Source organism: Clostridium tertium, assembly GCF_017873245.1.
GTDB classification, from domain to species: domain Bacteria; phylum Bacillota; class Clostridia; order Clostridiales; family Clostridiaceae; genus Clostridium; species Clostridium tertium.
Window position 1 is genome coordinate 57,672 of sequence record NZ_JAGGJY010000007.1, and the last position, 57,671, is coordinate 115,342.

62 protein-coding genes, 1 tRNA gene, 1 riboswitch and 1 other annotated feature (2 of these 65 cut by a window edge) are annotated in these 57,671 nt (G+C 27.3%); of the genes, 12 read left to right on the forward strand and 51 right to left on the reverse strand.

What is annotated here, in order from left to right; translation table 11 throughout:
• From rplT to ytxC, 3 genes are all read right to left on the reverse strand, one after another.
• A protein-coding gene (gene rplT, locus J2Z25_RS09290) for a 50S ribosomal protein L20 (RefSeq protein WP_008679234.1) crosses the window boundary here: on the reverse strand, positions 1-159 show its beginning. The gene continues 201 nt to the left of window position 1, outside the view; only the first 159 of its 360 coding nucleotides appear in the window; its start codon is at positions 157-159; its stop codon lies off the left edge, out of view.
• 20 nt (positions 160-179) lie between these two features.
• Entirely contained in the window at positions 180-377 is a 198-nt protein-coding gene (rpmI, locus tag J2Z25_RS09295) for a 50S ribosomal protein L35 (protein ID WP_008679235.1), read from the reverse strand.
• Positions 378-809: 432 nt separating this feature from the next.
• Complete coding sequence (gene ytxC, locus J2Z25_RS09300) at positions 810-1,700, reverse strand: putative sporulation protein YtxC (protein WP_111927845.1); 891 nt, start codon at positions 1,698-1,700, stop codon at positions 810-812.
• A 137-nt stretch (positions 1,701-1,837) separates the two neighbouring features.
• Between ytxC and J2Z25_RS09305 the strand changes: the two genes are divergently transcribed.
• A complete protein-coding gene (locus J2Z25_RS09305; RefSeq protein WP_008679237.1) occupies positions 1,838-2,539 on the forward strand; it encodes a DUF6873 family GME fold protein in 702 nt (233 codons plus the stop codon).
• 242 nt (positions 2,540-2,781) lie between these two features.
• Here the strand turns inward: J2Z25_RS09305 and J2Z25_RS09310 are convergent, their stop codons facing one another.
• Both J2Z25_RS09310 and J2Z25_RS09315 read right to left on the reverse strand, forming a co-directional pair.
• Positions 2,782-3,300, reverse strand: coding sequence for a deoxynucleotide monophosphate kinase family protein (locus J2Z25_RS09310; RefSeq protein WP_209740061.1), 519 nt, complete (start codon positions 3,298-3,300; stop codon positions 2,782-2,784).
• A 216-nt stretch (positions 3,301-3,516) separates the two neighbouring features.
• A complete protein-coding gene (locus J2Z25_RS09315) occupies positions 3,517-4,191 on the reverse strand; it encodes an HD domain-containing protein (protein WP_008679239.1) in 675 nt (224 codons plus the stop codon).
• A gap of 98 nt (positions 4,192-4,289) precedes the next feature.
• Between J2Z25_RS09315 and J2Z25_RS09320 the strand changes: the two genes are divergently transcribed.
• Positions 4,290-4,364: transfer RNA gene (locus tag J2Z25_RS09320), tRNA-Cys, on the forward strand.
• 36 nt (positions 4,365-4,400) lie between these two features.
• Here J2Z25_RS09320 and hslO read toward each other — a convergent pair.
• The 3 genes from hslO to J2Z25_RS09335 all read right to left on the reverse strand — a co-directional run bounded on the left by hslO (position 4,401) and on the right by J2Z25_RS09335 (position 6,496).
• The gene (hslO, locus tag J2Z25_RS09325; protein WP_209740063.1) at positions 4,401-5,282 is read right to left on the reverse strand and encodes an Hsp33 family molecular chaperone HslO; all 882 of its coding nucleotides are present in this window, start codon (positions 5,280-5,282) and stop codon (positions 4,401-4,403) included.
• A gap of 13 nt (positions 5,283-5,295) precedes the next feature.
• Positions 5,296-6,030: a class I SAM-dependent DNA methyltransferase gene (locus tag J2Z25_RS09330; RefSeq protein ID WP_209740065.1), complete on the reverse strand. Its 735-nt coding sequence runs from the start codon at positions 6,028-6,030 to the stop codon at positions 5,296-5,298.
• 214 nt (positions 6,031-6,244) lie between these two features.
• A complete protein-coding gene (locus J2Z25_RS09335; RefSeq protein ID WP_008679245.1) occupies positions 6,245-6,496 on the reverse strand; it encodes an alpha/beta-type small acid-soluble spore protein in 252 nt (83 codons plus the stop codon).
• A gap of 375 nt (positions 6,497-6,871) precedes the next feature.
• Between J2Z25_RS09335 and J2Z25_RS09340 the strand changes: the two genes are divergently transcribed.
• From J2Z25_RS09340 to J2Z25_RS09355, 4 genes are all read left to right on the forward strand, one after another.
• Entirely contained in the window at positions 6,872-7,864 is a 993-nt protein-coding gene (locus J2Z25_RS09340; protein WP_209740075.1) for an aspartate-semialdehyde dehydrogenase, read from the forward strand.
• Positions 7,864-8,742: a 4-hydroxy-tetrahydrodipicolinate synthase gene (gene dapA, locus J2Z25_RS09345; RefSeq protein ID WP_209740077.1), complete on the forward strand. Its 879-nt coding sequence runs from the start codon at positions 7,864-7,866 to the stop codon at positions 8,740-8,742. Before J2Z25_RS09340 ends, dapA begins: the two co-directional genes overlap by 1 nt.
• Positions 8,743-8,752: 10 nt before the next feature.
• Entirely contained in the window at positions 8,753-9,508 is a 756-nt protein-coding gene (gene dapB / locus J2Z25_RS09350; RefSeq protein ID WP_209740079.1) for a 4-hydroxy-tetrahydrodipicolinate reductase, read from the forward strand.
• A gap of 157 nt (positions 9,509-9,665) precedes the next feature.
• A complete protein-coding gene (locus J2Z25_RS09355) occupies positions 9,666-9,830 on the forward strand; it encodes a hypothetical protein (RefSeq protein WP_008679252.1) in 165 nt (54 codons plus the stop codon).
• Positions 9,831-9,866: 36 nt separating this feature from the next.
• Here J2Z25_RS09355 and J2Z25_RS09360 read toward each other — a convergent pair whose 3' ends face one another.
• From J2Z25_RS09360 to J2Z25_RS09390, 7 genes are all read right to left on the reverse strand, one after another.
• Positions 9,867-11,513, reverse strand: a complete 1,647-nt coding sequence (locus J2Z25_RS09360) for a peptide ABC transporter substrate-binding protein (protein ID WP_008679254.1) — start codon at positions 11,511-11,513, stop codon at positions 9,867-9,869.
• Between the two features lie 56 nt (positions 11,514-11,569).
• Entirely contained in the window at positions 11,570-12,553 is a 984-nt protein-coding gene (locus tag J2Z25_RS09365) for an ABC transporter ATP-binding protein (protein WP_035285297.1), read from the reverse strand.
• The gene (locus J2Z25_RS09370) at positions 12,553-13,560 is read right to left on the reverse strand and encodes an ABC transporter ATP-binding protein (RefSeq protein WP_099346228.1); all 1,008 of its coding nucleotides are present in this window, start codon (positions 13,558-13,560) and stop codon (positions 12,553-12,555) included. The genes J2Z25_RS09365 and J2Z25_RS09370 overlap by 1 nt, the downstream gene beginning before the upstream one ends.
• A 12-nt stretch (positions 13,561-13,572) precedes the next feature.
• Positions 13,573-14,532 (reverse strand): ABC transporter permease, encoded by a 960-nt coding sequence (locus J2Z25_RS09375; RefSeq protein ID WP_008679256.1) that lies wholly within the window; start codon positions 14,530-14,532, stop codon positions 13,573-13,575.
• 14 nt (positions 14,533-14,546) lie between these two features.
• Positions 14,547-15,464 carry an ABC transporter permease gene (locus tag J2Z25_RS09380; RefSeq protein WP_008679257.1) on the reverse strand — a complete coding sequence of 306 codons (918 nt, stop codon included), beginning with the start codon at positions 15,462-15,464 and terminating at the stop codon, positions 14,547-14,549.
• A gap of 472 nt (positions 15,465-15,936) precedes the next feature.
• A complete protein-coding gene (locus J2Z25_RS09385; protein WP_209740081.1) occupies positions 15,937-17,073 on the reverse strand; it encodes a pyridoxal phosphate-dependent aminotransferase in 1,137 nt (378 codons plus the stop codon).
• 128 nt (positions 17,074-17,201) lie between these two features.
• On the reverse strand, positions 17,202-17,738 hold the full coding sequence (locus J2Z25_RS09390) for a cob(I)yrinic acid a,c-diamide adenosyltransferase (RefSeq protein ID WP_008679259.1): 537 nt from the start codon (positions 17,736-17,738) through the stop codon (positions 17,202-17,204).
• A gap of 153 nt (positions 17,739-17,891) precedes the next feature.
• On the opposite strand from J2Z25_RS09390, the gene dapD reads away from it, so the two are divergent.
• Positions 17,892-18,605 (forward strand): 2,3,4,5-tetrahydropyridine-2,6-dicarboxylate N-acetyltransferase, encoded by a 714-nt coding sequence (gene dapD / locus J2Z25_RS09395; protein WP_209740083.1) that lies wholly within the window; start codon positions 17,892-17,894, stop codon positions 18,603-18,605.
• A 50-nt stretch (positions 18,606-18,655) separates the two neighbouring features.
• Here dapD and J2Z25_RS09400 read toward each other — a convergent pair whose 3' ends face one another.
• Positions 18,656-19,321: a single-stranded DNA-binding protein gene (locus J2Z25_RS09400; RefSeq protein WP_209740086.1), complete on the reverse strand. Its 666-nt coding sequence runs from the start codon at positions 19,319-19,321 to the stop codon at positions 18,656-18,658.
• A gap of 111 nt (positions 19,322-19,432) precedes the next feature.
• On the reverse strand, positions 19,433-20,191 hold the full coding sequence (locus tag J2Z25_RS09405) for a polysaccharide deacetylase family protein (protein ID WP_008679263.1): 759 nt from the start codon (positions 20,189-20,191) through the stop codon (positions 19,433-19,435).
• A 122-nt stretch (positions 20,192-20,313) separates the two neighbouring features.
• Between J2Z25_RS09405 and J2Z25_RS09410 the strand changes: the two genes are divergently transcribed.
• Positions 20,314-20,847 (forward strand): DUF4364 family protein, encoded by a 534-nt coding sequence (locus J2Z25_RS09410; RefSeq protein ID WP_008679265.1) that lies wholly within the window; start codon positions 20,314-20,316, stop codon positions 20,845-20,847.
• Here J2Z25_RS09410 and J2Z25_RS09415 read toward each other — a convergent pair.
• Positions 20,844-21,740, reverse strand: a complete 897-nt coding sequence (locus tag J2Z25_RS09415; RefSeq protein WP_209740088.1) for a YncE family protein — start codon at positions 21,738-21,740, stop codon at positions 20,844-20,846. The genes J2Z25_RS09410 and J2Z25_RS09415 overlap by 4 nt on opposite strands.
• A gap of 206 nt (positions 21,741-21,946) precedes the next feature.
• Here J2Z25_RS09415 and J2Z25_RS09420 point away from each other — a divergent pair, with 206 nt between their 5' ends.
• The gene (locus J2Z25_RS09420) at positions 21,947-22,195 is read left to right on the forward strand and encodes a TIGR03905 family TSCPD domain-containing protein (RefSeq protein ID WP_008679269.1); all 249 of its coding nucleotides are present in this window, start codon (positions 21,947-21,949) and stop codon (positions 22,193-22,195) included.
• A gap of 16 nt (positions 22,196-22,211) precedes the next feature.
• Here J2Z25_RS09420 and J2Z25_RS09425 read toward each other — a convergent pair whose 3' ends face one another.
• Positions 22,212-22,826, reverse strand: coding sequence for a peptidoglycan recognition protein family protein (locus tag J2Z25_RS09425; RefSeq protein WP_209740089.1), 615 nt, complete (start codon positions 22,824-22,826; stop codon positions 22,212-22,214).
• 123 nt (positions 22,827-22,949) lie between these two features.
• Positions 22,950-23,324, reverse strand: a complete 375-nt coding sequence (locus tag J2Z25_RS09430; RefSeq protein WP_141396849.1) for a hypothetical protein — start codon at positions 23,322-23,324, stop codon at positions 22,950-22,952.
• A 493-nt stretch (positions 23,325-23,817) separates the two neighbouring features.
• On the opposite strand from J2Z25_RS09430, the gene J2Z25_RS09435 reads away from it, so the two are divergent.
• Positions 23,818-24,441, forward strand: coding sequence for a biliverdin-producing heme oxygenase (locus J2Z25_RS09435; RefSeq protein ID WP_209740092.1), 624 nt, complete (start codon positions 23,818-23,820; stop codon positions 24,439-24,441).
• Between the two features lie 25 nt (positions 24,442-24,466).
• Here the strand turns inward: J2Z25_RS09435 and J2Z25_RS09440 are convergent, their stop codons facing one another.
• From J2Z25_RS09440 to J2Z25_RS09540, 21 genes are all read right to left on the reverse strand, one after another.
• Positions 24,467-24,898, reverse strand: a complete 432-nt coding sequence (locus tag J2Z25_RS09440) for an RrF2 family transcriptional regulator (RefSeq protein WP_008679274.1) — start codon at positions 24,896-24,898, stop codon at positions 24,467-24,469.
• Positions 24,899-25,161: 263 nt separating this feature from the next.
• On the reverse strand, positions 25,162-26,088 hold the full coding sequence (gene cysK, locus J2Z25_RS09445) for a cysteine synthase A (protein ID WP_209740094.1): 927 nt from the start codon (positions 26,086-26,088) through the stop codon (positions 25,162-25,164).
• A gap of 154 nt (positions 26,089-26,242) precedes the next feature.
• Complete coding sequence (locus J2Z25_RS09450) at positions 26,243-27,193, reverse strand: TDT family transporter (RefSeq protein ID WP_209740096.1); 951 nt, start codon at positions 27,191-27,193, stop codon at positions 26,243-26,245.
• A 246-nt stretch (positions 27,194-27,439) separates the two neighbouring features.
• On the reverse strand, positions 27,440-28,390 hold the full coding sequence (locus J2Z25_RS09455) for a TDT family transporter (protein ID WP_209740098.1): 951 nt from the start codon (positions 28,388-28,390) through the stop codon (positions 27,440-27,442).
• Positions 28,391-28,413: 23 nt separating this feature from the next.
• Positions 28,414-29,637 (reverse strand): NAD(P)/FAD-dependent oxidoreductase, encoded by a 1,224-nt coding sequence (locus J2Z25_RS09460; RefSeq protein WP_209740101.1) that lies wholly within the window; start codon positions 29,635-29,637, stop codon positions 28,414-28,416.
• Positions 29,637-30,050: a 4Fe-4S dicluster domain-containing protein gene (locus tag J2Z25_RS09465; RefSeq protein ID WP_097032878.1), complete on the reverse strand. Its 414-nt coding sequence runs from the start codon at positions 30,048-30,050 to the stop codon at positions 29,637-29,639. The genes J2Z25_RS09460 and J2Z25_RS09465 overlap by 1 nt, the downstream gene beginning before the upstream one ends.
• 9 nt (positions 30,051-30,059) lie before the next feature.
• Complete coding sequence (locus J2Z25_RS09470) at positions 30,060-32,144, reverse strand: molybdopterin oxidoreductase family protein (RefSeq protein WP_209740103.1); 2,085 nt, start codon at positions 32,142-32,144, stop codon at positions 30,060-30,062.
• 307 nt (positions 32,145-32,451) lie between these two features.
• On the reverse strand, positions 32,452-32,907 hold the full coding sequence (locus tag J2Z25_RS09475; RefSeq protein ID WP_097032876.1) for an MOSC domain-containing protein: 456 nt from the start codon (positions 32,905-32,907) through the stop codon (positions 32,452-32,454).
• 4 nt (positions 32,908-32,911) lie between these two features.
• Positions 32,912-33,883, reverse strand: a complete 972-nt coding sequence (moaA, locus tag J2Z25_RS09480; RefSeq protein ID WP_209740105.1) for a GTP 3',8-cyclase MoaA — start codon at positions 33,881-33,883, stop codon at positions 32,912-32,914.
• A 1-nt stretch (position 33,884) separates the two neighbouring features.
• Positions 33,885-34,379, reverse strand: coding sequence for a cyclic pyranopterin monophosphate synthase MoaC (moaC, locus tag J2Z25_RS09485; protein ID WP_209740107.1), 495 nt, complete (start codon positions 34,377-34,379; stop codon positions 33,885-33,887).
• A gap of 9 nt (positions 34,380-34,388) precedes the next feature.
• Positions 34,389-35,405, reverse strand: a complete 1,017-nt coding sequence (locus tag J2Z25_RS09490; RefSeq protein WP_142690206.1) for a molybdopterin-binding protein — start codon at positions 35,403-35,405, stop codon at positions 34,389-34,391.
• 70 nt (positions 35,406-35,475) lie between these two features.
• Entirely contained in the window at positions 35,476-35,967 is a 492-nt protein-coding gene (locus J2Z25_RS09495) for a MogA/MoaB family molybdenum cofactor biosynthesis protein (RefSeq protein WP_008679293.1), read from the reverse strand.
• On the reverse strand, positions 35,967-36,542 hold the full coding sequence (locus J2Z25_RS09500) for a molybdenum cofactor guanylyltransferase (RefSeq protein WP_209740109.1): 576 nt from the start codon (positions 36,540-36,542) through the stop codon (positions 35,967-35,969). The genes J2Z25_RS09495 and J2Z25_RS09500 overlap by 1 nt, the downstream gene beginning before the upstream one ends.
• An 8-nt stretch (positions 36,543-36,550) precedes the next feature.
• Positions 36,551-37,756, reverse strand: coding sequence for a molybdopterin molybdotransferase MoeA (locus J2Z25_RS18905; RefSeq protein ID WP_209740110.1), 1,206 nt, complete (start codon positions 37,754-37,756; stop codon positions 36,551-36,553).
• Between the two features lie 258 nt (positions 37,757-38,014).
• Positions 38,015-38,153, reverse strand: a riboswitch (molybdenum cofactor riboswitch).
• Complete coding sequence (mobB, locus tag J2Z25_RS09510; RefSeq protein ID WP_008679299.1) at positions 38,145-38,654, reverse strand: molybdopterin-guanine dinucleotide biosynthesis protein B; 510 nt, start codon at positions 38,652-38,654, stop codon at positions 38,145-38,147. (Overlaps the previous riboswitch by 9 nt.)
• A 207-nt stretch (positions 38,655-38,861) precedes the next feature.
• The gene (locus J2Z25_RS09515; RefSeq protein ID WP_209740112.1) at positions 38,862-40,088 is read right to left on the reverse strand and encodes an NAD(P)/FAD-dependent oxidoreductase; all 1,227 of its coding nucleotides are present in this window, start codon (positions 40,086-40,088) and stop codon (positions 38,862-38,864) included.
• Positions 40,088-40,495, reverse strand: a complete 408-nt coding sequence (locus tag J2Z25_RS09520; RefSeq protein WP_008679303.1) for a 4Fe-4S dicluster domain-containing protein — start codon at positions 40,493-40,495, stop codon at positions 40,088-40,090. The genes J2Z25_RS09515 and J2Z25_RS09520 overlap by 1 nt, the downstream gene beginning before the upstream one ends.
• An 11-nt stretch (positions 40,496-40,506) precedes the next feature.
• Positions 40,507-42,591, reverse strand: coding sequence for a molybdopterin oxidoreductase family protein (locus J2Z25_RS09525; RefSeq protein WP_209740113.1), 2,085 nt, complete (start codon positions 42,589-42,591; stop codon positions 40,507-40,509).
• A gap of 251 nt (positions 42,592-42,842) precedes the next feature.
• Positions 42,843-43,442 carry an ATP-binding cassette domain-containing protein gene (locus J2Z25_RS09530; RefSeq protein WP_209740114.1) on the reverse strand — a complete coding sequence of 200 codons (600 nt, stop codon included), beginning with the start codon at positions 43,440-43,442 and terminating at the stop codon, positions 42,843-42,845.
• Complete coding sequence (locus J2Z25_RS09535; protein WP_209740115.1) at positions 43,435-44,202, reverse strand: ABC transporter permease; 768 nt, start codon at positions 44,200-44,202, stop codon at positions 43,435-43,437. The genes J2Z25_RS09530 and J2Z25_RS09535 overlap by 8 nt, the downstream gene beginning before the upstream one ends.
• Positions 44,177-45,172 carry an ABC transporter substrate-binding protein gene (locus tag J2Z25_RS09540; RefSeq protein WP_209740116.1) on the reverse strand — a complete coding sequence of 332 codons (996 nt, stop codon included), beginning with the start codon at positions 45,170-45,172 and terminating at the stop codon, positions 44,177-44,179. Before J2Z25_RS09540 ends, J2Z25_RS09535 begins: the two co-directional genes overlap by 26 nt.
• Before the next feature lie 191 nt (positions 45,173-45,363).
• Between J2Z25_RS09540 and J2Z25_RS09545 the strand changes: the two genes are divergently transcribed.
• Positions 45,364-46,356 carry a DUF4003 family protein gene (locus J2Z25_RS09545; protein ID WP_209740117.1) on the forward strand — a complete coding sequence of 331 codons (993 nt, stop codon included), beginning with the start codon at positions 45,364-45,366 and terminating at the stop codon, positions 46,354-46,356.
• A gap of 20 nt (positions 46,357-46,376) precedes the next feature.
• On the opposite strand, the gene J2Z25_RS09550 is transcribed toward J2Z25_RS09545, so the two are convergent.
• The 7 genes from J2Z25_RS09550 to J2Z25_RS09580 all read right to left on the reverse strand — a co-directional run bounded on the left by J2Z25_RS09550 (position 46,377) and on the right by J2Z25_RS09580 (position 53,002).
• Positions 46,377-47,318, reverse strand: coding sequence for a ribonuclease Z (locus tag J2Z25_RS09550; protein ID WP_209740196.1), 942 nt, complete (start codon positions 47,316-47,318; stop codon positions 46,377-46,379).
• Positions 47,319-47,576: 258 nt separating this feature from the next.
• Positions 47,577-48,284 (reverse strand): purine-nucleoside phosphorylase, encoded by a 708-nt coding sequence (gene deoD, locus J2Z25_RS09555; protein ID WP_008679315.1) that lies wholly within the window; start codon positions 48,282-48,284, stop codon positions 47,577-47,579.
• A 271-nt stretch (positions 48,285-48,555) separates the two neighbouring features.
• On the reverse strand, positions 48,556-49,665 hold the full coding sequence (locus tag J2Z25_RS09560) for an N-acetylmuramoyl-L-alanine amidase (RefSeq protein ID WP_209740118.1): 1,110 nt from the start codon (positions 49,663-49,665) through the stop codon (positions 48,556-48,558).
• A gap of 76 nt (positions 49,666-49,741) precedes the next feature.
• Entirely contained in the window at positions 49,742-51,040 is a 1,299-nt protein-coding gene (locus J2Z25_RS09565; RefSeq protein ID WP_209740119.1) for a bifunctional folylpolyglutamate synthase/dihydrofolate synthase, read from the reverse strand.
• A gap of 2 nt (positions 51,041-51,042) precedes the next feature.
• A complete protein-coding gene (locus tag J2Z25_RS09570; protein WP_209740120.1) occupies positions 51,043-51,837 on the reverse strand; it encodes an ATP-grasp domain-containing protein in 795 nt (264 codons plus the stop codon).
• Positions 51,834-52,727 carry a RimK family alpha-L-glutamate ligase gene (locus J2Z25_RS09575; protein WP_111927852.1) on the reverse strand — a complete coding sequence of 298 codons (894 nt, stop codon included), beginning with the start codon at positions 52,725-52,727 and terminating at the stop codon, positions 51,834-51,836. Before J2Z25_RS09575 ends, J2Z25_RS09570 begins: the two co-directional genes overlap by 4 nt.
• A gap of 29 nt (positions 52,728-52,756) precedes the next feature.
• Positions 52,757-53,002, reverse strand: a complete 246-nt coding sequence (locus J2Z25_RS09580; protein WP_008679323.1) for a hypothetical protein — start codon at positions 53,000-53,002, stop codon at positions 52,757-52,759.
• Positions 53,003-53,265: 263 nt separating this feature from the next.
• On the opposite strand from J2Z25_RS09580, the gene J2Z25_RS09585 reads away from it, so the two are divergent.
• Positions 53,266-53,697, forward strand: coding sequence for a hypothetical protein (locus tag J2Z25_RS09585; RefSeq protein ID WP_209740121.1), 432 nt, complete (start codon positions 53,266-53,268; stop codon positions 53,695-53,697).
• A gap of 184 nt (positions 53,698-53,881) precedes the next feature.
• Here J2Z25_RS09585 and J2Z25_RS09590 read toward each other — a convergent pair whose 3' ends face one another.
• The 3 genes from J2Z25_RS09590 to J2Z25_RS09595 all read right to left on the reverse strand — a co-directional run.
• A complete protein-coding gene (locus tag J2Z25_RS09590) occupies positions 53,882-56,524 on the reverse strand; it encodes a valine--tRNA ligase (protein ID WP_209740122.1) in 2,643 nt (880 codons plus the stop codon).
• 354 nt (positions 56,525-56,878) lie between these two features.
• Positions 56,879-57,102: a binding site (T-box leader), on the reverse strand.
• Between the two features lie 112 nt (positions 57,103-57,214).
• Positions 57,215-57,340 carry a CPC_1213 family protein gene (locus J2Z25_RS18795; protein ID WP_008679326.1) on the reverse strand — a complete coding sequence of 42 codons (126 nt, stop codon included), beginning with the start codon at positions 57,338-57,340 and terminating at the stop codon, positions 57,215-57,217.
• A gap of 96 nt (positions 57,341-57,436) precedes the next feature.
• On the reverse strand, positions 57,437-57,671 hold the 3' portion of the coding sequence (locus J2Z25_RS09595) for a carbohydrate kinase family protein (RefSeq protein ID WP_008679327.1). 710 nt of this gene lie beyond the right edge of the window; the window shows 235 of its 945 coding nt (coding positions 711-945); its start codon lies beyond the right edge, outside the window; it ends in the stop codon at positions 57,437-57,439.

The following is a 57,671-nucleotide window of genomic DNA, read 5'->3' on the forward strand; positions in this document are numbered from 1 at the left end:
CTTTAATCTTCTTCCAACATAAGCATTTCTTAAAGCTCTTATTACTGATTCATTAGCAGTTTTAAATAATCTGCTCTTTCCACCATAATAACCTTTTGCAAGCTTTAATACTTTTTTATGATTTTTACGTGAGTTTACCGCTCTTTTAACTCTTGCCATGCTTCAAACCTCCTACAATCTTATAAATATGGTAATAATTTCTTCATTGCTTTTTCTTGAGTAGTTGAAACATAAGCAGTCTTTCTTAAGTTTCTCTTTCTCTTAGAGCTTTTCTTTGTTAAGATATGGCTCTTGAAAGCTTTTGCTCTTTTTAGCTTTCCTGTACCTGTTTTTTTAAATCTTTTTGCTGCACCTCTGTGCGTTTTCATTTTTGGCATAATAAAATCCTCCTCTCAGATTATGCTTTATTAAGGGGCATAAATTCTAATAATTATAAAATATCATAAACCAATTTCAAAAATATATGTTAAATAATAATTTCTCATTCTTGATTAACCCCTTAATTATAAGTAGTAATTTTAAATTAACTCTTCTATATCGAATTATTTAGAATCACTTTTAAATTGCATTTTATGCATATCTAATAATGCTAAACATTAAACTTCTTTTTTATCTTGTAACTTACTATATTTGAACAAAATAAAAAAGACAGCAATATGCCGTCCTCATAATACTCACGTTTAATTTAAATAATAAATTAAAATAAGAATATACTACCTTACTAAGCTCTGCCGTAAGGTGAGAAACGGCTTTGTTTCTTCTTAACAATTGTAATTATATTATTTGATAAAAAACTTGTCAACATAATTTTAAAATTTAACTTGTTTTTCTATACATAAAGAACATCCTTTGCAATAACTTACCTTATCTTCAAAAACATTTTCTATTGTATCTATAAATTCTTTATTTAAGCAATTTTTCTTTCCATGTATTATTACTCTCTTGGGAGCATTAGTTATTAACCCGCTTATTATTATATCTTCCATTTTCGCATCTGTATCTATTCTACACTCCATTAATTCTTTCATAAACTCATTAAATATATCTTCTTTATTTTTATCTTTTATTGAGTAATTTCCAATTTCATCAATAAGTATATTTACTTCATCTATTTTGCTTTCTTGAATATCTACAAAATACTTTAATAGTTTAACAAACTCTCTGTATTCTTTTTCTACCATATAACTTTCAATAACCTTATCTATTATGTTTTCTATATCTTCTCTTAGCTCCTTCATTCTAAATCTAATAAACCCATTTATATTTATTTCTGAATTTTCTTCTAAACACCCCTTAATTTTTTCTATTACATTATTCATTTTATTCATGCAATACACTAAATTATCAAACTTTAGAGATTCTTTTCCTAATAATATTTGCATGATTTCTTCTTCAACTTCTATTACTTCTTCTTGTTTAAGAAAGAAATAATTTTCAGTTAAAAAATCAAACATTTCTTTTTCTTTATATTGTTCTATAACAATTTTATATAACACATTACTTATATATAAATTTATGATATCTTTTATTCTTTCATTATAACTATCATCATCACATAATATCTTTACTATATGATTATCAAGTTCCACACTTTCTACTATCCCAATTTTTATGTCTTTTTTCCTTAGAATAGTCCTTAACTCCTGAATTTCACCTACAAAATCTAGATCGTCATTATAAACAAGCTTTAGTACAAGCATGGATTTCACTCCCTTTCTAGTAATAGTATGTATAAATTTTAAAACTATATTCAAAAAATATTTCTTAACAATCGACAAAGATACATAACTAATCTATAATTAATCCATATTTATTATTAATTTTTAGGAGCCTATTTATGATTTGTTTTGTTGATTATAGAATTACTGAATTAGAAAAAAAAGTACTTAAATCTCTTAATTTATCAATATTAGAAATACCAAAGTGTAATAATTTGTACAAAGCTATTGATGGTCATGTGGACATACAATTAAATATAATAGATAAAAAGTCGAAAAAAGTAATAATTCATAAAGATATATCAAAAATTTTCAAAGAAAAACTTGATATTTTTAATATAAACTATATAGAAAGTTCAAAATTCTTAAACTATTCTTATCCTGAAAATATATTTTTAAATGCATTGATTCTAGAAAATCATTTTATACATAACTTAAAATATACTGACGAAAATTTACTTTCAACTCAAAGCCACAAAAATTTAATTAATGTTAAACAAGGATATACCAAATGTTCTTGCTTACCAGTAAATGATAAAGCCTTTATAACTAACGATACCGGAATATATAACACATTAAAAAATCATGGTTTTGATATCCTGCTATTACCTCCAGGCGATATAATACTAGAAGGTTTAGATTATGGCTTTATTGGTGGTGTAGGTGGCCTTATTAATAAAGATTTAATGGCTTTCTATGGTAATTTAGATTTATATCTTTATGGCGATAAAGTAAAATCTTTTTTAAAAAAGTATGGAATAACCCCTATTTATCTAATGAATGAAAAACTTCATGATAGAGGGAGCTTACTTGTTTTATAGCCTTTTACTTACTTGTTTTATAGCCTTTTATATAATACGTTTTATATATATAAATGTTTCTAATATTGATTTAACAATTTAATTTATAATTCTTTGTTTATTATAAAATTTTTTAACATGTGAATAAATAAGATAAGAAAGTTATAAAAAGTAGATATGCTTTTTACCTTTTATAGCTATATAATTTTTAATATTATATAGCTATAAAGTAATCTAAGAAATTATATAGTTGAATTAAAAATTTAATGCAGTATATCTTTTATGATTAAATCTATTGAATCAATTTCTTTATCTGTATAAGAATAAAGCTTATAATCATATGCATAATTATTAAGAGCTGTTTCAGTATTATGGTTACTTTGTTCTTTAGTTAAAATACTATTATAATCTAATCTAGTAATATGTATCGATATAGTTTTTCCTATTGATTTCAAACATTCTATTTCTTTTGGAAACCTTGCATCAGGTATAATTGCTACATCAAAATCATCTTTTACTAAACTGAGTATTTTTACTAGTTCATTTATTAAAAACATTTCATCAATTTCTCTCATTCGATCTCCTAATTTTTGAAGTAAATCCCTTCCTTTTGCATCCTTTAAGCCGTTCCATTTGTATACTTGTGTTGCAACCATTTTCAAATAATCGGCATAATGAATTATAAATACTCTTTTTCCTTCTTTCTCAAGTATATTTTTCAATTTATTTGCAAGAGTATCTTTTCCATGTCCTGCCCCTCCAGATATTGATATGTACTTCATTATAAATATCCTCCTTAAAGTAATTTATTTATGTATATATTTATATAACATTATTTTTTAATAAACATACTATCATTATATATAACCTACAATAAGGTTGGACTTATTATTCCAACCTTATAGAAGTGATTAATTTAGCGATATTAGTATTATAAGTAAAAACTATTTATAGAAGATTATCTTATTTAAATTATACCTTACTTAAAATTCATTTTTTTAATTTAATATAATTTTTTCTATTTCTATAATATCTTCTCTTAACTTATAATACTTTTTATTATTTTCTTTTTCTAATATATCTAATATAGTAATAACTTCATTTATATTATTCCTATTTTCATGCATTTGTTGATTTCCTCTACCTAATTTATCACAAATGAAAAGTAATATTATATCATCAAAATTTTTACTACTCAATAATTTATTAATATTTGAAAAAGGTAAATTTTTTAATATATAAATATGATGCATATGAAATCTTACAATTTCACTTACATTTTCTACAAATCTAATATCTTCATATCTTTCTAGAAGCTCATATACCATTTTTGCTCCTTCTATATCATGCTCATAAGATCTGTATCTTCCTTTAATAAATTTAGTTGTAGGTATCTTACCAATATCATGCAATAATGCAGACCACATAAATTTTTTACTGTCATTAGAAAAATCTTTTATCCTAGCTGCCACATCTATTACCATTTTAGTATGATTCCAGACATTTCCTTCTGGATGGAACTTCTTTTCTTGAGGTATATCTTTAAGCTTTGAAACTATACTAAAGTCACTATTTTTAAATTCTTCATTTTTCATTAGTTTATCTATTTCTATAGATGGTTTCTCATTTTCAAGCAATATTTTATTTATTTTATTAAATATTTCTACTTGCATACTTTCACCTCCTAGTTTATTATTTGTATTAATTAATCTTTTTATTTTAATTTAGTATCAAAATAAATGTTATAACATAAAATATAATTATAAAGTTTGGCGCTATAGCCAAGTGGTAAGGCAGAGGTCTGCAAAACCTTTATTCCCCAGTTCAAATCTGGGTGGCGCCTCCAAACAAAAAAGCTTAGATTAATCTAAGCTTTAATTTTTTATTTTCTTGCTTTATCTAATATTTCACCAATTTCTTTATTTGAAAAATTATATGCAGTATTACAGAAATTACATTTAATTTCTTCTTCTTTACCATCATCATATATTTCTTGAAGTTCTTTTTCTCCTATAGATATTAAAGCTGCTTCAACTCTTTCTCTTGAGCAATTACAAGTATATTCTGGTGTAGCATCTTCTAAAATTTTCAGATCCATTCCTTCAAATATATACTCTAATACCTTATCTATACTTCCATGTTCTTGTAACATTTGAGTTATTGAAGGAACTTCTTCCAATCTATATGTTATTAAATCTGATAATAAATCATCAGCATTTGGCATCATTTGAATTATAAATCCGCCTGCAACCTTTATTGAATAATCTCTATCTACTAAAACTCCTAAAGCTACTGCAGATGGTGTTTGTTCTGATACTGTAAAGTAATATGCTAAATCTTCACCAATTTCTCCTGTATATATAGGAACTTGACCTACATAAGGATCTCTCATTCCTAAATCTTTAATAACTGTAAATTCACCATTTACACCTACGTATCCACCTACATCTAATTTCCCTTTTGCGTTTAAAGTAAGATTTCCGTATGGATTTCCGATAAATCCTTTAACCTTTCCGCCTTCATATGCTGTTACAGTAATTCCTTTCGCTTCCCCGCCACCATTTATTCTTAAAGTCATTACTTCCTTTTCTGATTTTAATGTAGTACCCATTAAAGCTCCTGCAGTAAGCATTCTACCAAGTGCTGCTGCTGCAACTGGTGTACATTCATGTATTTTACTTCCTGTATTAACTAAATCAGTAGTTTCTCCAGCAATAATTCTTACCATTCCATCTTTTGCTGTTGCTCTTATAATTTTATCCATTTATATTCCTCCATCACTTTTTAACTACGTACATTATTCTTTCTGTTTGATTTTCTACTTTTCTATTTGAATATCCATCAAATTTACCTATTACTTTTAAATCCAATTCTTTAAGTTTATTTTCTATAAAGCTCTCTTTGTATGCTCTTTCTAAATGCTCTTCTTCAAATCTTTCATACAATTCACCTTTTTTAACAAAGAATGTTAAATACATACTTAAAAGATCATCTTCAAAATTATTTTCCCAAGTATAAAATACATCCTCTTCACTATATGTATATATATTATTACCTAATATCTCTGAAAGCTTATAATATGAGTTTATATCAAATATGAAAATACCATCATCATTTAAATGCTCTTTAACTCTTGTTAAGTAATCAACAAATTTAGATTCTTCTATTATATAATTAGATGAATCTAAAACTGATGTTATTAAATCAAATTTCCTATTTAGACTAAGCTCACTCATATCTTGACAAATTAACTTACATTTAATTTTTTCTTTCTTTAATTTATCAAAAGCTTCTCTAAGCATATCATCTGATAAATCTACAGCAAAAGATTCTTTGAAATTTTTAGCTAACTTCACTGTAACATTCCCAGTCCCGCATGCTATATCTAAATAATTATTAAAGTTTATATTTTCACCATTGCAAATTTCAATAATTCTTGAGCACATTTCTTCATAATTTATATCTTCATTTATTAGCTCATCATATATTTTAGCAAACTCTCCATATGTCAAAAAATTTCCCTCCCCCTTTTTAATAGAGTTTTCTAAAACTATATTAAATGTAAAATTTCCTTTAGTCAATCTATAGAAAAAAATAAAATTTTTAAATGATTTCAATGTACGTTTTTATATACAATTTGAATGTAGTTTTATTTTATATTTTCAAGTAAAATTAGCCTTTAAGATTATATTCATAATAATTTTATATAATTAATCAAAAATAGTTTTATTTTCTTCCTAGAATTTCTTCATTTGTTGGTATCTTTAACATTCTCTTTCTTTTTGTCATTATACCACCTATACGCCCTGTTTCTTCTGCTGTTAATCCTCCCCATCCATATTGATCTACTTTATCCTTTAAACCTAGTTCATCAGCTATTTCATACTTTATTTTTTCTCTTAAAATTTCAGCTTCAGATAATTCCTTATTTGATTTAATTTTTGATTTTATTATTTTTTTTAATGGTGTTTTACTCATTTTAATACCCCCTATAAATATGATATTTATATTTTTTCCAAAAGTTTTTCTAATATACTATCAAAATTAATTATTCACTATATACTTCAAAATTTTATATATTATAATAAAGTATTGAATTTATTCAAATATTTAACTATAGTATTAGTAAGTATATTTTATATAAGTTACTATATTGATTAGTATTAAGCTAACCTATAAATGACAATTTGCATCTTAATAACTTATGTAAAAATTAAATAATATATATGATTTCAAATTTTCTATTTTACTTAAAAAGCAAGTATATTAACCATTTAATATACTACTAATTTGAATTAAGTAGATTACTATTGAAACATATATATTTACATTAATGAAAAGGGGGACAAACTTATGTACAATGTTGCTATAGTTGGGGCTACTGGTAACGTAGGTAGAAAGTTTTTAGAAATTTTAGAGGAAAGGAATTTCCCGATAAAAACTCTATATCTTTTTGCTTCAAAAAGATCAGCAGGCTCTAAACTAAAATTTAAAGAAAATGAGATATTAGTTGAAGAAACCTTAGAGAAAAACATCAAAAATAAGAAAATAGATTTTGCCTTATTTTCAGCAGGTGGAGATATAAGCTTAAAATTTTCACCAATTTTTGCATCTTATGGCGCTATTGTAATTGATAATTCCAGTACATTTAGAATGGATAAAAATGTTCCTTTAGTAGTTCCTGAAGTTAATCCTGAAGATATAACTTGGCACAATGGTATTATAGCAAATCCCAATTGCTCTACTATACAAGCTATGATACCATTAAAGGTTCTATTAGAGAATTATGGTATTAAGAGAATTGTATATTCTACATACCAAGCAGTTTCAGGTGCTGGTATGCAAGGTATAGCTGATTTAGAAGACGGAATTAAAGGACTTGCACCTAAAAAATTTCCTTATCCAATAGCAGGAAATTGCCTACCTCATATAGATGTTTTCCTAGACAATGGATATACAAAGGAAGAGATAAAAATGATTGAGGAAACAAAAAAAATACTTCATAATAGTAATTTAAAAATTACAGCAACTGCAGTAAGAGTACCAGTTCTTAATAGTCATAGTGAAAGTATAAATGTTGAACTTGAAAAGCCTTATGAGTTAAATGATATAATTAATTTATTTATAAATGCTAAAGGCCTTACTGTTTATGATAATATAAACGAGCTCGAATATCCTACTGCTTTAATGGCATCTGGAAAAGATGATGTTTTTGTTGGTCGCATAAGAAGAGATTTTAGTACAGATAATGGATTAAATCTATGGGTAGTTGCTGACAATATTAGAAAAGGAGCTGCTTTAAATGCAGTTCAAATAGCTGAACTATTAATAAGGAGTGATATGTAATGTCAATTTTTAAAGGCTCTGCTGTTGCAATAGTTACACCTTTTAATGATTCCGGTGTAAACTATGGAAAACTTAAAGAATTAATAGAATGGCATATAGATGAAGGAACAGATGCTATTGTAATTTGTGGTACAACCGGTGAAGCTAGTACAATGACTAATGAAGAGCGAAAAAACGCTATAAAATTTACCGTTGATGTAGTAAACAAAAGAATACCTGTAATTGCTGGAACAGGCACTAATGACACTAAAGCATCTATTGAAATGAGTGAATATGCCCAAAGTGTAGGCGTAGACGCTCTTTTAGTTATAACACCTTATTATAATAAAACAAACAACAAAGGTCTTTTCAAGCATTTTGAATCAATAAATAATGCAGTAGATACTCCTATAATATTATATAATGTTCCTAGTAGAACTGGAGTAAATATAACACCTATTCAACTTTTAGAATTATCTAAGCTTAAAAATATAGTTGCTATAAAAGAAGCTAGCGGAAATATAAGCCAAGTAGCTAAAATAAAGGCTTTATGTAAAGATAATATAGATATTTACTCTGGAAATGATGACCAAGTAGTTCCTATTATGGCCCTTGGAGGTTTGGGAGTTATTTCTGTCTTAGCTAATATAATGCCTAAAGCGGTTCATGATATGGCTACAACATTTTTATCTGGCAATACTAAAAAAGCTCTACAAATTCAATTAGACACTTTAGATATAGCTAATAAATTGTTTATAGAAACTAATCCAATCCCTATAAAAACAGCACTAAACTTAATGGGAAAAGATGTTGGTGCATTTAGATTGCCATTATGTGATATGGATGATAAAAATCTTGAAATACTGAAATATTCTTTAAAAGAATATAATTTAATTTAAGGAGTTTACTATGATAAAAGTTTTATTAAATGGTTGTTGTGGAAAAATGGGCAAAGTAATTATAGAAGCAGCGAAAAACTTTCCTAATATAGAGATAGTAGCAGGAATTGATAAATATCCAAATGATCAATCTAATTTTAAGATATATACTAATTCTGATGATGTTGATATAAATTATGATGTTTTATTGGACTTTTCTAGACCTGAGGCACTTACTGATATTTTAAAATTATCAGCAAAGAATAATAAACCTGCTATATTATGTTCTACTGGATATACTGATGAAGAATTGCTACTTATTTCAGAAAAAAGTAAAGTTATACCTTTATTTAGGTCAGCTAACATGTCATTGGGTGTAAACTTATTAAATTCATTGCTAAAGAAAATAGTTCCTACCCTTTATGAAAATTATGATATTGAAATAATCGAAAAACATCATAATCAAAAAGTAGACTCACCAAGCGGAACTGCTCTTTTACTTGCAGATACAATAAAGGATTCTATTCCAAATGAATCAAATTATATCTATGGAAGAAGTGGAAAAAGAAAAAGAGAAAAAAATGAAATTGGAATTCATGCAATTAGAGGCGGATCAATAGTTGGAGATCATGATATTATATTTGCAGGTTCTGGAGAAATAATCGAATTATCTCATAAGGCAATATCAAGAGAAGTTTTTGCAGTTGGTGCATTGAAAGCATGTGAATTTATGAGTGATGTTATAGAACCTAAATTATATAATATGGACGATGTATTAGGAATTTAAATATATAAAGAAATTAGAATTTTAAATATTATTTAATATAAAAAGAGATGAGAACTTTAAATACTTCTCATCTCTTTTTCTTTAAGAATCTTTTTCCAGTTTAAAAATCTATTATAGTGTAAAACTATAATATCACTAATTATAAGGAGGTAATATTATGGCTAAAGATAGTCAACCCGATAATAAAAAAGCTAGAATGGAAAAATGCAATTATCAAACTCCTTTAACTGAAGAAGGACATAATCATAATCCTAATGCAAAACATAAATCTATAAAAAGAGAAGGTTTTTCAAGTCAGCATTTTAATAGAGCCGGTAATTAAAAAAGAAGAGTCATATGACTCTTCTTTTTATTAAAATTATTCTTCACCTTCGATATATGCTTTATCAAAGAATACATGTCCTAAAGCTGAAACTCTAACACCCTTAACTTCTGGCTTAGCGCCTTTTACTTTAGTATAGTAGTATAATGGGATGATAGGCATATCTTCCATAATCATGTCTTCTGCTTGTCTCATTAATTCCCATCTCTTAGTTTGATCAGCTTCTTTCTTAGCTGCTGCAACTATCTTATCATATTCTGGATTTGAATATCCAGCATCGTTATTTCCTCCGCCAGTTACCCATAAATCTAAGAATGTCATTGGATCAACATAATCTCCTGACCAACCATGTCTAGCAATTTGATATTGCCCTTGTTGTCTTGAGTTTAAGAATACTTTCCATTCTTGGTTAGCTAATTCAACTTTTACACCAATCTTAGCCCAGTCTTGTTGAACTGCTTGAGCTATTAAACTGTGGTCTCCTTCGGTGTTATACATAAATTCTAATGTTGGAAGACCTTCTCCATTTGGATATCCTGCTTCAGCTAATAATTTTTTAGCTTCTTCTATATTTGCTACATTTGCATCATAGTATTCTTTATTTGCAAATTCTTCACCCTTGTCATTTAAAATTCCTTTAGGAACAAAGCTATATGCTGGAATTTGTCCTGACTTGGTAACATTTTCAACTATACCTTTTCTATCAATAGCAAGACTTAATGCTTTTCTAACTTTTGGATTGCTTAATGCTTTTTTAACATCTGCTGATAATGTATCTTGTTTACCAACATTTAATACTAACATATATGTTGCAAGGTTTGGATAAATTGTAACTAAACCTTCTTTTTTTCCACCTTCAATTTCTGCTGGTGGAACTGTATCAACCATATCGAAATCTCCAGATTTTAATGAAGCATATGCAGTATTTTGATCAGTAACTAACTTAAATACTACTCCTGGAAGCTTAACTTCATCCTTATTCCAGTAATTTTCATTTTTTTCAAATATTAATTGATCTTTCATATCCCATTGAGTTAATTTGAAAGGTCCATTTGAAACATAAGTTTCTGGTTCAGTTGCCCATCCTTCTGGATTAGCAGAAACTATATCTTCTCTTAATGGGAAATATGTTGTAAATGCAGTAAGTTCAGCAAAGTAAGCTGTAGGTGCTTCTAAAGTAACTTTTAATGTATGATCATCTACAACTTCAATACCTAATTCTTCTCTAGTAGCTTTTCCTTCATAGAAGTTTTCAGCATTTTTAATATAGAATAATTGGTATGCATATTCAGATGCTGTTTCCTTAGTTAAAGCTCTGATCCATGAATATTCAAAGTCTTTTGCTGTAACTGGCTCACCATCAGTCCATTTAGCATCTTTTCTCAAAGTAAATGTATATACTAATTGATCATCAGATATATCCATTTTTTCTGCTACACCTGGTACAGCTTTTTCATTTTCATCAAGCCTCATTAATCCTTCAAAAGCATTTTCAATAATTGATCCTGCTCCTGAAGAAGTATTTAATGTAGGATCGATTGTTTCTGGATCTTCTCCTAAGTTATAAATTAATTTTCTTCCACTATCAGCTGAATCACTATTTCCACAACCTGCGAAAACAGACATTCCAAGCGTAAGTGTTAGTGCAACTGCGCAAATTTTTCTAAGCTTATTGCTCTTCATTGTTAGTCCCCCTTAATATATGAAATTTATACTAATTGCTTGTATGCAATAGATATCTAATCATTGAATAAATGACACGCTACAAAGTGACCTGGTTCAACTTCCTTAAGTTCCGGATCAACTTCTCCGCAAATTGCTTTGGCATATTTGCATCTACCTTTAAATCTACATCCTGGTGGTGGATCTATTGGTGATGGAATATCTCCTTCTAAAACAATTCTTTTATTTGATTTAGCTTCCTTAGGATCTGGAATTGGAACTGCAGAAAGTAATGCTTGTGTATATGGATGTTTAGGTTTTAAATAAACATCATCAGCAGGTCCCTTTTCAACCATTTTTCCTAAATACATAACTCCTATGTGAGTTGAAATATGCTTAACCATAGATAAGTCATGAGCTATAAATAAATAAGTCAACCCAAATTCTTCTTGAAGCTCTTCTAACATATTGATAACTTGAGCTTGAATTGAAACATCAAGTGCTGATATAGGCTCATCACACACTATAAAATCTGGTTGTACTGCAAGTGCTCTTGCAATACCTATTCTTTGTCTTTGCCCACCTGAAAATTCATGAGCATATCTGTTTATATGGCTTCCATTTAAGCCAACCCTATCTAAAAGGTATCTTATTCTCTTAGTTCTTTCTTCACCTTTATATAATCCATGGATATCTATAGCTTCACCTATAATATCCCCTACAGTCATTCTTGGATTTAATGAAGCATATGGGTCTTGGAATATCATTTGCATATTCTTTCTTAAAGAAACCATTTTCTTTTCACTAAAATTAGTTATATCTTCACCATTAAAAATTATTTGTCCAGAAGTTGGCTCGTATAGCTTTAATATAGTTCTTCCAGTTGTAGTTTTACCACAACCTGATTCACCAACTAATCCTAATGTTTCTCCTCTTTTTATACTAAAAGAAACATTATCAACAGCCTTTACAAAGCTTTTCTTAGCAAACATTCCTTTATTTACAGGGAAGTATTTACAAAGGTTTTTAACCTCTAAAATAACATCATTTTTCTTTTCCATTATTCTTCCCTCCTTACTGGTGATTCAACCTTTGGTGCATTTTCATGACATAACCAGCAAGCTGCTCTATGTCCTTCTGATATTTCAAATAACGGTGGTTGCTTTTCTATACAAACTTTCATTGTATATTTACATCTTGCCGCAAATGGACATCCTACTGGTGGTTTTAAAAGATCTGGTGGTTGCCCTTCAATTGGAGTTAACTTTTCTTTAATCTCACTTTTTGGATTAGGAACACTATTTAATAATCCCCATGTATATGGATGCTTTCCATTATAGAATATATCTTCATCCGATCCTTCTTCTACTACTAATCCACCATACATAACATTTATTCTTGTACAAAGGTCAGCTACTACTCCTAAATCGTGTGTAATTAATATAATTGAACTATTAACCTTTTCTTTTAAACCCTTCATTAAATCTAAAATTTGTGCTTGAATTGTTACATCTAAAGCAGTTGTTGGTTCATCTGCTATTATAAGTTTAGGTTCACAAATAAGACTCATAGCTATCATAACTCTTTGTCTCATACCACCTGAAAATTCATGTGGATATTGTTTAAGTCTCTTTTCAGGACTTGGAATTCCTACCATATCAAGCATTTTTATTGCTAAATCGTTTGCTTCTTTTTTTGAAACTTTTTTATGTTTTATTAAATGCTCAGTTAATTGTTGTCCCACTGTAAATAAAGGATTTAATGAAGTCATAGGATCTTGGAAGATCATTGCCATTTCATTTCCTCTTATTTTTTGCATTTCTTTCTCAGTAGGATTTGTTATATCCTGACCATCAAACATAATGTTATCTGATTCTATAACTGCATTATCAGCTAACAATCTCATTAAAGACATCATAGTTACTGATTTTCCGCAACCAGATTCTCCAACAATTCCCAGTGCTTCCCCTTTATCTAAGTATAAGGATACTCCTCTTACTGCTTGTACATCACCTATATGTGTTCTAAAGGAGGTCTTTAAATTTTTAACTTCTAATAATCTACTCATCTGTAATTCCTCCTATCTCTTATTCTTTGGATCTAAAGCTTCTGTTAATCCGTCACCAAATAAGTTAAATGCTAAAATAATTATACAAATAGCTCCTGCTGGGAATAATAATTGATATGCAGCAGTGCTTAATAATCCACTAGCATCATTTGCTAAAGTACCTAAAGATGCAAGTGGTGCATTTATACCTAAACCTATAAAGCTTAAGAATGCTTCTGTAAAGATTGCTTGTGGTACGAATAAAGTTAATGTTACTAATATAGATCCTAAACAGTTAGGAATTAAGTGTCTAAATAAAATTCTTGTTTTTGAAGCTCCAAGAGCTTTTGCTGCAAGAACGAATTCTTGTTGTTTTAATGAAAGGATATCTCCTCTTACTATTCTTGCCATACCAACCCAATAAGAAATTGCCATTGCTAATATAATAGTAGTTAATCCTGTTGATCCTTCCTTTTTAAATGTAGCCATTAAAATTATTACATATATTTGTGTAGGAATAGAATATAATACATCTACTATTCTCATCATTATATTATCTACTTTACCGCCGAAGAAACCTGCTATTCCTCCATATAATACACCTATAACTAAGTTTATAGCTGCCGCAGAAATAGCAATTATAAGAGAGTATCTAGATCCATACATAACTCTTACAAATAAATCTCTACCAAGGTTATCTGTACCAAACCAGTGCTGTGCACTTGGTCTTAAATCTGTTCCACTTAAATTTGTATCATAATAAGTATATCCCATTACTTTTTCCATTATTACTGGCCCTAAGAATGCAAATAATACCACTACTACTATCATAATTAATGAAAATAATGCTACTTTATTATTTTTTAATCTTCTCCAGGCATCTGCCCAATATCCAACGCTTGGTCTTACTATTTGTTCAAAATTCTTTTCCTCTTCACTTAAAGGAGTAAATAATTCTTTGTCTATGTCTAAATTCATTTTTAAATCTTCCATGTCTTTACCCCCTCTTATGCCTCTAACTTAATTCTTGGATCTATTAATACATATACTATATCTACTAATAAGTTACATATAACTATTAGCGTACAATAGAATGCTGTAACCCCTAATAATGATGTATAATCTCTATTAGTTATAGATAATGTAAACTCATTTCCAAGACCTGGTATTGCAAATATCTTTTCAACTACAAATGATCCTGTTAATACACTTGCTACTAATGGTCCTAAATATGTAACAACAGGTATTAATGAATTTCTTAATGCATGTTTAAATATAATTGTTTTTCCACTTAACCCTTTAGCCTTTGCAGTCCTTATATAATCTGACTTTAATACTTCTATTAATTTACTTCTTGTTAATCTTGTTATAAATGCCATTGAACTTCCTGAAAGAGCTAAAACTGGCATGATATAATTGCTTGGCTTACCTAATCCCGTAGCCGGTAATAATTTCAACTTAACTGTAAATATATAAATTAAAAATGTTCCCATTACAAAGCTTGGTATTGTTATTCCTAAGGTAGCTAGTACCATACAAACTCTATCCGGCCACTTGTCCGCTTTTAAAGCAGCTATTATTCCAAGTAAAACTCCAGCTACAACTGAGAATATTATTGATGCCGTACCAACTTTTGCTGAGTTTGGAAAACTCTTTTTTATTGTTGTTAAAACTTCTCTTCCTTTATACTTCATTGATTTACCAAAGTCACCTTTTAAAAGATTCTTCATATAAATCGTATATTGTTCTCCAACAGGTTTGTCCAACCCATATTTTTCGTTTAGTTGGGCTTTCATATCCGGTGTTATTTTTTCTCCATCAAATGGACCACCCGGCATCATTCTTACTAGAAAGAATACTATAGTTACAACTGCCCAAACAGTAACTATACTAGTTAAAAGCCTCTTTCCTATATACTTTACCATTTGTTTTCAACCCCCATTCATGATTCTACGCACATTCCATTTTGTAGATATTAATAATTATATTATATTATTGAAATTTGTCAATTAACATTTTAATTTTACATCGAGTATTTTAATAATATATCAAAAAAGTTAAAGTTTTTTTCAAAATCCGCAAAAGAATATTTCTGTTATTGGTAAACGCTTACATTTGCATTTTTTCTTGTTTTATGCAAGTATAATTATTAATCCTTCATTTTTCTAATTATTATTAATCTATAATTTTTTTAACATAATATATTTCTTCAATCTTTTCATTTTGCGGACATTTATTAAAATATGTTCGTTTACCATGAACAAGATTTTATGCATTTTATTGAAATATTATATAATAAAATAAGAATATTTATTCAAAATCAAAAGCTGATTAATATAACATTTATAATTATATTAATCAGCTTTTACTAATTTTTATTTTATTAGAATTCTTTCTTTAATATAAAGTATTAATATACTTCTCCAAAGAGTTTAATGCAATTTCTAATTCTTCAATAGAATAGCAATATGATATTCTAACGTATCCTTCTCCACCACTCCCAAAAGCACTTCCAGGAACGCATGCAACTTTTTCTTCTTTTAATAGATTTTCACAAAATTCTTCTGAACTAATATTAAATTGCTTTATAGATGGAAATATATAAAAAGCTCCACTAGGCGAGAAACATTCCAATCCCATAGCAGTCAATCTATTCTCCACATAGATTTTTCTATTTATAAATTCCTCTTTCATTTTTTCTACATTATACAAACCATACTTTAATCCTTCTAAAACACCATACTGCCCAATTGAATTAGTACAAGATACATTATATTGATGAACTTTTGCTATTTCTTTTAAATATTTCTCAGCTGCGGCAATAAATCCTATCCTAATACCAGTTATAGAGAACATTTTTGAAAATCCTCCTATATAAATGATATTTTCTTTTATTTCATTACACATTGCCACACTATAATAATTATCATAGCAAAAAGCTTCATATATCTCATCAGTAACAACAATTAGGTTATATCTTCTTATTAAATCTATTAACTTATTATATTCATTTTTCTTAAGAACTGCTCCTGTAGGATTACATGGATATGATAATACCATATATTTTATATCTTCTTTTTTTAATAACTCATTTAACTCGTTAAAATTTATAGAAAAATCATTATTTAAATTATAACTAATAACTTCTCCGCCTAAAATATTCACTATATTTTCATAAGCTGGATAACTTGGATTAGGAATAAGTACTTTATCATTTTTATTTATTAATGAAGAAATAGATGAGTATAAGGCTTCGCTTCCACCAACTGTAATACATATTTCTTCCATTGAATAATTAATGCTCCTTCTATTTAAATAAGTAGAAATTTCTTTTCTTAATTCTAAAAGTCCAAAATTATCGGTATAAACCGTTTTATCTTCTTCAATAGCTTTTATCATACCATACTTTATTTCCTTTGGTGTTTTAAAATCTGGCTCACCTAAAGTTAATGAAATCGCCCCATCTACTTTTTTTACTTTATTGAAGAATCTTCTTATGCCTGATATTTTAACATTATTTAAATTCTCGTTCATTCTAATACCTCATTTTATAATTAATTATTGATAGTTCATAATTGTTATATTTTGCGTAGCAAAATATCCTAAGCTTTTCACTCTTTCGCTCCTAACTTTTCAATAATAAATTACTTCGCAATTTATAACTAATATTCAATTCCTTTTCTTGCTTCAACACCTTCTTCAAAATAATGTTTAATACACTTCATTTCTGTAACTAAATTACTCTTTTTTAAAATTTCTTCTGGTATATCTCTTCCTGTAAGTATCAGCTCCATAGTTTCAGGTTTATTATCAATAATATATATGACCTCTTCTACTGTTAAAAACTTATTATATAAAACTCCCATTATTTCATCTATTATTAAAATATCACATTTATTTTCTTTTATTGTATTCAAAATAAATTTATAACCTTCTCTAATCTCAAGCTTCAACTCTTCCTTTTCAGCTTCATTTAAATTCCATACAAAGTCTCTTTGTTTTTCAAATCTAAATAATTTAAAGTTATCACCAAGTTCGTCAATTGTTTTTAGCTCCCCAGTTGGACCTCCTTTTAAGAATTGAATCATATATACCTTTAACCCATTTCCATAAGCTCTCATACCTTGTCCTATGGCTGCAGTAGTTTTCCCTTTACCATTTCCTGTATAAACCTGAACTAGTCCTTTATTTAATTTCATACTATCAACTCCTTTTCATAAATTGTACATTATGTACAACTCTATTGTAAACTAAATATATTTTAACATATTTTTACTTCTTTCCTATTGATATACATTGAATATATTGATATAATTTCTTCATTCTAACCTTATAGTATAGGAGGGTATAATATGAACTATAATGAGTTAACAGATCCTTATGAAATTGCAAAATTCATAAAGGATACACAAAAAACAACGCCAGTGAAGGCATATATTAATGGAGATTTAAGTAATGCTGATTTAAAAGATCTAGAATGGTATGGTACCAATAACTTTTATATACTTTTTGGTGAAGCTAATATAGTTAATGAGTTTATAAAAGAAAATAATCACCTTATAAATCATTATAGATTTGAAAATGATAGACGAAACTCAGCTATTCCTATGCTAAACCTTTTAGATATAGATGCAAGAATAGAACCTGGTGCAATAATAAGAGATAGGGTGAAAATTGACAAAAATGCTGTTATTATGATGGGTGCTGTAATTAACATAGGCGCTGAAATAGGCGAATGCACTATGGTAGATATGAATGCAGTAGTTGGCGCTAGAGGAAAGCTAGGTAAAAGAGTACATTTAGGAGCTGGTGCCGTAGTTGCTGGAGTTTTAGAACCTCCAAGTAAATCCCCTTGTCAAATTGGAGATGATGTTTTAATAGGTGCTAATTCTGTTATATTAGAAGGAGTAAAAATAGGTAATGGTTCTGTTATTGCAGCTGGATCCGTAGTAGTTAAAGATGTTCCTTCTGGTGTTGTTGTTGCTGGTAGCCCCGCTAAAATAATTAAAATAGTTGATGATCAAACAAAAGATAAAACAAAACTTTTAGATGATCTTAGAAAATAGCTGCTACATAATAAAAGGTGAAAAGCAAAGCTTTTCACCTTTATTTTATATTACATAACTTCTTGTTCATTACCTTCATGATCTGATTCTAAATGATCATTTTGAACCTTTTCCATTTTTGATACTGATACTTCATAAGCAATTTTTTTAATTACATCAGTATCACTAACTTTCTTTTGGTATTCTCTACTTTGTAACCTTCCCCAAACTCTAATGTTGTCTCCAACTTCTAGAGTTTGACAGAATCTTGAATTTCTTCCCCAAGCAATTGTAGGAATATAGTCTGATTTATTATATGCTCTATTTACAGCTAATAATACATCAGCGATTTCTCTTCCAAACGGAGTTGTTCTATAAACAGGTTCCTTACATATATATCCATCTAAGAAAATTTCATTTGGATTCTTACTTCTTTCAATACAAGGTTCTATATTTCTAGCAAATACAGTTAAAATAAGTTTATTTGATCCATCAACAAACTTATTATATGATCTTAATTGTCCATCTACTATTATTTCCTTATCAATTGATAAATCCATATTAGCTATTAATCTTTCTGATACTGTTATGTTTAAAACATCAACTGAATCACTAAGTCTCATAACCTCCATTGAAAATGTATAAAACCCTTCCCCATACATTTCATGGCTAAATTCTAGTTCTGATATTACTTTTCCCTCTAAATAAATCTTGTTATTTAACATCAAGTTGTCCATCTCTAACCCCTCTCTCCCTTAGTAATAATTTTAGTTAGTTATACTTTTTAACCCCACTGGATATATTTCCATTATAATACATTATATCATCATTTTTCAATATTTTTTAATTTATTTTTTTATTTGCTCACCTTTATCATCAATATAGTAATTATCTTCATATATCATTTGACCAACTTGAGCAAAGCTATATCCATCTTCACTTAGTTTTTTTATTATTCTATCTAGATTTCCTGGTGTGTACTTTGCATTATTATGAAAAAGTAAAATAGATCCTGAAGTTACTCTCTTCATAACTCTATTATACTCTTCATCCGCACTAGCTTGCTTCCAGTCAACTGAGTCTACATCCCATTGAATACATTTATATCCTTGACTACTTACAAAGTCCAAAGATTTTTTACTATAATCGCCACTTGGAAATCTAAATAAATTAGGCTTAACTCCTACAGTTTCCTCTATTATTTTATCTGTTTTATCTAGTTCTTCTTTCATCCTCGTTTCATTTATCTTTGTAAACATAGGATGAATATAACTATGGTTTCCTATTTCATGCCCCCCTTCCTTTATCTTCACAAGCTTTTCTCTATTTTCTTCACTATAATTTACCCAACCTCCCATTATAAAAAAGGTTGCCTTTACATTGTATTTATCTAGTACCTCTAATATGTTATAAATTTCATCTTTTTCAGCCCAATTTATGTCAAAAGTTAATGATATAACCTTTTCATCCTTATTAACTCTATAAATGGGCTTATCATTAGAAGCTTCTAAAGAAACCTCCCTAAAATCCTCTTTAAATAAAATAGACAAAACCATTGTACATAATAATAATAATAAACTTATTACTACTCTATATCTCCTTTTCACAAAAAACTCCTTAAATTGCTATCACTTATTTATATTCTGAAAAATAATATTAATGACTATAATAACAACTTAGTAAAATTTATGATATAATTAATTTATACTTTCTAAAATGGAGGTTTAATATGTACGAAAACTCAGCAGAATTAGCAGAAAACAAATTACTAGTTTTATATGTAATGGAATCTTTAAAGTCTCCCATTACTAATACTCAACTTACTGAAATTATATTAGAAAATAACTTTATAAATTATTTCACTCTTCAACAATATATTAGTGAACTTGTTTCATCAGAATTTTTAAGATATGACATGGTAAATGATAAAAATTTAATTTATATAACTGAAAAAGGATCAAATGTTCTTTCTTTCTTTTCTGATAGAATTTCAACTATGAAAAAGAAGATAATCGATGACTATCTTCTTTCCATGATTGACTCTATAAAAAAGGAGTTAACTATTCATAGTGATTATACATTAGGTAAAGATAATGCTTTTATAGTAGATTTACAAGCATTAGAAAATGAAAATCTTTTAATTTCTTTAAAGGTATCTGTTCCTTCTAAAAAACAAGCATTATCATTATGCAATAGATGGAAAAGCAACCCTTCTGATATTTATACTAAAATCATGAACTCTTTATTTAGTGATGACGACTAATACAAAGTCATAGCATTAGGTTCCTTACCTACTGTTATGACTTTTATTTTATTTTCATTTAAGTTTATACATATAACTCTTCCATTTAAATAATCAGATACAAAAGCTATTTTACCAAATTTAATTATTGATTTAGGCATACCACCTAAGCTCATTTTTCTACATTTATTATAGTTGCTTTTATCTATTATAGTAAGAGTTCCGTCCCCAAAATTACAAATATAAATAATTTCTTCATCTTCTAAAATATCTACAGGTGATTTCCCTACCTTTATTCTATTTAAAGATTCAAATGTCTTTATATTAAATACCTCAATATATCCTTCTTTATCATCACCCATACAGCTTTCACATACATATAATAACTTCTTATCATTAGAAACTTTAAGCTTTGTTGGATATTCTAATGTGCTTAACTCCTTTATAACCTTATTTGTAGTCACATCTATAATAGATACATTATTACTTTGAAAATTTGAAACAAATAATAAATTAAGACTTTTACATATTTCTATATTATGAGGCCAACTATTAACAGCTATATCTAGTGCTATCTTTTTTTCTTTTATATCATAAATGACAACTGAATTAGATTCTGAACATGCAATATATAAATAATTTTTGTCAATAGCCAAGTCATTTGGATGAGCTCCTACGTAAATACTATTTTCCTCTTTAAATGTATTCATATTTATTAAAGATATTGAATTACTATAACTATTGGCAGTATAAGCTATATTATCATTTAAGCAAATGCTACTAGGCCCTAAAGGCTTGTCTATCTTTCTTAAAAACATTTCTTCAGTTACTAATTCTTCTTTACTAAAATCCTCGTCTATAGATACTTTACTTATAGAATCACTACCTGTATTGCATACAATTAAAGAGTTCATATAGCACCTTCCTTTCTAGAAATTAAATATAGATTAATATATTTTACAATAATTCCCATAAATACTATGTACATTTACAATATATGATTTATTTAGTTAAGCGTGACAACTTTTTATCTTTTATTTCAAATTTCCACATTTTCTCTTCATTTCTACTTGATATAGATATATAATACTACTTGTACAATATTTAGGAGGGATATACAATGTTTGTTTATAAGACTAATGGGGTTTGTTCTACAGAAATACATTTAGATGTAGAAAATAATATTATTAAAAATGTTGAATTTGTTAGAGGATGTGCTGGTAACCTTATGGGTATATCAGTTTTAGTAAAAGGCATGAAAATTGATGAAGCCATTGATAAATTAAAAGGAATTGATTGTAAAGGCAAAGGTACATCTTGTCCTGATCAATTATCTAAAGCATTAGAAGAATATAAAAAATCTGCATAATAAGAAGGAGTGTAAATCACTCCTTCTTATTATAATTTTCAATCAAAGTTATTACTTTGTCTCTAATATCTTCAATCGGAAAATTTTCACCTGGACAAAGAGTTTTATAAACATCTCTATGTCCTATTATTTTATAAATATCATATTTTAATGATGTATATAATGATAGTTTATATAAGCTTTCTAATTGTTCTTCTGTTGGATACTCATCTTCAAAATTTCCTTCTAAACAAATTCCAATTGAACTGTTATTTTCTCCTTTTGTATGTGCACCTTCGGCATTTTCTGGTCTTCCAGAATATATACTGCCATCTTTTCTTATATAATAATGATATCCAATTCCTTTCCATCCTTTAGATTTATGATATTCATTTATTTCTTCAGGACTCCATTCACCTCTTGCAGAATGATGATATATTATCTTATTGGGATTATTAGTTAATTCTAGTCTTTCTTTCCATTTATAATCTCTACATATAATATTTAAATCTTTTTCTAATAATTTTATATCATCATAACTAATATTTATATTATAAAAAGTTCTATAGCTTATCTTAAAATAGCTTCTTAAATTTTCTTTAAATAATACTAATATAACTAAAGCACTAATCGGAATAATTATTAATAACAAAATCTTATTTAATTTCAAATTTATTACCTTTTTATAATCATATATTATTTTTCATTATTATATTATTATAAAAAAAAGGTAAATATTCTAAAACTAGAATATTCACCTTAACTTTATACATTTCTACAAAATAAAACTTATTAGTAAAGATATTGATCCTACAATTACTAAAGATATAGTTGTAATATCAATATTTATATTAACTTTACATGAATCAATTATTCTTCTTCTATCGATTTCGTTTGTTTCTAAGCTTATATTAGCTAGCCACTGTGGATTAATTTGACCAAAATCTTGAAGAGATAAGCTCATAGGATTTCCTCCTACCGCAGAAAATATACCCATCATTAATATTATTATGCCTTCAACAAAAATCACATCTCTAAAATTATACCCTTGAAAACTAGAAATAATTTCTCCTAAACTAAAAGTAACCATCAAGCTAATAATACAAATAGTTATAAATTTTGATAAAGTTTTTGAATTCTTTTTAATCATAAGGATCATCATCCACCCTTCTTTGAAATCAATTACATTATAGCATTTTAGCCATTTTTTACAATATACTATTAAACTCCTAGGCTTTATTTAAATTATTAATATTATAAAATTTCACAATTATCTTTAAAGAAATTAACATTTATTACATATATAATTTTTTATAATTTAATATATTTATAAATGTATTATCATATAAATATATTTATATAATTTAAAATTTTTTTCTATAACAATTAAATAAATTTTTAATTAGAAATACTACTTTTTAAAATTTTTCACAATATATATGAACACGGTTCATATATTGACTATTATGAACTATGTTCAAGATATAAAATGCTAATTTCATAATTTCGTTTTTCAAGAAAAAATCTAAAGGATTATAAGGATATAAAGAGTTTGATATTTTAACCAATAAAAATTATTATTAATATAAAGAATCAATTAATAATAATTTTTATTTAATTGTTATTTTAAAGGAGTGACTATAATGAATAATTTAATGATGGAAATTAGAGACAGAAGTAATGTATTACACAAAGCAACCGAAAATACCGGTTTCACAAAAAGACTTCTTGATAAAAATGCTACTATTGAAAGTTATGCCGAATATATCTACAACTTATATTACGTATATCAAGCTATTGAAAATAATCTAGAGAATTTAAAGAATATAGAAACTATTGCTCCATTTGCAACACCAGAATTATATAGATCTGACTTTATTAAAGAAGATTTAAAAAATATTATATCAACTACATCATTTAAACCTCTATCCTCTACTATAGCATATGTAGATAAAATTAATCACGCTTGTGCAAAAAATCCTAAATTAATAATTGCTCATGCATATACAAGATTTTTAGCAGATTTATTTGGTGGTAGAATATTTTATAGTTTACTAAAAGATTATTATAATATAAATAATGATAGTTTAAATTATTACTCTTATAAGGATCTTAGAGATATGAAAGCTTATGTTATGAATTATCACAATATGCTAAATACCCTTGCTCTTACTGTCGAGGAAAAAGAAGATTTTATCATTGAAATTTGTAATTCATATATTTATAATATGGCAATTTCAAATGAGCTAGATTCTAAATGCTTTTAAAAAGAAGTGGCTTTGCCACTTCTTTTTAAATATAGTATATAATTGTATCTTTTGATTTCTTATACTCATTTACTAAATCTTCTAATGTTATAGCAGAAAAATATTTACTTATTAAACAATTTATATCTTTCCATAAATTTTTATTTATAAAATTTTCTAATTCATTTTCTTCTTCTTCATTTATATCTATAAATATATTTTCACCTTCTAAAACTTTTAAAATTTCACTAATTGTTAATTCACTTGGATTTTTTCCCAATATATATCCACCTTGAGCTCCTTTTCGACCAACTATAATCCCACCTTTTCTTAATAAAGAAAATATTTGTTCTAAATATCTTTCTGAAATATTTTGTCTTTCAGATATTGTCTTTATACTTACATTTTCAGAATCTATATTTATAGCTAAATCAATTAATGCTCGTAAACCATATCTTCCTTTAGTTGAAATTTTCACATAATCACCTTTTTCTTTTTATTTTATATATTTCAATTAATATATATCCAAACAAAAATATAATATCAAATAAATAGTTATTAAATTTATTCAATTCAAATAGTACAATTGAAAGCATAGATTATAATTTCCTATTACTAAATAATATCTTTATCTAAATTCTATCCATTATTGCAGCTTTTAGTTAAGAACTTAATCTTTACTATAACTCATATATTTAATAATAAAAGCCACTACTATAAATAGCAATGACTTTATTATAATTATTTATATAAATCAGTTGATAAATATCTTTCTCCTGTATCAGGTAATAAAACAACAATATTTTTATTCTTATTTTCTTCTCTCTTTGCAAGCTCTGTAGCTGCTACTATAGCTGCTCCTGCTGAAATTCCAACTAACAGTCCTTCTGTCCTAGCAATATCTTTAGATGCTTTAAAGGCAGCTTCATTTTCTACTGCAATTACTTCATCTATTATTGAAATATTCAAGTTTTGTGGTATAAATCCTGCCCCTATTCCTTGTATTTTATGCGGTCCTGGCTTTCCCCCTGCAATAACTTGAGAATTTGTCGGCTCAACAGCTACTATCTTTACATTAGGATTTTTAGCTTTTAAAACTTCTCCTACTCCAGTAATCGTTCCACCTGTACCAACTCCGCCTACAAATATATCAACATTTCCCTCTGTATCTCTTAATATTTCTTCAGCAGTAGTTTTTCTATGAATTTCAGGATTAGATGGATTTTCAAACTGCTGTAGAATAACTGAATTTTCTATTGTGCCCTTAAGTTCATTTGCCTTCGCTATAGCTCCCTTCATTCCTTCTGATCCAGGAGTAAGAACTAATTCAGCCCCTAATGCCTTTAAAAGATTTCTTCTTTCTAAACTCATAGTTTCTGGCATAGTTAATATTAATCTATATCCCTTTGCAGCAGAAACAAATGCTAAAGCTATTCCTGTGTTTCCACTTGTTGGTTCTATAATTACTGAATTTTTATTTAAAATCCCTTTTTTTTCTGCATCAATTATCATTCCATATCCAATTCTATCTTTTACACTACCACCTGGATTGAAATATTCTAATTTACCTATAATAGTTGCTAAAGTGTTATTTTCCTTATTATAATTAGATAATTCTAGTAATGGCGTGTTCCCTATTAATTCAACTAAACTTTTTGCTATTTTCATTTTAACCTCTCCTTATATATCCCACTATTCCGATATGTTTATTTTATACTTATATAATACTCTATTTTCATTAATTTGTGAATATCTTTTTTAAATTATAAAAAAAGAAATTGTATCATTATTATTATACAATTTCTTTTAAATTAAACATATTTTAATTTTCTTTAATACTTTTCATAAACATAGTAAAAAAATTAAATAGAACAAATGTTATTATTCCTGTAGTAATATATATCTGTATTCCTGATATTTGCTTTATAATATTTCCTATAATTTCATATCCATCATTAATTAAGAAGCCTGACATTTTAATTGAAGCTAAAGTACCTATTGCCATTGGGAATGTTAATCCTGCAAAAGCTGGAGTGAATTTATAAGAGAAAAATTTTGGTAGCTTGTACACTACAAATAAAAGTGTACTAAACACTAAAATATATAATAGATATAATAAAATTTTATTAGGCTCTTCGACAACATTTATATAGCTAACTACACAAAGGCTTGATGGTGCTAATAATATTGCTTGTGTATGAAAAAATGCCTCTTTTAAAGGTATAGTTTTTAATCTTATAATAATGAATGGTAATATTACTAATAATACCATTATCCCATAATATAGTACTATCTTACTTATTAAAGGTTCTTTCATTACAGAACCTACTACTGTTGAAACCATTAACCCATTATAAGTTACAAACCAACTTGGAACAAATGTATCTTTATTTACTCCTTTAATAACATTTCTATATGTAAATATTATTATATGTACTGTATGTAATAGAACGCCTATAAACCATAGCATTTTTCCAAAAGAATTATTATAGTCAAAGTAATATCCACCTAATATCATAGTTATCATAGTTATTCCTGCATAAAGACTAGCTGGAACTGTATTTGAATATTCTTTTTTACAAGTAGGATAAAATGCTAAAATTTTAACTAAATATGCTATTAAAATACCAGTTGCTATCCACATCGTTAAATGCCTTACCCAAGTATATCCTAACGATGAGTAAATGTTTGATAATGTTGCTGCTCCTACCATTGTAGGTATTATTGGAATAGGTAAATTTTCTATTTTTCTAAAAATTAAATTATTTTTCATAATTCCTCCTAAGCTAGTTTTAATTATTCTATTAAATTCACATTATAATTTCAATACTTATTGTTAATTTTTTCACTTACATACGTATAAAAGATCTTTTATCATAATTCAACACTAGCATTATATCACTAATAAATATAATTTCCGTGATATTTATCACAAAGTATCATTTTTGTTAAAACAAAAAAATACTACACTTCTTTTAACTATAATAATATCTAGCTTAATGAAGTGTAATATTCTTATTTAATTAGTTTTTAAACTTTTAAATAGTATGTGTATAAATTTATACAAAACATATGCTATTATCGTTGTAGTAATATATATTTGTATTCCACTTACTTCTTTTATAGTATACCCTAAAAAATCATTATTCAATTTTATAAAAAATGATGATGCTTTAATTGATGCAACTATACCTATTGCCATAGGGAATGTTAAACCTGCAAACCCAGGCGTAAAATTATAAGAAAAAAACTTAGGTAACATATATAAAATAAATAATAATGTTAAAAATATTATTGAGTAAAGAATATATACAAATATCTTATTAGGATTATCTATAAAATTTAAATAACCTACTAAACAAAGGCTAGATGGTGCTAATAAAATAGCTTGAGTATGAAATAATGCATCATTTATAGGCTCTTTTCTTAATCTAGAAATCATAAATGGTATTATTAATAAAAAAACTACAATTCCATAATACACTATAATCTTACAAATAAAAGGTTCATTCATAGAAATTCCCACCACTGTTGAAACCATTATACCATTATATGTTACAAACCAGCTTGGAACAAATGTTTCTTTATCTACTCCTGAAAATACATTTTTATATGTGAAAATTATTATATGTATTGCATGTAATATTATACCAATATACCAAAGCCCTTTTCCTATTATTTCATTAAAATCAAAATAATAAGATCCTAATATCATTAATATCATAGTAAATCCTGCATATAAACTTGAAGGAACTGTATTACTGTATTCACTTTTACATGTGTCAAAATAAATTGTTATCTTTATAACATAAGCAATTAATATTATAGTTGCACATACCATTGTTATGTGCCTTATCCATGTATATCCCAAAGTCTGATACACATTAGATAAGGTAGCTGCTCCAACCATTGTTGGCAAAATTGGTACAGGCATATTTTTTATCTTTTTTAACAGAGATTTATTCTCCATAATATACTCCTTTTTATTTATCTTTAGTATACAAACTCTAAATTTTCTGTTTCATTAAAAAAGTCTGAATAATCAATATCAAATAAAGGTTTTTTAACTCTATCCACATTTATTTTTTGTTTTATAAGTTGCGTCAAAACTCCAACATATGATAAATCCCCTTGAACTATAGCTCCATAAATTGCTCCATCTTTATAAATTATCTTTTTATAATCTTTTCCATCAATATCAGTTATTTCTTCATAGCTTTCATCTGGCTTTACAACCATACCTAATGACATAGTAGCTACTCCGCAAAAATTCATTGTATTTTTGCTTCCAAAATAATCTTCCATAAATGTTTCTTTACCAACCATATTATTTGCAGCTATCATCCCTTCTTTCACTGCTGTTGGCCATATTGGATTTCTTCCTGTTATATCCCCTGCACCATAAACATCTCTAACATTTGTTTCACCTTTTGCATTTATTATAAGGCCAAATTTATCGCATTCTATTCCACTATCTTTCAAAAATCCTACATTTGATCTAACTCCCGTGCAAGCGATTATTAACTCACATGGTACTTCTTCTCCAGTATTAAGTTTTATAGAAATAGGATTATTTTCATCATCTACAATTACTTTTTCCGCCCTAACACCAAACTTTAAATTTACTCCCTCTTTTTTTAATCTTTCTTCATATATATTTGCAGCATGTTTATCTAATTGGAGAGGAAGAAGTCTATCACCCATTTCAATCAATGTTATATTTACATTGTAATCTAACAATCCTGCTAACGCATCAACACCAACAAGTCCAGCACCTAAAATTACAACATTTTTCACTTTTCTCGCAATATTTTTAATTTTTATAGCATCATCTAAATTTCTTAATCCTATTACATTATTAGCACTTCTTAAATTTTCTATTGGAGGTAAAAATGATGATGATCCAGTAGCAAGTAAAACTTTATCATACCTTAAATTATCTTCATTAGATAACTTTAATAATTTTTCTTTTATATCTATTCCAATAACTTCTACTCCTTTTATCCATTTTATTTTATACATTTCAAAAAAATTGTCTGGTGAAAAATCTAAATCTTCTATATCCCTTCTTCCATCTAAAAAATGATGAAGTATGCATCTTGAATAAACATGATCATCTTTAGATACTAAAGTTATTTCTGCATCTTTATCATGCTCTCGAATTGTTCTTGCTGCATTAATTCCAGATGCTGATGCACCTACTATAACATATACCATTATTTATATACCTCCTCTAAGCTTAATGCTCCCATGGGACATCTATCTACACAATGTGGATATTTAGTATCTGTAGATAAACACATATCACATTTCATTACTTCTCTATTAGTTTGATAATCCATTTTTAGTACTCCATACGGACAACCCATAATACACATATAGCATGTTGCACATCGACTTTTATCATAAATAACATATCCACTTTCATCATCTCTTCTCATTGCCCCTGTTGGACATGAATATACACATTCCGGTCTTGTGCAATGTCTACAGTAAATTGGTGCATATCTTCCTTCGCTATTAATAACTATTCTTCCTCTTGTATCTCTAGATCCATGAGAGACCTTGCAAGCAGTAGTACATGTTAAACATCCTATACATTTCTTTCTATCGATTTTTATTCTTTTCATAATAATCTCCTAATTAATTTTTTCTATTTTTACTGGACCGTATTTGTAATTAGGTTCCTTTGAATATGTATCAAATATTGATGGTAGTACAGAATTTGCTTCTATATAATGCATTGGCGCATAAAGTTGATCTTTTTTTACAGTTCTACTTAACTTAACAAGAAATTTGTTACTTACTCCATTCGGAGAACTTACTTTAACCATATCATTTTCTTTAATATCAAGTTCCTCTGCCAAGTCTGTATTAAGATTTATATATCCTTCTTTCATTATAATTGCTTCAACATCAGGAATTTCTCTTGTTCTTGTTTGTGTATGCCATTGTCCAACAGTTCCTCTACCTGTATTTAAAATATATGGATATTCTTCATTTTGTTCAAAAGGAGGACTCATAATATCTTCATAAATAAATTTTGCCTTTTTATTTGGAGTGTAAAATTTTTTATCTTCAAACAATCTTCTTTCTTCCTTTTCAATATCATCTCCTTCTTTAAAAGGCCATTGAATTCCCTTAGAATCTTTTAACATATCATAACTTACACCCGTTATATCACAAGGCATATTCCTAGTGCATTCTTTTAATACTTCAAAGGCATCTTTAGGTGTTTTCCATTTATCTAAAAGACTTCCCATTCCAAGAGCTTTTCCTATACCTAATAAGATATCATAATCACTTAACTCATCTTTTTTCTTTTCAAGTACTGGTTGAATTTTAGATAATCTTCTTTCTGTATTTATTAGTACACCTTCTTTTTTCAATCCATTTGTTGAAGGTAGTATAAGATGGGCATACTTAGATGTTTCTGTATCACTATAAATATCCTGCACTGCTAAAAACTCTAATTTTTCAGCTGCTTTTTTGAATTCCAAACTATTTATCCATGAAGCAACTGGGTTTGTTGCTAGTACCCAAAGAGCTTTTATTGTTCCATTATTTATACCTTCAATTATTGCATTATATGGTATTGTAGGCTTTTTAGGTAGCATATCTTCATCAATTTCTAAAGCTTTAGCTACAACTTTTCTTCTAGCTTTATCAGTATATTCTCCACCACCGTAAAGTCCAGTAGTATTACTAAATAATCTTGAGCCCATAGCATTACATTGACCTGTTATTGAATTTGCTCCAGTACCTGGCTTACCAATATTCCCTGTCATAAGAGCTAAATTTATTACTGCTTGTGCAGTTCTAACTGCTTGATATCCCTGATTTACTCCCATAGTCCACCAAAGTGATACTCTTTTACCTTCATGTATTATTTTAGCTAATTCTAACACTCTTCCTTTTGATATTCCTGTATACTCTTCAACATCATTTACATCATATTTTTTAACATGATTTTTAAAACCCTCAAAATCTTCTGTACTGTTTTTTATAAACTCTTCATCTATCCAACCTTTTTCAATCAATACATTTGATAATGTATATAAAAGTCTTAAATCACTTTTTGGTTTTAAATCTATCCAAATATCTGAATTAGTTACTGTTTCACTTCTTCTTGGATCTATAGTTATAATTTTTTTATCTTTGTTTCTATTTTTTATTACTCTACTCCAAAGAATTGGATGAGCCACAACAGGATTACATCCAATAAATATCATTACATCAGATAGTTCTAAATCTTCAAATGTATATGGTGGAGAGTCAAATCCAAAACTTTGTTTATATGCAACAACAGCTGTTGCCATACAAAGTCTAGTGTTACCATCCCCATTTCCACCTAGAAATGTTCTTCCAATATGTCCTGCCAATGCCATTTCTTCTGTACATAACTGTCCTGTGCTTAAAAATGCAAAGCTTTCTTTACCATGTTCATCTTGAATTTTTTTTACTCTTTCTGCAAATATATTAAATGCTTTATCCCAAGATATATGTTCTAGCTCACCTTTTTCATTTCTTAATAATGGTAATACAGGATTTTCATATATAGTATTTTGTTTATCTAAGTTAAGACCCTTAACACAACAAAAGCCTCTATTTACAGGGTAATCCTTTGCTGGCTTAACCCTTTGTATAAATCCGTCATCTTCAACATGAAAATCAAAATTACATGCTATAGAACAATAGTTACAAGTAGACCTAACAACTTTCATATTTTTACTCCTCTTCAATAAACATTTTATAGCTATTATTAGTATTATTCGCTTATTATATGCATATTAAACAAATGGTCTTATATAAATTTACTTATTCATTCACAGCTTTTGAGAGCAACAAAAACTTATATATTCTAATTAAAAATTAGCAACCCATAACTATAAAATAGTGTATTTCTAAATATTAAAATTCTAATACCATCAATAATTTAATTTTGAAAATTTCAAACTTTCATACTTTCGTATAAATAAAAAAACATCTAGATACTTGATTATTAAAATCTAATATCTAGATGTTTCTTTATTATAATGTAAATACTTTCTTTTCATTATCTAATAAAGTACATTTATCTCCAACTCTTACTTTTCCACCTTTTAGAACTCTAGTAAATATTCCATTCTTAGGCATTATACATTCTCCAACCTGATAGTATATTGCACACTTATCATGACATTCTTTACCGATTTGAGTTACTTCTAAAAGTACTTCTCCTACTGTTAATCTTTGGCCAACTGGAAGTTTATTTAATTCTATTCCATCAACAACTAAGTTTTCTCCAAATGCGCCAAAATCAACATTTCCTCCTTTATTTCTAAATTCATCAATCTTTTCAAAAGCTAATAAACTTACTTGTCTATGCCACTTACCAGCATGAGCATCACCTTCTATTCCAAACTCCTCTATGAAATTTGCTTCTTCAACCTCATTTTTTAAAGTTCCTTTATGTTTACTTGTACATATAGCTAAAACCTTGCTCATATTTTTATCCTCCAATTTGATTCATAAATTTTAATTCTTTATCTTTACTTTTTTGCATAAACAAATGTTTTTCAGGTTTATCAAAAATACTATTTTCTATTGCAAGTGATAATTCATTATCAGAAGCTCCTTTTCTAATCAGCTCTTTTAAATCAATACCATAATTGAAATGTAAGCATTGTTTTAAAAACCCTTCTGGAGTTAATCTAATTCTATTACAATCCTCACAAAAACAATTACTTATAGCACTAATAAATCCAATCTTACCTTTAGCATCCTTTAATTTTATATAAGTTGCTGGTCCACCACTCTTAATTCTTTTAACTTCTTCAAAATCCTTATAATTATTTTTAATAATGTCTATAATAACTTCATTATTAATTCCTTTATATTTACTTCCCACTCCAATAGGCATAAGCTCTATGAATCTTACATCTATTGGTTTTTGTAATGTTAAATTTACAAAATCTATTATTTCATCATCATTAATATCTTCTATCATAACTGTATTCAATTTTACTTTTATTCCAAGTGAAATACATTTATCTATTGCTGCTAATACCTTATTTAAATCTCCTAATCTAGTTAATCTTTTAAATGTTTCTTTCTTTAATGAGTCTAAGCTTATATTAACACCTTTTAACCCTGCTTTTGCAAGAATTTCTACGTTTTCCTCAAGCAATATTCCATTTGTAGTTAAGTATATTTCCTCTATACCTTGTATAGTATTTATTCTTTGCATAAGCTCTACTATATCTTTCCTAACTAAAGGTTCTCCACCAGTAAATCTAACTTTTTTTATACCAAGTTTTGCACTTTCGCATACTATTTTATATATTTCATCATTAGTCAATTTATCTTCTTTTTTAAGAAAAGTATTATTTTTTTCTTCCATGCAATATATACATCTTAAGTTACAATTATCAGTTAATGAAATTCTTAAATAATCTATTTCTCTACCATATTTATCTTTCATATTATTTTATAGAGCTATCATAAAAATTAAACTCTCCGCTCTTCCCCCCTGTTTTTTTTAGTAAATGAGTACCTTCTATTACCATTCTTTTATCTATAGCTTTACACATATCGTATATTGTTAAAGCTGAAATTGTAGCTGCTGTTAAAGCTTCCATTTCAACTCCTGTTTTATCTACTATTTTTACAGTGGCTTTTATTTCAATACTATTTTCTTTATCATTTATTTCAAAATCAATATTACAGCTAGATATCATTAACGGATGACACATAGGTATTAAATTAGATGTTTGTTTACTAGCCATTATTCCTGCAACTCTAGCTACTCCTAAAACATCTCCTTTACCTATTTTTCCTTCTTTTATAAGTTCTAAGGTTTCTTTGCTTACTTTTATTTTTGAAACTGCAATTGCAACTCTTTCAGTTTTATTTTTTTCTGATACATCTACCATTCTTGCATTTCCACTATTATCAAAATGAGTAAATTTACTATTCATTATATCCTCCTATTTTCCAAAAGAACAATGTGGAAAGGTACAAACCTTACAATCTAAACATAATCCACCATGTCCATAATCTGCTATATCTCCTAAAGTTAATTTTTCATCTGCTAGTATTCTTGGTAGTACTAAATCCAATACAGTTCTTTTTGAATACATAGCACAACTTGGTACTCCTAGTATTGGAATGTCTTTATAGTAAGCTAATAAAAACATAGCCCCTGGTAATACTGGTGATCCGTATGTAACAAGCTCTCCACCACATTCCTTTATAGCAGTTGGTGTTACATCATCTGGATCAACTGACATTCCTCCTGTACATATAATCATATCTACATTTTCACTTAACCCATTCTTTATTTCTTCTATTATTCTTTCTTTAGAATCTGGTAGAATAACTTGATTAATAACTTCACTACCGTAATATCCAAGTTTTGATTTTATTACTGGTAGAAAGGCATCTTTAATTCTTCCACTATAAACTTCATTACCAGTTGTTATAAGTAAGCATTTCTTAGGTTTTATTTCTTCTATATAAATAATTTTATCTTTTATTAATTTTTCTGCATTAATAATTTTATCTTCATCAATTATTAATGGAATAACTCTAGTTGAACCAATTTTTTCTCCTTTTTTTATTGGAGTATTGGTATGTAATGTAGATACAATTATTTCTCCAAGGCTATTAAGCTTAAACAACTCTTCCTTATCTATTTTTAAAACTCCATCTATATCTGCAAAAAAGTCAACTTTTCCTTCTTTTATTTCTTCTGATTTGCAAGCTCCATCACCAAGTACAAGGTTTGAAATTCTAATTGCAGCATCATTTTCATGTAGCTCTCCTTCACTAGGCTCCCATACATAAATGTGCTCTTTTCCTATAGATAGTAATTTTTCAATATCCTCTTCTTTTATAATATGACCTTTTTTAAAAAGTCTTCCTTTAAATTCTCCTGGTATTATTTGTGTAACATCGTGAGATAAGATACAGCCAACAGAATCATATACGCTTATCATTTTCATTATAATGCATCTCCTATCAGTTAATCATTTGTCTGAATACTTATTTAATAAATATTTCTTATAAATGTACTTATTTTCTCGCACATTCCTTTGCTTCTCCAATTAATATACCAATTCCATGTTTCAATTCATCTAATATAAAATCTAATGCTTCTTCACATGCTTTTGGACTTCCTGGTAAATTTACTATAAGAGTATCTTTTCTTATTCCAGATACTGCTCTAGAAAGCATTGCTCTTTTAGTTATTTGAAGGCTATACATTCTTATAGCTTCACAGATTCCTGGTGCTTCTCTATCAATTATTTCCTTAGTTGCTTCTGGAGTTATATCTCTTTTCGAAAATCCAGTTCCACCTGTGCTTAATATTAAATTAACCTTTAACTCATCACTCATATTTATAAATTCTTTTTTTAACATTTCCTTTTCATCAGGTACAATCACCATTTTTTCTACTTTAAAACCTGCATTTTCTATTATTTCTTTAATAACAGCTCCACTTTTATCTTCTCTTTCCCCTGAATATCCTTTATCACTACTAGTTATTATTCCAACAGTATACATTAAATTTCCTCCAAGTCATTATATTCATTAATTGTATTTATATTTGAAAAATATCTATCATTTAACTCTTCATATATTTTATCTTCTAATACTTTATATTTTGTTGATATTATAAATTTTTGTAATTTATTTTCACTTTTTACTAAGGATTCTTCAATTTTAGGAATTAATTCTTTTGAATAAATTGAACATAGTGGCTGAAGCTTTTCATTTATTTTAGGTACTAAGACTTCATATTCTTCATCTAAATTTCCTATAATGTTTAAAATATCTTTTGTAATTAAAGGCATGTCACAAGCAATACATAAAACCTTATCATTTTTTGCATTTTTAAGTGCTGAATGTATTCCTGATAAAGGCCCATTTCCTAAATTAATATCACCAAAAATTTTTAAGTTAAACTTTCTATAATCCTCTTTTTTATTTGATATAATTATTATTTCATCAAAATCTTTTCCAGCATCTATTATATTTTCTATAAAAGTTTTTTCTTTAAAAAGTAATAGCGCTTTATTGTTATAATTCATCCTACTACTTTTTCCACCTGCTAAAATAGCTAATGTTTTATTTATCATCTTTTCTCCTAAAGCTTTATAATATCTACTAAATCTCCTTGATTTTTACCATCATTATTAGTTTCTATTTCAATTATGCAATTTGAATTTATTGCAGAACTAAGGATTCCATTTCCTGATTTAGTTTGTGTTATATGTACATATTGTTTACAATTATTAACTTCTACATATCCTCTTATAAACCTTCTTTGAGGACTTTTCTTTTTGATATCTTTTGATAATATTGCTTTTTCTCGATTTATTTTAATTTCTTGATATCCAGATAATTTTTCAAGAGTTGGTTTAACTAATAATTCAAATGTTGTTAAAGCTGCTGTTGGATTTCCTGATAGACTAATTACAATTGATTTATTTACTCTGCTACATAAAACCGCTGAGCCAGGTTTAATAGTTATTTTCCAAAAAAGTTTTTCTCCACTTGTAGTGTCTATAGCATCTTTTAATAAATCTTTTTCTCCAACTGAAACTCCACCTGTTGTAATTATTAAATCAACTTCATTTGAAATTTCTTCAATATAGCTACCTATTTCATGAAAATTATCATTTATATGAGCAATATACTTAGCTTCATAGCCCAACTCTTTTATCCTTGATAAAATAGAATATTTATTACTATTATAAATTTTCCCTTCTCCTAAAGCTAAGCCTATATCAACAACTTCGTCGCCAGTGCTTATAAATGCTATTTTAGGCTTTTTATATACTTTCATTTTATTTATTCCAGAACTAGCTAAAATACCAATATCAGCATAGTCAAGCTTTTTGCTTGATTTTAAAAGTAGACTTCCCTTTGAAATATCTTCTCCCTTTATACAGATATTTTCATTTTCCTTTATATTTTTCTTTAAGATAATAAAATCATCTTCTAAAGTTACATCTTCTTGTTTTATAACAGCATTTGCGCCTTTAGGAATTGGTGCACCTGTCATGATTCTAACTGCTGTATCTTCATTCACAGCACTACTACAAACACCTCCGGCATAAACCTTATCTATTACCTTAAACTTCCTATTACTTAATTCAGTATTATTAGAAATTATTGCATAACCATCCATTGCAGATTTATTAAAAGGTGGATTATTTATTTGTGCATAAATATTTTCACTTATTACTCTATTTAATCCATCAATTAGATCAACCTCTTCAATATCTAAATTATTCACATTATTATTTAATATTTCTATTGCTTCTTCTAATGAAATAAAGGATTTCACGTTATTCCTCCCTAAAAAAATTAATGTACAAAATTTTTCTCATCCCATCACTTATAATTTTCCTTTTAGAATATTAATATTGCATACTTTCCTATACAAAAAAGCCTATTACCCATAAATTTGGTGAGTAATAAGCTTTTAATTTAAATATAAATAAACACTTTTAATAGTGTTAAAATTCACTTAATCATATAAACCTAAAAATAAAATTAAACTTAATATTATTTTTAGACCTATCTTAACTATAAGTATAATATATTTAAATCAACTTATTTTCCTTCCCAAATCGTGGAGATGCTATCTTTTCAAATAAGCACCCTGTGAATCTAAAATTCAGGCATAATATCCATAGAATTTATCCTTAGGCAATACTATGCTCTAGAAAATATTATTGATAATTTTCAAAGTTAAAATCCTCTTCCTTTTCTATTAAATCAGCAAGTTCTTCAAAATTATTTTTATCTATAACTAAAACATCATTTAAACTTAAATTATTATCACTTGCTACTGCTATAAGATTATTCTTAGGCGTTATTATTTTACTACTAACACCACTTCTATATACTTCTATCTTTCTTAAATTGCTTTTCTTATATCCTTCTACTAAAATTATATCTTTATCAATTGCCAAGTTTATAAGATCGTAAAGTTCTGTTTCTTCATTTAATTCCTTTATTATTGCAAGCCTAGAACTTGAGGATATTATTACAGTTTCTGAACCTGCTTCCCTATGTTTATATGTATCTTTTCCTTTTTTATCAATATCAAATCCATGAACATCATGCTTTATTGTTGCTATACTTAAATTTCTACTTTTTAATTCTCTTATTAACCCTTCCATTACAAATGTTTTTCCCACATTTGACTTTTCCCCAATTATATTAATTACCTTAGACATAATCTTCATCCTTTAAGTATATTTTAATTATTAATTTTTAATGGCTTTATTTAAATTTATACTTATTATGTTCTAGATTTTTTGTAATAATCCTTCTTTAAAATATATTATAAAAAAATTTTTAAATATATAATTTTCAATAAAGATTTAATATTTAATTAAACTATATGGAAATTAGCCAAAATACTAATTTCCATATAAATATTATTATTTATAACTAAATTCAAAATTCTTTTCCATATTAAAGAAATCTGCATAATCTATATCAAATATATTTTTTGTTACTTTTGATATATCTATTTTTTCTTTTATAAGTTGTGTTAATACACCTGCGTAAGATAAATCTCCTTGGATTATTGCTCCATAAATTTTGCCATCTTTGTGTATTATCTTTTTATAGTTTTCGCCATCTATGCTTATTTCAACTTTGTAAGTTTCATCCTTTGGTTCTATATCCCCTAAAGACATAGTTGCAACACCAACAAAGTTCATAGTATTCTTGCTTCCAAAGAAATCTGTCATTATCATTTCTTTTCCTAACATATTGTTTGCAGCAATTATCCCTTCTTTTACTGCTGTTGGCCATATAGGATTTCTTCCAGTTACGTCTCCTGCTCCATAAATATCATTAATATTAGTCTTTCCTTTTTCGTCTATTATTAATCCAAACTTATCACATTCAACATTACTATAGTTCAAAAAGTTAACGTTAGATCTTACTCCTGTAGCTACAATAACTAATTCACATGGTATTTCTTCACCAGTATTAATTACTAAAGCTTTAGGATCTTTATTTTCATCTAAAATTAATTTTTCTGCTCTAACACCAAGCTTTAAATTCACTCCATTTTCTGTGAACTTCTTTTTATAAACTTCTGAAGTATATTCATCTAATTGTATTGGTAAAACCTTATTTCCCATTTCTACTAAAGATATATTTACACCTGTATCAATAAGTCCACTTACTGCATCTATTCCAACAAGTCCTGCTCCTAATACAACTACATTTTTAACCTTAGCTGCCTTTTCTTTTATAAGCACTGCATCTTCTAAATTTCTAAGTCCAACCACATTATTTCCTTCTCTTAATCCTTCAACTGGTGGAATAAATGATGAAGCTCCGCTACAAATCAATAATTTATCAAAACTTAAAACTTTATCGTTAGATAAAGTTAAAGTTTTATTTTCATCATTTACACAAATAACTTCAACCCCATTTATCCATCTTATATTGTACTCTTCAAAGAAATTCATAGATGTAAAGTTTAATTGTTCTACATTTCTATAATTTGAAATGTAATGATGCAAAATACATCTTGAATATACTTCAATATCTTTTGAAACTAATATTATTTCTGCATCCTTATCTAATTCTCTTAATGTTTTTGCTCCACTAATGCCAGCTGCTGATGCTCCTATAACTACATATTTCATTAATTAGGCACCTCCTCTAATGTAATAGCTGCCATTGGACATTTTTCTACACATTGTGGTGTCCCCTTATCTTTGCATGCATCACATTTCATTATTTCCTTTTGTGCTCTACTGTCAGCTTTTAATACTCCATAAGGACATGCCATTATGCACATATAACAACTTGCACAACGCTCTTTATTGTAAGTAACTAATCCTGTCTCCTTATCTTTGCTCATAGCTCCAGTCATGCATGTGTAAACACATTCTGGTCTATCACAATGTCTACAAAAAATTGGAGCATACTTTCCACTACTATCTATTGTTATTCTACTTCTTGTATCTTCTGAATTATGAGAAACAATACATGCAGTTGTACAAGTCAGACATCCAACACATTTCGATCTATCTATTTTTATTCTCTTCATATTGAATCCCCCTATTTTTTAAAAATATTTACTGCAACAGTTTTAAAAGATGGTTCTTTTGAATAAGGATCATAAACTGAAGGAGTTAGAGAATTTGTTTCAATATAATGCATAGGTGCATATATATGATCCTTTTTCACATTTTCTGAATAAACAACATTAAACTCATTAGTATTACCATTTTGTGAAGTTATATTAACTCTCTCATTTTCATTAATATTTAACTCTCTTGCTAGCTCTGGATTCATTAAAACATATGATTCTTTTCTATAAATTTTATTATGTTCTATTTCTCTAGATCTAACTTGAGTATGCCATTGTCCTACAGTTCCTCTTCCTGTATTTAATATATAAGGAAATTCTTTTGAGGTCTCTGTTGGATTTTCTGCTATATCTTCAAAATGGAACTTAGCCTTTTTTGATGGTGTATAATAATTTCCATCTTCATAAAGTCTTCTTTCATCCTCTTCTATAACTTGTCCTTCTTTGAATGGCCATTGAACTCCTCTTGAGCCTTCCATATTTTTGCCTTCTAACATTTCATAAGTAACTCCTGTTATATCACAAGGCATTCCTTTAGAACATTTTTTTAATAATTCAAATACGTCTCTTGGAGTTTTCCAATTATCAAGTAAACTTCCCATACCTAACGCTTTACCTATATTTAAGAATATTTCAAAATCAGATAATTCGCCCTCTTCTTTTGGTATTACTGGATTAACTTTTGACAATCTACGCTCAGTATTAATAAGAACTCCTTCTTTCTTTATAGCTGGAACTGAAGGTAAATATAAATCACAAAGCTGTGCAGTGTGAGTATCTTCATATATATCTTGTACAACTAAGAAATCTAAATTTTCTACTGCTTTTTTAAATTCATCATTATTTGTAAATGAATGTCTTGGGTTTGTACATATTACCCATAATCCCTTAATTTCTCCTGCAATTGCTTTTTCTATTATAACGTTATAAGGAAGCGTTGGCTTAGTTGCTAATACACTTTCGTCAACTTCTAAGGCTTCCGCTACAGCTTTTCTTCTTACTTTATTATCAAAATCTCCACCGCCATATAGTCCTGCTGTATTGCTGAACGCTCTTGATCCCATAGCATTACATTGACCAGTTAATGAATTTGCACCTGTTCCTGGTCTACCGATATTTCCAGTGATCAGTGCTAAGTTTATTATAGATTGTGCAGTTCTTACTGCTTGATATCCTTGGTTTACACCCATTGTCCACCAAAATGATACTCTTTTCCCATTATGTATTATTTCTGCTAGTTCTAAAACTCTTTCTTTAGATATTCCTGTTTCTTCTTCTACATTATCTAAAGTAAATTTAGAAACATGATTTTTAAAGTCTTCGTATCCCTCTGTATGCTCGTCTATATATTTTTTGTCAATCCAACCATTTTGAATTAATACATTTGCTAATGTATATAATAGAACTAAATCAGATTTAGGTTTAATATCTACCCACATATGAGAATTTATTGCTGTTTCTGATTTTCTTGGATCAACTGTTATTATTTTTGCATCCTTATTTTTTCTTATTCTTCCCCAAAAAACTGGATGTGCTATAACTGGATTAGCTCCAATTAAAATTATAGTATCTGAAAGTTCAGCATCATTTAAAGTATAAGGAGGAGCATCAAAACCAAAACTTTGCTTATGCGCTACAACTGATGTCGCCATACATAATCTTGTATTTCCATCTCCATGCATACCCATGTAATTTCTTCCTACATGTCCAAGCAACGCCATTTCTTCAGTTGTCATTTGCCCAGTACTAATATATGCAACACTTTCTTTACCATATTTAGCTTGAATTTCAGTCATTTTTTTAGCAAAAACTTCAAAGCCTTTATTCCAAGATATTTCTTTCATTTCTCCATTTTCATCTCTTAATAAAGGGGATTTTCTTGCTTTAATTTTTGTTTGTTGCTTATCTAAGTTTAATCCTTTAATACAACAAAACCCCTTATTTACTGGATAATCAACAGTAGGTGAAACCTTTTGAATCTTACCATTATCTACATAGAAATCTATGTTACATGCTAAAGCACATAAATTACAAGTTGATTGAATTTTTTTCATATAACTTACATCTCCAATTCATAATTTTTAAACTCGTTATATTATTTTATGATTTTTAATTTTATCATTAACTATCGCTAAAAACTGTGATGATTATCACAGTTTTATAATTGATTGTTATATAATTAACAAATTGTTTAAATATGTTTTTCCATGTTTTTTAAAATATAATAAAAAAAGATATAGGATTTATTAGTTATTACACTAACTATCCTATATCTATATTACTCTATTTAATAATCTCACTTCTTTTAAACTTCAATTATTTCTTTTTTTACAGGCTCGTTCTTTAAAAAAATTATCTTCTTTGTAAACTCTTTTGCTTCGTTTATGTCATGACTTATAATTATAGCTGTTTTTTTATTATCATAAAAATATTGTTTTATATATTTAATAATATTTTCTTTATTTGCCTTATCTAAGCCTTTAAAAGGCTCATCCATGATAAAAATATCAGCATCATATATCACAGCTCTAGCTATATTTACTCTTTGCCTCATACCACCACTTAACTCATGTGGATATAAATATTTACAATTTAATAAGTTCAGCTTTTGTAATATATCATTAATTTTTGCTTTTCTTTCATCTTTACTTAATTTATTTTTAATCACAATATCTAAATTCTTATATACATTTTTCCAAGGTATTAATCTACTTTCTTGAAAAACAACACTTACTTTATTTCCCTTTGAAAGTAATATATCTTTTATATATTTAGTTAAAGTGCTCTTACCTATACCTGATTCTCCCATTATAAAGTTTACAGTATTTTCTTCAAAATCTATTGAAAAATCATCATATAAAACTCTGTCCTCAAACCTTATATTAACTTTGTTAAATTTAATCAACTATATACCTCCTCCCCTTAATTAGCTTGCCTGTAAAGTATATAATGATCTTATCATTTATATAACATAATATTGCTACTATAATTATCCACGCAAATATACCTGATGTATTAAAATTAATTTTCTCACCTTGTATTGCAGTTCCTATTCCATATAATGGTTGACCATAAACTTCCCCTGCTATTACTACTTTAAGGACTAAAGAAAATGTTGATGTCACTATAGATGAAATGCTAATGATTATTGCTTGAATATGTATACTTAAAAGCTTATCGAAAAAACTAACCTCAAAAGATTCAACCATCTCATTTAATTCACTATTTCCATTTAAAATCGAATTCACAGTTGTTTCATATAAAATAGGAAACGCTATAATTATTCCTATCAAATAGGATGCATAATTTTTATTTAACCAAATTAGTGCTATTAATATAAATGCTATTGTTGGTATAGATTTTAATATTGAATTAATTGGATATAAAAAGTTATATATAAATTTATTAAATCCAGAAACTATTCCTAAAACTATTGCTATTATTAATGCTATAAAAAAGCTTATAAATCCTCTTAGCAATGAATTGATTATATTTAATAAAAAGTTCTTTTCTTTTATTATCCTTAATATTTCATTTATTATTTCACTTATTTTAGGCAAATAAATAGAATTATTAATTTTATTGGATAAAAATATCCATATCACTACTATTATAAGTAGCGACATGAATATAATCTTTTTATCCTTCATAGAAGAAGTCTTCATTTGGTATCTTTTCTCCTATTGATTTTGCATTTTCATTTTCTAAAACCTTAAAATACTCTAAGTAATCTTGCTTACTATCTGCTGCATTTGAAAAGTTTATATTGCTATTTTTTATTGATTTCTCTATTATAGGAGCTTCTACTTGTGATCCATTTTCTACTGAATAATCTGCAGCTTCTTTATTATTTTCATTTACCCACTGAATAGAGTTATTTACCTTATCTATAAGTTCATTAAGAAAATCCTTATCATTATTTATTATTTCTTCTTTTACTATTATACTTGCTTGTGGAAATCCATTTTTACTATTAAATTTTTCTTTCCATAAATCATTTAAACTAGCTATTATTTTTATATTAGGATTTTTGCTTAATATAGTAGTTAATGCTGGTTCAGGTACCACAGCATACTTAGCCTTACCACTTAATATTGCTGGTGCTAATTCTGTAGCTCCTCCTACATAACTTAAAGTTACATCATTTAATATTCCACTTTCCTTTAATAAAGCTTTAAAAACTATATCTGGAGTTAGTCCACTCCCTATGTTATACACTTCTTTTCCTTTTATATCATTAAACTCTATTTTTCCTTCAGTTGAAACCAAGTACAAAGCTCCATATCCTGTTGTTCCAACTAACTTATAACCTAATCCTTTATTATATGCTTGTGCTGCTAGATTAGATGGAACTATTGCTATATCTGGTTCGCCTTTCATAACCGAAGTTGCTAATGTATCTGATGTATTTTCTATAGAATAACTAATAGCATAATTATCATTAACCTGTATATTTTCTTTTATTAATTTTGAAATTGCTGTAGACGGAACTCCATTTGGAACAACTATTGATATTTCTTTTCTTTCGGTATCTTGAATTACATCTTCTTCTACTTTTGCTTTACAGCCTGTAAATATAAAAAATATAGTAGCTATAAAGAAAATACTTAATTTAATTTTATTACTTCTTCTCATTTTATCTACTCCTCCACACTTTACTATATATTACCATTATAACATTAATCTTAGTATACTCAATGTCAATCTAAACAATACCATCACCTCTTTATGAGTTATTTTTTATTATATAAAGCAGTTTTTATATTGATATTGTTTTGTTTTATCTATATAATATTATTATATAGCTTTAAAGGGGATGAAAATTTATGATAGGAAATAAAATTGAGTTACTAATTAAGAATAGTAATAGCTTAGAAAATGTAAAATCTACTTTTGGCATGGGTACATTTAAGAGATGTAACGCACTAAATTTAACATTAAGAAATATTAATGCAAATGTAGAAAAAATTAATCACTGTATACATATAATAAAAAATAATTCCTCTATATTTTCTAACTTCAGAGGAAATAATCTTTTAACTACTGCTGTTAATTTATCAATGCAACCTAATCCAGAAGAAAGCTTTAATGATATTATGATTATATATGGCAAATTAAAAAATTATTTCTTAAACAATCAATTTTTAGTTTTAGCAGCCCAAATAATATACAATTACAAAAATACAAATGATATTGATTTAATAGTTATAAATACTAGAAAAGCCTATGACACTATGAAAAAAAATCATTTGTTTTTAACTGGACAAGATGATATTTGTGCTGCAGCTCTCATTGCAACAACTTCAAATAACTTAGATCAAACATTTATAGATATGGAAGAATGCTATAATATTTTAAGAAGTAATAGTTTTTATAGTGGAAATAACCTTCAAGCTTTGTCTCATATACTTTCACTTTTTGAAGGATTATCACAAGAAAAATGTAATAAAGTTATTTTATTGGATAAAGTTTTAAGGAAACACTCTGTTCCATTAAAAGGCTATTCTTTACCAATTTTAGGAGTTGCAGCTCTTACTAATGCTGATTATGAAAAATTTGCTACTGACTTAAATTCAATAAATAATTCATTAAAGAAACAAAGTGGATTTGGAAGCTTTACTTTAGGCCGATCTGTGAGAAATATGATTATAGCTTCTTTACTATCATTAGAATCTATAGAAGACACTAATTCTTTAATCAAAGAAAAGTTAATTGAAACAACTAACAATATATCTTTAAATATAGTTATTATAATGCAAATAGCAGCAGCAACTGCTGCCACATCTGCAGCCGCAGCCGCTGCTGCTTCAAGTAATTAACTTTATCAAAACCTTAGAGCTTACTCTGTAAACTTTAAGGTTTTTGTTATTTCATCTTCTCCAATTATTACTTCACTAAAAACTTCAGTAGCATTTTCTAAATACTCATTTGGATTTAACATAGCTGGACTAAAATGAGTTAAAAGCATTTCACACACATCACCATTACTCGCTAAGCCAGCTGCTTCTCTGAAAGTCATATGTTTATTTTTTATAGCCTTTTCTATATCTTTATCATCTCCATAAGTACCTTCACAAATAAACAAATCACTATTTTCTATGAATCTAACAATACTATTTATTGGTCTTGTATCTGTAATAAAGCTTACTTTAATTCCTTTTCTTTCTTCTCCTAAAACCATTGTGTAATCATATTGAATCCCATCATAAATCACTTCTTCTTCTTTTTGTAATTTATTCCACAACATTTTAGGTACATTACTTTTAATAGCTTTATCTATATCAAACTTTCTTTTTCTTTTAAAATAAAAATTATATCCAAGGCAAGGTGATGAATGTTCAAGTTCTAAAGTCCTTACTATTAAATCACTTTTATCATTTATATCTAATTCAATTAAATCCTTTTTCACATTAAAATATAATTCATTGGGATTTTCTATTATATTTAAATCATAAGGTAAATATGGTGCAATAACTCTAAGGCTATTTACTACATTTGTAATTCCTATCGGTCCAATTATAGTTAAAGGATGCTCTCGTCCACTATTTCCTATGGTTGAAAGAAGTCCTGGAAGTCCAACAATATGATCACCATGACAATGAGTTATAAGTATTAAATCTATTGCCTTAAATCCAAGTCCCATTCTTCTTATTGCTACCTGTGTACCTTCACCACAATCTATTAGTATTTTTCTTCCTTTATAATTTATAAATAAAGAAGATAAATTTCTTTTTGGCATAGGCATTCCACCACCACATCCTAATAGTGATACATCAATCAAATTAATCAACTTCTTTCCTAATATGTTTGTAAATTTAAAATTTATATTTTTAATAATCTAATCTTATCAAATAACATAATTCTATATTATTATTTATCATATTTAAAACTTATAATCTAAAATATAACTTTTATTTATTGATACATATTAATTAATTTATATATGCGCAAAAAGGGAAGCTCGAATTTAGAGCTTCCCTTTTTATCGGCTAATATCAAAATTTATTTTGATACAATTCTCTCACTTAAATTATTAAAATTATTTTGCTAGCTCTAATGCTATTTCCATCATATCAGTAAAGCTTTTTTGTCTTTCTTCAGGACTAGTTTCTATACCTTTAAATATATGGTCAGAAATTGTAAGTATAGATAACGCTTCTACTCCAAACTTTGCTGCTAGTGTATAAAGCTCAGCTGATTCCATTTCTACAGCTAAACAACCATAATCAGCCCATAACTTTATTCCTACATTAGTATCATCATAGAATAAATCTGAAGATAAAACATTACCAACTTTAATGTTTAATCCCTTTTCTTTTCCTTTATTATATGCTTCTAATAAAAGATCAAAGTTTGCTGTTGGAGCATAATCCATACCTTGAAATCTTCTTTTATTTATTGCTGAGTTTGTTGATGCACTTTGTGCTAAAACTATATCTCTTACATTAACATCTTCATTCATGGATCCTGCTGATCCAATTCTGATAAGTCTTTTTGCTCCATAAAATTGAATTAGTTCATTTACATATATAGAATGTGATGGTAACCCCATTCCTGTTCCTTGTACAGATATTCTTTTGCCTTTATATGTACCAGTATAACCATACATTCCTCTAACTTCATTATAACAAACAGGATTTTCCAAATAATTTTCAGCTATAAATTTAGCTCTTAATGGGTCTCCTGGTAATAGTACTGTTTCTGCTATAGCTCCTTCATTAGCCATTATGTGTAAATGCTTTGCCATATGTTAAAAGCCTCCTTAATTTATGATTAATAAAATACTATCATATTTCTAAAAACAAATAAACCTTTTCAATTTAAATTATCATTATTGTTACATTTATTATCAAAAAAGTAAACTAGCATTTGATTTATACTAAATATTATTTACTATTTTCTAATATATATTATTTTGCAAAGCAAAATAGTGAAAAAATTAAAGAATAAATTGCTTCGCAATTTATAAAAAAAGTGTAATTAGTAAAATTAATTTTACTAATTACACTAAAATTTATCTAATATATTGGATTATTTGTAATACTGCTGTCATTGTCTCTTGGAGCATATATATTTACTCTCCCAAAGGTTTCAGTATTAATTGTGTAAACGTCGCTTTGTGGATTCCCTAATATTTCATAAGATAATCCTCCATATCTTGATGGAGCTAAAAATCCTACTTCATTTCCTATAACAGGTGCTCTATTTAATGAATATACTCTCCAAGTAGCAACTGATTTATTTAAATTTAAATATCTTCTACTTGATGATTGACTTCCAGATGATCCTGGTGTTCCTGGTGAAACTACTGTGCTATCTCCATATAAAGCATTAGTAGTAATTGAACTATCATTATCATTAGGCGCGTAAATATTTACTCTTCCAAAGGTTTGTGTATTTATAGTATATACATTACTTTGTGGATTTCCTAGTATTTTATATGATAATCCCCCATAAGTTGATGGAGCTAAAAATCCTACTTCATTTCCTATAATAGGAGCTTTACTTAAAGGATATATTCTCCATCTACTAACTGATTTGTTTAAATTTAAATATCTATCAGTACCTGGTGTAGTTGTAGGTGGATTTACTGGTGCTTCTGGTTCAGTTGGCGTTGTCACTTCTTGTCCAACTAATCCTTTTACTATAGCATTTGCAATTCTTTCAGGGTTATAAATATTCATATCACTAGAATCAATAAAACAACACTCTACTAGCATTGATTTAGTTCTTATTCCTCCAACTACAGCTAGTTCACTACCATTTTTTATTCCTCTATTTATATATCCTATAACATTCATTTCTTTTAAAATATTAGATGCCTCTACAAGAGTAGATCCACCTTTTGTATAAATTTCAGTTCCTCGTCCGCCACCTGCATTTAAATGAATTGAAAGCGAAATATCTGCTGCTGCTGAATTAGCTGAAGAAACTCTAATTCTTAAACTTTCAGATACACTTAAAGCATAATCTGGTGATACAACAACAACATAATGTCCTAGATTCTCTAATTTAGCTCTAACTTTTTTTCCAATCTCTCTTGTACAAACTTCTTCTCTATACCCATTTCCCGATGCTCCAGTATCAGGTCCCGACAAACAGTGTCCATAATCTAACACTATTTTCATATTAATCACCTCAATATAAAATATGCAAGTATTATGTTATCTGACATTATTACTTAGTGAAAATATACAAGTAACCTTATATATTATTAATTTTCTTTCTTATTTCTCCTATCATATAAAGAGAACCAGCTGCAACTATTAAATCATCTTTATTTACTTTACTTAATGATAGTTTTATTGCCTTGTCATAATCATCAAAAGCAATACAATTATTGTTATACTTCAATACTACTTCCTTTAACTCATTTGCACTAGCTGCTCTTATTGAATTTGCAGTAACAGTGTACACTTCAGTAGCTACTGGTGCTATTATTTTAACCATTTCTTCTACATTTTTATCTGCTAAAATTCCAAGTATTAAATATAAATTTTTATATTTAAAATACTCCTCTATATTACTTTTAAGAAATTCTATCCCTGCAATATTATGAGCTCCATCAATTACTATAAATGGATCTTTCTTTAATACCTCAAGTCTTCCTTTCCATTTAACATTTTTTACGCCTTTATATAATTTATTAATATTTACCTTTATATAATTTAACTTTTCAAGCTCTTCTAATGCTTTAATTGCTAAAGATAAATTAATTATTTGATGTTTTCCAAGCAAAGCTAAATCTAAAGTGTATTTATTATTATTAAAATTTACTGAAACTCTTTGATAAGGAATATCATCATTTACTATTTCTAAAAAAACAAAATCATTTGAATCTACAATAGTTAATTTAGATTTTGTTAATAATGCTTTATTTTTTATAATATAAAAAGCTTCATCCTTTTGATTACAAGTTATAACTGGAATTGCCTCTTTTATTATTCCTGCTTTTTCATTAGTTATTTCTTGTATTGTATTTCCTAAAATATTTGTATGATCTAAGCTTATAGATGTTATTATTGATATAATTGGTTTAATTACATTTGTTGAATCTAACCTACCTCCAAGGCCTACTTCTATTACTCCAAAATCAACTTTTTGTCTATATAAATATAAAAACATAATACATGTTAATACTTCGAATTCAGTTGGATGCTTATATCCTTCTTCTACTACTTTATTAACATATGGCTTTATTTCTTCTAATAAGTATACCAAATCCTCTTCTGATATATTCTCATCATTTATTCTTATTGTTTCTTCTATTTCTTCTAAATGTGGTGAATTAAAAAATCCTACTTTATAACCATGTTCAATTAAAACTTTACCTAATATAGAAGAAGTTGATCCCTTTCCATTTGTTCCAGCTATATGTATAAGCTTTAGTTTTTTATGTGGATTTCCGAGCAACTCTAATAATCTCTCTGTACGTTCTAATCCATAATTTGAACCTAATACTCTTAGCTCCTCTAAATATTTTATTGTCTTTAAATCCTTCATATCTATTTCATTCCTTTAACACTTTTTCTTATATGCTCTAAAAATAATTCCATAGTATTATTTACACCTAAATAACTTAACATTCTACTTCCAACTGCATCTTCAAATTCATTGAATAATATTTCACCATTTTCTAAAAGTAAGAAATCAATTCCCCCAAAATCTATATCTATATTATTTAGTAGCTTTTCTAATATCTCCTTTTGCAAAAATGAATATTTATATAATTCAACATTGCCACCCCTTGAAAAATTAGATAAGATTTCATCTTCTTTAGGAAGCCTAATTACTGAATTAACTATATTATTATTTATTATATAAAACCTTATATCTCCAACATAATCTTCAATAAACTCTTGATAAACATTTTTATTAAAATCTAAAGATTTAAAATCCTTTAATATATTAACCCCTATTCCACCATGTCCATTTTTAGGTTTTTCTATTATCTTTTTATTACTATTTAACTCTTCAATACTTCTATAAATCTTTGGATATTTAATATCTAAAGTTTCCATAAAATTATATGCTTCTAACTTATCATTTCCAAGCCTGCAAAAATTAAATTTATTAAAAACTATTAGTCCTAATGATTCTAAATCATAAGTTATTTTATAATTTCTAGATCTATTTATAGCAAATTTATATTTTGAATTTACAATTTTGTAATCTATATCTTTTGTTAATATAAGTTCCAAATCCAAATTGTATTTTATTCCATCTTCTATTAACCAATTTATATAGCTTTTATTTTTTTCTACATCTATTTCATCATAAATAACTAACCCTTTTATCATAAACATTCCTCTAATATATATTTTAATATTTCTGCTCCAAAACTTTTTCCCCAAAGCTCTTCAAAGCTTAAAAAATTTAAATTGGAATTCACTTCACATAATATAGGTTTATTATCTTCACCAAATAATAAATCTACGCCTGAAAAATCTAAACCTAATACCTTATGAGCTTTTAATGCAATCTCTTCTTGTTCTGTTGTTAAGTTTATTAATTTACCTTTTCCACCTTGAGATATATTAGCTCTAAAGTCTTTATCAGATTCCCTAAGCATAGCCCCTATCACTTTATTCCCTATGATATTTACTCTTATATCTTTTCCATAACTACTTTTTATATTTTCTTGCATAATAAAGTCTACATTTCTTTTATTTAATTCTGTAACCTTTTTAATAAACTCTTCTTTATCTTTTATTAAATAAACCTGCATACCAAAAGAACCCTTTGATTCCTTTATTATTATTTCTTTGCCAAGTTCCTCATAACATTTTATTAAATAATCTTCACTATTTAGTAAATAATCAAAAATCATTGGTGATAATATTGTTCTTGGCATTTGTATATCATTATTAGAAAGTTCTAAATGCATTAACCCCTTATGATCGCAATATTCAATGGCTTTACTTGAATTAAAGACCTTAAATCCCATCTTTTCTAAGTGCCTTGCTAATAATACATCTTTGTCCCAAAATATAATAAATTTTGGGCTTTCAAGCTCTTTTAAATATAAAAGCTCAGCTTTTCCTTCATTATTGTATGTAGGTATTATCTCCGTATTTTTAACTGCCTCTAACTTTACATTTAAATTTTTTCCTTCAGTTACTAAAGATTTTACAAGCTTATTTATTTTAGGAATATTTAATGTTCCATTATAAATTATCCATCCTGTCATAAGTAATTCACTCTTTCTATACTTAATATTTATTTAATGCTTTCGCCTTTTTTCCATAACTTTTTACCTGAAAAATATCCAATTATAATAAGTAAAACATTTATTATAATTGTAAAAATTATTAAAAATCTATTTGCTATATTTATTTTATTTATCATTACTACTGGTATAAATATCAAATAAAATAATACTAATAAACTTACAATTAAATTTCTTATAAAACTCTTTTCACCTAAGGATTTAAATGGCTGCCACCATATATTAAAATCTTTCATTTTTTATGTCTCCTATTTCTTCATAATGGTAAATAATTCAATTCCTTTAATATGTACTGCAAAATTTATATTACTTTAACAAGCTTTTGAATTCATTATAAATTATACATTTTTACTTGTGTAATAACTCTTAATTACCCTACTTTTATCACTTTTAATTTTTTTTGTCAATATAGCATCTTAGTTTATTACTTTTTATTAATTGAATTTTATATTAAGGTACTTTACAATAATAAATATAAAACCTAAAGAAGGAGCTTATTATGAACAATTTAAATGAAGCATTAAAGTTAAATTTAGATAAAATCTCTATTTTGGAAATAGATGAAGAAAAGTTAATAGAACTTAAGTCTTACGATTACTATATGCAAACAAATTTTTATTTTTGGTTAATTAATAAGATAAATTATTTTGAAGATGAAAAGCTTTATGATGAGTTAGCATATGCTCATTACTTAATGTCTTATTTTGTTTTTATTATCCTAACACCTTTATCATATGAGGATTTAGCATTTAATCATATAAATAAAGCATTAAAATATAAAAATAATCTTAAATATAAGGAATGGCTTCTTATTTTTTCAACTCTTCCAAATAACTTTATAAAAACATATGATGCAATAAAAATTGCTGAAGAAGTTATTGAAAAAGATCCTAGCAGTACTTTAGCTAATACTATATTGCAAATGTTTTAAAAACACTAAAGGCCCTAGCTTAAGCTAGAGCCTTTAATGCCTTTTATCTTATTAAATCTTTTATCTTAAATATTATAAACCAAATACTCTAAATTAGAAACAAAAATCTTCTTTAATAATAAAATAAATTCTTTTAATGTTGTATAGCAATGAATATTATTTTAATATTTTAAAATAATATATTCTATTTTAAAGTATCTATTCTAACTAAAACTGCATTTAGCATTTCTTGATATTTTTCTCTCTTTTCTTTTTCACCATCAATTACAGCTTGTGGTGCTTTAGCTACGAACCCTTGATTAGATAACTTTTTATCTATTCTTTCTACTTCGCCTTCTAGCTTTTTCTTTTCTTTATTTAATCTTTCAAGTTCCTTTTCTTTATCTACTAAATCTAAAAGTGGCATAAATAATTCTCCACCCTTAACAACTAGTGATACTGCATTTTCTGGAACCATAGCTTTATCATCTATAAATGATACTTCTGATGCAGATGCTAATTTTTCTATATAGTGAACCCCAGAAATAAATGCATCTTTTGCTTCAGTTGTGGTATAGCTAATTACTTTAGCTTTTCTTGATGGTGGAACATTCATTTCAGCTCTTACATTTCTTAACCCCTTTATAGCTTCAATTATAAAGTCCATATCCTTTTCAGCCTTTTCATCAGTTAATCTTTCATTGTATTCTGGCCAATTTGAAACTACTATTGAATCACCATCAGTTAAAGTAGTATATATTTCTTCAGTTATAAATGGCATTACAGGGTGTAATAACTTAAGTCCAGTTTTAAGAACATCATTTAAAACATTATAAACTATACCTTTTTGCTTTTCATCATCACCATATAGTACGCCTTTAACTAATTCAATATACCAGTCGCAGAATTCAGTCCACATGAAATCATATACCTTTTGAAGAGCAATTCCAAGTTCGTATTTTTCCATGTTTTCAGTTACTTCTTTAACTAAAGTATTCATTCTTGAAAGAATCCACTTATCAGCTAAACTATATTCTTTGCAATCATCATATTTATCCATTACTTCTTTATCAAGATTCATCATAACAAATCTAGAAGCATTCCACATCTTATTTGCAAAGTTTCTAGCTGCTTCAACTCTTTCTGGAATATATCTTATATCATTTCCTGGAGAGTTACCAGTTACTAGCATAAATCTTAAAGCATCTGCTCCATATTCATCTATAACTTCTAATGGATCAACACCATTTCCAAGAGATTTACTCATTTTTCTACCTTGAGAATCTCTTATAATTCCATGAATTAAAACTGTATCAAATGGAGTTTTATCCATATTGTGTATTCCTGAGAATATCATTCTTGCAACCCAGAAGAAGATAATATCATATCCTGTAACTAATACATTTGTTGGATAGAAATATTCAAGATCTTCCGTTTCATTTGGCCATCCTAAAGTTGAGAAAGGCCATAAAGCTGAGGAGAACCAAGTGTCTAATACATCTTCATCTTGATGCATATGTTTTGATCCACACTTAGGGCAAGTTTCTGGAGCATCTACTTGAACTATTATTTCTCTACAATCATTACAATACCAAACTGGGATTCTATGTCCCCACCATAATTGTCTTGATATACACCAATCTTGAATATTTTCCATCCAATTGAAGTATATTTTATCAAATCTTTCTGGAACAAATTTAGTTTCATTATTTTTTACTGCTTCTATAGCTGGTTTCGCTAAAGATTCCATTTTAACATACCATTGTTTTGATATTATAGGTTCAACTACAGTTCCACATCTATCATGAGTACCTACATTATGAGTATGTGGTTTAACTTTAACTAATAAACCTTGCTCATCTAAATCGATAACCATTTGCTTTCTAGCTTCATATCTATCTAATCCTTGGTATTTTCCACCTAGCTCATTAATAACACCATTATCATCCATAACTCTTATTTGAGGTAAGTTATGTCTAACTCCTACTTGGAAATCATTTGGATCATGAGCAGGAGTTATTTTTACAGCACCAGTTCCAAATTCAATATCTACATAGTCATCACCAACTATAGGAATTTCTCTATCTGTTAGGGGTAATTTTAATGTTTTTCCTATAAGATATTTAAATCTATCATCATTTGGATTAACAGCAACAGCTGTATCTCCAAGTAAAGTTTCTGGTCTTGTAGTTGCAATTTCTAAATATCCACTACCGTCAGCTAATGGATAATTTATATGCCAGAAGCTTCCTTCTTTTTCTTCATATTCTATTTCAGCATCTGAAAGTGCTGTAGTACACTTTGGACACCAGTTAGTTATTCTATTTCCTTGATAAATTAAGCCTTCGTTATATAGCTTAACAAAAACAGTTCTAACTGCTTTATTTAAATTTTCATCCATTGTAAATGCTTCTCTTGAGAAGTCACAAGAAACTCCCATTTTCTTTAATTGAGTTCTTATTGTATCTCTATACTCATCAGCCCATTCCCAAACCTTTTCTAAGAATGCTTCTCTTCCCATTTCTTTTTTAATTAAGCCTTCTTTTAAAAGTTCATTTTCAACCTTAACCTCAGTTGCAATAGAAGCATGGTCTTGTCCTGGTAACCATAAAGTACAGTATCCTTGCATTCTTTTAAATCTTATAAGCATATCTTGAAGTGTATTATCAAGAGCATGACCTAAATGAAGCTTTCCAGTTATATTTGGTGGTGGCATAACTATAGAAAAAGGCTTCTTATTTTTATCGATTATTGGTGTGAAGTATTTTTTTTCTTCCCAAAGCTTATAAATTCTTTCTTCGAATTCCTTTGGATTGTATGTCGTTGCTAAGTTTTTCTTTTCAGACATCCTTTTTGCCTCCTTTTTTTACTTTATATAGATTGAAGATAGATACCTAAAAATTTGCTTTTATTGAAATTAATAAAACTAGTTTAATAAAGATATTAATTTTAATTCTATTATATAATTTGAAGGTTCATATAATAATTTATTAATCTTTACTAACTACATATTAAATTTTTATATAATCAAGATAATTAATAAACTTTATTATATGTACTAAATGGTAATAAAGTATTAAATTGAAGGTTCATACTTTAGATTCACATAATTAATTTATAAATTCATTTTTGTAATTTAGAAATAAAATAAAATTATATAATCTTGATTATTAATTTTAAGCAATAAAAAAAGCCTTCATCACAAAAGGACGAAGACTCGCGGTACCACCTTTTTTCTTAATATAAATTTTTTTATATTAAGCTCTTTATTTATTAACGACTAAGAAAGCCGCCTTTACTTACTTTAGTTCAGTAAAGATGCTCAAAAGCTACCTTCAGGATACTCTAATATAGAAGGCTTTCAGCCGATGACCTTCATTCTCTTTATATATTGTATTCCTTACTCCTCTTTATCATTGCTTTTATAATATGATTTTGTAAGGTTATCTTATAATATATTATTATTTTTGTCAATATTGTCCTTATAATAAAATAAATAAAAAGATGCTATGATATTATAGCATCTTTTTATTATTTGCTAAATTATAAAATCTTTTTTATCATGCTCTTTTGCTTTTGGCTCTCCAAAAGCTGCTTTTACACTTTCCACTTGTGGATTATGATTAATATGTTTCTTATGACTATTCTTTGATTTCTTACCCATTTCTTTCACCTCCAAGCTTATATACTTAGATTATGTAAAAGAAATTTATTTATTTTATTAAATCTTAAGAAAGAAAGTGAAAATATGTAATTATTATTATCCTTCAATCCATTCCATATTTTTTATAAACTCATTAACAAAGTCCTCACTCATACTTGGATTAATAGTTTCTTCATGAGTTATTGTAACTATTGACATAGCAATAGCATATTTAACAGTATCCTTAATAGAAAGGTTATTCATATAGCCATATCCAACACCAGCAACAAAAGAATCACCAGCACCTGTAACATTTTTGACTTCTACACTGCTAGTACCTATCTTTCCTTCT

What these genes read in the sequence shown, in the direction of transcription:
- rpmI (WP_008679235.1), bottom strand. Translation starts at nt 377, where the DNA reads ATGCCAAAAATGAAAACGCACAGAGGTGCAGCAAAAAGATTTAAAAAA.
- ytxC (WP_111927845.1), bottom strand. Translation starts at nt 1,700, where the DNA reads ATGCTTGTACTAAAGCTTGTTTATAATGACGATCTAGATTTTGTAGGT.
- J2Z25_RS09305 (WP_008679237.1), top strand. Translation starts at nt 1,838, where the DNA reads ATGATTTGTTTTGTTGATTATAGAATTACTGAATTAGAAAAAAAAGTA.
- J2Z25_RS09310 (WP_209740061.1), bottom strand. Translation starts at nt 3,300, where the DNA reads ATGAAGTACATATCAATATCTGGAGGGGCAGGACATGGAAAAGATACT.
- J2Z25_RS09315 (WP_008679239.1), bottom strand. Translation starts at nt 4,191, where the DNA reads ATGCAAGTAGAAATATTTAATAAAATAAATAAAATATTGCTTGAAAAT.
- hslO (WP_209740063.1), bottom strand. Translation starts at nt 5,282, where the DNA reads ATGGATAAAATTATAAGAGCAACAGCAAAAGATGGAATGGTAAGAATT.
- J2Z25_RS09335 (WP_008679245.1), bottom strand. Translation starts at nt 6,496, where the DNA reads ATGAGTAAAACACCATTAAAAAAAATAATAAAATCAAAAATTAAATCA.
- J2Z25_RS09340 (WP_209740075.1), top strand. Translation starts at nt 6,872, where the DNA reads ATGTACAATGTTGCTATAGTTGGGGCTACTGGTAACGTAGGTAGAAAG.
- dapA (WP_209740077.1), top strand. Translation starts at nt 7,864, where the DNA reads ATGTCAATTTTTAAAGGCTCTGCTGTTGCAATAGTTACACCTTTTAAT.
- dapB (WP_209740079.1), top strand. Translation starts at nt 8,753, where the DNA reads ATGATAAAAGTTTTATTAAATGGTTGTTGTGGAAAAATGGGCAAAGTA.
- J2Z25_RS09355 (WP_008679252.1), top strand. Translation starts at nt 9,666, where the DNA reads ATGGCTAAAGATAGTCAACCCGATAATAAAAAAGCTAGAATGGAAAAA.
- J2Z25_RS09360 (WP_008679254.1), bottom strand. Translation starts at nt 11,513, where the DNA reads ATGAAGAGCAATAAGCTTAGAAAAATTTGCGCAGTTGCACTAACACTT.
- J2Z25_RS09365 (WP_035285297.1), bottom strand. Translation starts at nt 12,553, where the DNA reads ATGGAAAAGAAAAATGATGTTATTTTAGAGGTTAAAAACCTTTGTAAA.
- J2Z25_RS09370 (WP_099346228.1), bottom strand. Translation starts at nt 13,560, where the DNA reads ATGAGTAGATTATTAGAAGTTAAAAATTTAAAGACCTCCTTTAGAACA.
- J2Z25_RS09375 (WP_008679256.1), bottom strand. Translation starts at nt 14,532, where the DNA reads ATGGAAGATTTAAAAATGAATTTAGACATAGACAAAGAATTATTTACT.
- J2Z25_RS09380 (WP_008679257.1), bottom strand. Translation starts at nt 15,464, where the DNA reads ATGGTAAAGTATATAGGAAAGAGGCTTTTAACTAGTATAGTTACTGTT.
- J2Z25_RS09385 (WP_209740081.1), bottom strand. Translation starts at nt 17,073, where the DNA reads ATGAACGAGAATTTAAATAATGTTAAAATATCAGGCATAAGAAGATTC.
- J2Z25_RS09390 (WP_008679259.1), bottom strand. Translation starts at nt 17,738, where the DNA reads ATGAAATTAAATAAAGGACTAGTTCAGGTTTATACAGGAAATGGTAAA.
- dapD (WP_209740083.1), top strand. Translation starts at nt 17,892, where the DNA reads ATGAACTATAATGAGTTAACAGATCCTTATGAAATTGCAAAATTCATA.
- J2Z25_RS09400 (WP_209740086.1), bottom strand. Translation starts at nt 19,321, where the DNA reads ATGGACAACTTGATGTTAAATAACAAGATTTATTTAGAGGGAAAAGTA.
- J2Z25_RS09410 (WP_008679265.1), top strand. Translation starts at nt 20,314, where the DNA reads ATGTACGAAAACTCAGCAGAATTAGCAGAAAACAAATTACTAGTTTTA.
- J2Z25_RS09415 (WP_209740088.1), bottom strand. Translation starts at nt 21,740, where the DNA reads ATGAACTCTTTAATTGTATGCAATACAGGTAGTGATTCTATAAGTAAA.
- J2Z25_RS09420 (WP_008679269.1), top strand. Translation starts at nt 21,947, where the DNA reads ATGTTTGTTTATAAGACTAATGGGGTTTGTTCTACAGAAATACATTTA.
- J2Z25_RS09430 (WP_141396849.1), bottom strand. Translation starts at nt 23,324, where the DNA reads ATGATTAAAAAGAATTCAAAAACTTTATCAAAATTTATAACTATTTGT.
- J2Z25_RS09435 (WP_209740092.1), top strand. Translation starts at nt 23,818, where the DNA reads ATGAATAATTTAATGATGGAAATTAGAGACAGAAGTAATGTATTACAC.
- cysK (WP_209740094.1), bottom strand. Translation starts at nt 26,088, where the DNA reads ATGAAAATAGCAAAAAGTTTAGTTGAATTAATAGGGAACACGCCATTA.
- J2Z25_RS09450 (WP_209740096.1), bottom strand. Translation starts at nt 27,193, where the DNA reads ATGAAAAATAATTTAATTTTTAGAAAAATAGAAAATTTACCTATTCCA.
- J2Z25_RS09455 (WP_209740098.1), bottom strand. Translation starts at nt 28,390, where the DNA reads ATGGAGAATAAATCTCTGTTAAAAAAGATAAAAAATATGCCTGTACCA.
- J2Z25_RS09460 (WP_209740101.1), bottom strand. Translation starts at nt 29,637, where the DNA reads ATGGTATATGTTATAGTAGGTGCATCAGCATCTGGAATTAATGCAGCA.
- J2Z25_RS09465 (WP_097032878.1), bottom strand. Translation starts at nt 30,050, where the DNA reads ATGAAAAGAATAAAAATCGATAGAAAGAAATGTATAGGATGTTTAACA.
- J2Z25_RS09470 (WP_209740103.1), bottom strand. Translation starts at nt 32,144, where the DNA reads ATGAAAGTTGTTAGGTCTACTTGTAACTATTGTTCTATAGCATGTAAT.
- J2Z25_RS09475 (WP_097032876.1), bottom strand. Translation starts at nt 32,907, where the DNA reads ATGAGCAAGGTTTTAGCTATATGTACAAGTAAACATAAAGGAACTTTA.
- moaA (WP_209740105.1), bottom strand. Translation starts at nt 33,883, where the DNA reads ATGAAAGATAAATATGGTAGAGAAATAGATTATTTAAGAATTTCATTA.
- moaC (WP_209740107.1), bottom strand. Translation starts at nt 34,379, where the DNA reads ATGAATAGTAAATTTACTCATTTTGATAATAGTGGAAATGCAAGAATG.
- J2Z25_RS09490 (WP_142690206.1), bottom strand. Translation starts at nt 35,405, where the DNA reads ATGAAAATGATAAGCGTATATGATTCTGTTGGCTGTATCTTATCTCAC.
- J2Z25_RS09495 (WP_008679293.1), bottom strand. Translation starts at nt 35,967, where the DNA reads ATGTATACTGTTGGAATAATAACTAGTAGTGATAAAGGATATTCAGGG.
- J2Z25_RS09500 (WP_209740109.1), bottom strand. Translation starts at nt 36,542, where the DNA reads ATGATAAATAAAACATTAGCTATTTTAGCAGGTGGAAAAAGTAGTAGG.
- mobB (WP_008679299.1), bottom strand. Translation starts at nt 38,654, where the DNA reads ATGTCTAAGGTAATTAATATAATTGGGGAAAAGTCAAATGTGGGAAAA.
- J2Z25_RS09515 (WP_209740112.1), bottom strand. Translation starts at nt 40,088, where the DNA reads ATGAAATATGTAGTTATAGGAGCATCAGCAGCTGGCATTAGTGGAGCA.
- J2Z25_RS09520 (WP_008679303.1), bottom strand. Translation starts at nt 40,495, where the DNA reads ATGAAGAGAATAAAAATAGATAGATCGAAATGTGTTGGATGTCTGACT.
- J2Z25_RS09525 (WP_209740113.1), bottom strand. Translation starts at nt 42,591, where the DNA reads ATGAAAAAAATTCAATCAACTTGTAATTTATGTGCTTTAGCATGTAAC.
- J2Z25_RS09535 (WP_209740115.1), bottom strand. Translation starts at nt 44,202, where the DNA reads ATGAAGACTTCTTCTATGAAGGATAAAAAGATTATATTCATGTCGCTA.
- J2Z25_RS09540 (WP_209740116.1), bottom strand. Translation starts at nt 45,172, where the DNA reads ATGAGAAGAAGTAATAAAATTAAATTAAGTATTTTCTTTATAGCTACT.
- J2Z25_RS09545 (WP_209740117.1), top strand. Translation starts at nt 45,364, where the DNA reads ATGATAGGAAATAAAATTGAGTTACTAATTAAGAATAGTAATAGCTTA.
- deoD (WP_008679315.1), bottom strand. Translation starts at nt 48,284, where the DNA reads ATGGCAAAGCATTTACACATAATGGCTAATGAAGGAGCTATAGCAGAA.
- J2Z25_RS09560 (WP_209740118.1), bottom strand. Translation starts at nt 49,665, where the DNA reads ATGAAAATAGTGTTAGATTATGGACACTGTTTGTCGGGACCTGATACT.
- J2Z25_RS09565 (WP_209740119.1), bottom strand. Translation starts at nt 51,040, where the DNA reads ATGAAGGATTTAAAGACAATAAAATATTTAGAGGAGCTAAGAGTATTA.
- J2Z25_RS09570 (WP_209740120.1), bottom strand. Translation starts at nt 51,837, where the DNA reads ATGATAAAAGGGTTAGTTATTTATGATGAAATAGATGTAGAAAAAAAT.
- J2Z25_RS09575 (WP_111927852.1), bottom strand. Translation starts at nt 52,727, where the DNA reads ATGACAGGATGGATAATTTATAATGGAACATTAAATATTCCTAAAATA.
- J2Z25_RS09580 (WP_008679323.1), bottom strand. Translation starts at nt 53,002, where the DNA reads ATGAAAGATTTTAATATATGGTGGCAGCCATTTAAATCCTTAGGTGAA.
- J2Z25_RS09585 (WP_209740121.1), top strand. Translation starts at nt 53,266, where the DNA reads ATGAACAATTTAAATGAAGCATTAAAGTTAAATTTAGATAAAATCTCT.
- J2Z25_RS09590 (WP_209740122.1), bottom strand. Translation starts at nt 56,524, where the DNA reads ATGTCTGAAAAGAAAAACTTAGCAACGACATACAATCCAAAGGAATTC.
- J2Z25_RS18795 (WP_008679326.1), bottom strand. Translation starts at nt 57,340, where the DNA reads ATGGGTAAGAAATCAAAGAATAGTCATAAGAAACATATTAATCATAAT.